This is a genomic window from Pseudomonas sp. MS15a(2019) (assembly GCF_013277805.1).
Lineage (GTDB): Bacteria > Pseudomonadota > Gammaproteobacteria > Pseudomonadales > Pseudomonadaceae > Chryseomonas > Chryseomonas benzopyrenica.
Window position 1 is genome coordinate 1 of the sequence record NZ_VBTN01000006.1, and the last position, 57383, is coordinate 57383.

Consider the following 57383-nt stretch of genomic DNA (forward strand, 5'->3'; position numbering starts at 1 on the left):
GGCGCGTGGGTTCGCAAGACCCCAAGACGAGCTGTCTACTTCGATCACCGACCCAATTGGGCCAGCCAGGCAGCACCAACGCCTGGCCAGCCAACCGAATTGCTTGACGAACATAGAGCATTGGAACCACCTGATCCCTTCCCGAACTCAGAAGTGAAACGATGCATCGCCGATGGTAGTGTGGGGTTTCCCCATGTGAGAGTAGGTCATCGTCAAGCGCCTAACACCCAGCACCCCCGCTCAGATCATTCTGGCGGGGGTGTTGACTTTGGGGTGGGAAAAGTTTGGCCGGACGCCAAGGCGTTTGGGCCGATAGCCCTGCCAGCGGAAGCCGGGCAGTCATGCGGCTGAGGTTGCCCTCACCCTAGCCCTCTCCCGGGGGGAGAGGGGGCCAGGGGCGGTGCGGCTGAGGCTTGAGCTGTGCTTGCTGGATCAGGTGCGGCTGGAGGTCTGCAAGAGCACCGACAGCCCGGCTACGCCGGGCTGTCGTGTTTGAAGTGGCAAGGGACCGGCGTAGGTTGGTGCTGAGCGCAGCGAAGCCCAACATCTAGCCTCACCTCCCTAAAGTTCACCTAAGCTTTCCTTTCCAAAGCTCGTGCGCACGCCCAGCGTTCGCCTTTTGGGCTTCGCTGCGCTCAGCCCAACCTACAAAGACAGAGCAACAAAAAGCCCGGCATGTGCCGGGCTTTTTGCGTTCTGGTCGATACTCGGGACTACTCCCGATCACGTTCCAGCAAGGGCTTGAGGAAGTGGCCGGTATAGGACTTCTTGTTGGCCGCAACCTCCTCGGGTGTACCCGTCGCGATGATCTGGCCGCCTTTGGAACCGCCTTCCGGGCCCAGGTCCACCAGCCAGTCAGCGGTCTTGATGACATCGAGGTTGTGCTCGATCACCACCACGGTATTGCCGTGATCCCGCAGGCGATGCAATACGTCCAACAGCTGCTGGATATCGGCGAAGTGCAGACCGGTAGTGGGCTCGTCAAGAATATAGAGTGTCTTGCCGGTATCACGCTTGGACAACTCCCGCGCCAGCTTCACACGCTGGGCCTCGCCGCCTGACAGGGTCGTAGCGCTCTGGCCGAGACGGATATAGGACAGACCCACATCCATCAGTGTCTGCAGCTTGCGCGCCAGGGCTGGGATGGATTCGAAGAAGGCATGGGCCTCTTCGATGGTCATGTCCAGTACCTCGGTGATGGTCTTGCCCTTGTACTTCACTTCCAGGGTCTCGCGGTTGTATCTCTTGCCCTTGCAGACGTCGCAGGCGACATAGACGTCCGGCAGGAAGTGCATCTCCACCTTGATGACGCCATCGCCCTGGCAGGCCTCGCAGCGGCCGCCTTTGACGTTGAAGGAGAAGCGCCCCGGGGTGTAGCCGCGGGAGCGGGATTCCGGGACGCCGGAGAACAGCTCGCGGATGGGGGTGAAGAGTCCAGTATATGTGGCCGGGTTGGAGCGCGGCGTCCGACCGATAGGGCTCTGATCGATGTCGACCACCTTGTCCAGGTGCTGCATACCGTCGAAGCTGTCGTGGGCCGCGACCTCCAGGGTCGTCGCACCATTGAGCGCCGTGGCGGTTAGGGGGAACAGGGTGTTGTTGATCAGCGTCGACTTGCCGGAGCCCGATACCCCGGTCACGCAGGTCAGCAGGCCAACGGGAATCTCCAAGTTGACGTTCTGCAGATTGTTGCCGCGGGCACCCTTGAGCTTCAGCAGCTTCTTCTTGTCTCGCGGGGTACGCTTGGCAGGCACCACGATCTTCTTGCGGCCCGACAGGTACTGACCGGTCACCGAGTCGGGGTGCTGCATGACCTGGTCCGGGGTTCCTTCTGCGATGATCTGACCACCATGGATGCCAGCGCCCGGACCTATGTCGATGACATAGTCCGCCAGGCGGATGGCGTCCTCGTCGTGCTCGACGACGATGACCGTATTGCCCAGGTCGCGCAGGTGAGTCAGGGTGCCTAGTAGGCGCTCGTTGTCGCGCTGGTGCAGGCCGATGGAGGGCTCGTCGAGAATGTACATGACGCCCACCAAGCCCGCGCCGATCTGGCTGGCCAGGCGGATACGCTGGGCTTCACCGCCGGACAGGGTATCGGCACTACGATCCAGGGTCAGGTAGTCCAGACCGACGTTGACCAGGAACTGCAGACGCTCGCGGATTTCCTTGAGGATCTTGTCGGCGATCTGTTGCCGCTGGCCCTTGAGGGCTAAATCCTGGAAGTACTGGGTGGCATCGCCCACTGGCAGGCGGGTGACCGCCGGCAGGGTCTTGTCGCCGACCCAGACATGCCGAGCTTCGCGCCGCAGGCGGGTGCCATTGCAGTCGGGGCAATGCTGGGTACTGAGGTACTTGGCCAGCTCTTCGCGCACGCTCTGGGATTCGGTCTCGCGATAACGCCGCTCCAGATTCGGCAGGATGCCTTCGAACGGATGGGCACGCTTGACGATGTCACCACGATCATTGAGGTAGCGGAAGTTGACGCTCTCGCGACCGGAGCCGCTGAGGACCGCCTTGCGATGCTTGTCTTCGAGACTCTTGAAGGGGGCGTCCAGACTGAAGCCATAGTGACTCGCCAGCGAACCGAGCATCTGGAAATAATAGACATTGCGCCGGTCCCATCCGCGAATGGCGCCCTCACTGAGGCTCAGCTCCTCGTTGACCACTCGCCGCGCATCGAAGAATTGCTTCACGCCCAGGCCGTCGCAGGTTGGGCAGGCCCCGGCGGGGTTGTTGAAGGAAAACAGCTTGGGTTCCAGCTCACCGATGGAAAAGCCGCAGATCGGACAGGCGAAGCGCGCGGAAAAGACGATCTCCTCGCCCTTTTCACCTTCCATGGGCGCGATGATGGCGATGTCGTCGGCCAGCTTCAGGGCCGTTTCGAAGGACTCTGCCAGGCGCTGCTGGAGGTCTTCGCGCACCTTGAAGCGATCCACTACCACCTCGATGGTGTGCTTCTTCTGCTTGTCGAGCTTGGGCAGTTCGTCCATCTCGTGCAGGCGGCCATTGACGCGGACGCGGACGAAGCCCTGGGCGCGCAATTCCTCGAACACCGAGAGATGTTCGCCCTTGCGCTCGCGCACGATGGGGGCGAGCAGCATCAGTCGCTCACCTTCCGGCATGGCCAGGACCTGATCGACCATCTGGCTGACGGTCTGGGCTTCCAGGGGCACGTCATGCTCCGGGCAGCGGGGCGTACCGACGCGGGCATAGAGCAGGCGCAGATAATCGTAGATCTCGGTGATGGTGCCCACGGTGGAGCGTGGATTGTGCGAGGTGGACTTCTGCTCGATGGAGATCGCCGGCGACAGGCCTTCGATGGTGTCCACGTCGGGCTTTTCCATCATCGACAGGAATTGCCGGGCATAGGCCGACAGGGATTCCACGTAGCGGCGCTGGCCTTCGGCATAGAGGGTGTCGAAGGCCAGCGAGGATTTGCCGGAGCCGGACAGCCCAGTGATGACGATGAGCTTGTCCCGGGGAAGGGTAAGGTCGATGTTCTTCAGATTATGGGTGCGGGCCCCACGGATGAGGATTTTATCCACGTAGACTTCTGCCTCGTTTTGGCGACGCTTCAATAGAAAAGAGGTCTCTTCCCAGGCTGCGGCTATCTGCCGCGCCTGTGAGAGAGGGGGTAAGGCTGGTAAAATTAGTGGCCCGACAGCGGTGATCGGGCGTTCGTGATCCTGGCGGTCGGGAACGTTCGGACGAGCGCTCGGCTATCTTCACCGCTTCCTCCCTAAATGGTCATTGTCACGACTGTTTTAAAGCTGTGTGGCGACGTAAAAGCCTGTCGCCGACGAGAGGATTATCAATGCTCGACAAGCGCAGTGAAGCCATGAACGGCGTCGAACGCCGTGCCGCCTTTGGGCTGGCTCTGGTCTTCGCCTTTCGTATGCTCGGTATGTTCATGGTGCTCCCGGTCCTGGCGACCTATGGTCAGGAGTTGGCGGATGCCACCCCGGCGCTGATTGGCCTGGCCATAGGTGCCTATGGTTTGACCCAGGCGGTCCTGCAAATTCCCCTGGGGACGCTGTCCGATCGCATCGGCCGGCGCCCCATCATCATTGGTGGACTGCTGGTGTTCGCCCTTGGTGCCGCCATCGCTGCCAATGCCCACTCCATCTGGGGCGTCATCGCCGGACGTATCGTGCAGGGTGGCGGCGCCATTTCGGCCGCCATCATGGCGCTGTTGTCGGACCAAACCCGCGAGCAGCACCGTACCAAGGCCATGGCCACGATCGGCATGAGTATCGGGGTGTCCTTTGCCGTGGCAATGGTGGCTGGCCCCCTGCTGACCCGTGCCTATGGTCTTGCAGGGCTGTTCTGGGCCACCTGCGGACTGGCGCTGGTCGGTTTGCTGATCGTGCTGTTCCTGGTCCCGCACCAGGCCTCGCCCTTCGCCCACCGGGAGTCGAACCTGGCGCGTCAGGCGCTGGGCGCGACCCTGCGCAATCGCGATCTGTTGCGGCTGGACTTCGGCATCCTCGCGCTACACGCTGTGCTGATGGCCAGTTTCGTCGTCCTGCCGCTGGCCCTGGCCGACCATGCCGGCCTGCCCAAGGAAGAACACTGGTGGGTGTACCTTACGGCGCTGGTGGTCGGCTTTTTCGCCATGGTTCCCTTCATCATCTATGGTGAAAAGAAGCGGCGCATGAAGCGTGTGCTGGTAGGCGCCATCAGTGTGCTGGTGCTGTGCGAGCTGTACTTCTTTTTCTTCAGCAACAGCCTGGTGGCACTGGTCATCGGCATCGTAGTGTTCTTTACCGCCTTCAACCTGCTGGAAGCCTCGCTACCGTCGCTGGTGAGCAAGGTGGCCCCGGCCGGTGGCAAGGGCACCGCCATGGGGATCTATTCCACCAGTCAGTTCCTTGGTTCCGCTTTGGGCGGTATCCTCGGTGGCTGGCTGTTCCAGCATGGTGGCCTCTCCACCGTCTTCCTGGGTTGTGCGGCGCTTTGCCTGGGATGGGCGGTGGTAGCTGGTACGATGCGGGAACCGCCCTATGTCACCAGTCTGCGTTTGCCGGTTACGCCCGCGCTAGTCAACGACCAGGGATTGGTCGGACGCCTGTTGGCCCTGGCCGGAGTGACCGATGCGGTAGTGGTGGCGGAAGAACAGGCCGTCTACATCAAGATCGATACTAAAATCGTCGATCGGGCGCAATTGGAGCGACTGGTTAGCCAAACGCCAGTCGCCGCTTGATCGACAGCCCTATCAGGAGATTCATATGGCCCGTGGCGTCAATAAAGTCATCCTCGTCGGCAACGCCGGCGCCGATCCCGAAACCCGTTACATGCCCAATGGCAATGCGGTGACCAATGTCACCCTGGCCACTAGCGAGAGCTGGAAGGACAAGCAGACCGGCCAGCAGCAGGATCGTACCGAGTGGCACAGGGTGGTGTTCTTCGGTCGCCTCGCCGAGATCGCCGGCGAGTACATCCGCAAGGGCTCCCAGGTCTATGTCGAGGGCACTCTGCGTACCCGCAAGTGGCAGGGGCAGGACGGTCAGGATCGCTACACCACCGAAATCGTGGTCGATATCAATGGCAACATGCAGTTGCTGGGTGGTCGCGGTGGCAATGCCGGTGGCAACGATGAATACAACCAGAGCGCGCCGGCGCCCCAGCAACAGCGTGCTCCCCGTCCGCAGCAGTCGGCCCCGCAGTACGACAATGGTGGTAATGGCGGCAACGGCAACAGCCGTCCCCAGCAGCAGCCCAAGCCGCAACAGCAGCCGGCTCAGCAGGACTACGACAGCTTCGATGACGACATTCCCTTCTAAGGGGCTCGTCGATCGGGCAAAGAAAAAGGGCAGCCAATGGCTGCCCTTTCTTTTTGGTGGAGGCGGGGGGATTTGAACCCCCGTCTAGGTCGCATCTGGCGAGGCCTTCACCTCGGAAGCTGGCATAAAGCTGTCATTAGTAACGGCGATGGCTTTTTTCAATAATGCCAACGGCTGTTTGAGGTTCCTGTTCAGATAGGATCAGCGCGTATCTAACACGTTTTTTGAAAAACTGAGGCAGTATTTTGATGCTCTCAGTTTCTCCCAGGACGTCGAAGTCCTCAGTGAGGCCTAGAGAGCTTATAAGGTTTTCAATGCTGTGGTCGTTAAGATCTATCATGCCTGATTCTAGATTTAACAGGACGTATTTACTTATGTCGGCGTGAGTAAATATTGCGAGCGCGGCCCCTTTATCGTCTAAGCAAGCGAAAAAGTATTCAGGCCGACTAGCCAAGCTTAGGATCGTTTCTTCCTTACTTACAATTGCAAAGCTTTTGTCAACTTGATTATTCAGGAAAGGTCCAGGGCCCGATCCCGGGTTAGGCTTTGTGCGCATCATTTGGTTGAAGGTGCTATGAGCTTTTACCCAGTCACTGGAGTCTTGCGAGCGTGCTGCAATGATGTTCAGTACTTTTGTGTGTATGACGCTGGTATTTATATCCAGTATCGGCTCGTGATGCGCAATCCGGTTTCTAAGCTTGTTGATCTCCATGATTTCAGGTTTAAAAGCAGCTCTTGTAAATGTCCTCTGTGGGAAGAGTATATGGATGCTAGTCTGCCAGATAGTTCGATCATAATCTGATCTGAACAAGTTCGACCAAAAGTCTAGGCTCAGTTCGGCTATTAGCTCGGACTTACTTGGGACTCTGTATTTAAATCTGTGTCGAGCCTTGGCAAGCGATATGTTGCTCTCGTGAGTGAGCGTATCTATGAAGCTTTGGTCAAGATGCCAGTCATAAGAAAATTTAGTCGAAAGCGCTTCGTCGATTCCGTTCCTTAATATCACTTCTAAAATATGAAGAGGGAAAAGTAGTGATTTCGCTATTCGTGCATTGTATAGGTATAATTGTATTGCATACTCTGGCCTGTGCCCTGAGCGAGTTAGATAAGCTCCAAAGCGTTCACTAGAGAGATTTCTCTCAAGCTCAGATATCGTCGCTGGTGGATAGGGGTAGAGCGCTTGACTGTCGGCCATTAGGGTGTATAGTTCCTTTACTAGCAGCTGATAGGCCCCTCTGACCTAGGTCAAGCGCTCCAGCACTAGAATCTAGATCCCCGGGACTGGCGCAAGCCTCTCCCGGGGTTTCGCTTTTTGGGGTCTGAACATTCTACCCTTGGATGCTGGCAATCGTCTCCGCTTGGTCGTAACCCCAGAGCCGTTCTGCTTTATCACCGGCCTGCACGTTCGCTGCAGGCATCCAGCGACCATAGATGCGCGCGATCATCGTCCAGTCCTTGTGCCCCATCTGCTGGGCAACCCACATCGGATGCTCGCCGGCCGAGAGCATCATCGAGGCATACGTGTGACGGGTCTGGTAGGGCCGCCGGTACCGGACACCCGTTTTTTTCAGGACGTGCGCCCACATCGTTTTCCTGATCGGCTGATCGGCTGATCGCCTGCCCAGCGCTCCAGCGTGCGTGGGTTCTGGAACACCTCGGCGTCCGCCAGGAACGTGAATGCCTTCTGCGCCTTCAGCGCTTCCATGGCTGGCGCCAGCAGCTTGATCGAGCGGCGGCCCGAGGTGGTCTTCGTCACCTCCGCCTCTCCGCCGGCGGCCTGGGTCATCGCCTTGCTCACCCTGATCTCGCCGCGTAGCCAGTCGACGTCGCCCCAGTCCAGCGCCACCAGTTCGCTGGTGCGCATGCCGGTCCACAGGGCGAACTGGATCAGATTGCGGGCCTGGCCTGTAGCCGAGGCCAAGATGGCGCGCTGCTCCTCGGGAGTGAACGGGTCCACGTCATCCTCTCGGGCTGGCGCCTCCTTCCGAGCATAGGTCCAGCCGGCCAGTGGGTTCAGCTCCAAGATTTCCTCATCGACGGCATCATTCAGTGCCGAGCGCAGGCAGCTCTGGATGTTACTCAGGGTCTTATTGCCGACCTCAAGGGTGTCCAGCCAGTCCTTGAGGGCCTTCCGCTTGAAGTCGACCACCATCACTTCGCCGAACTGCGGCACCAGGCGCATGGTGATGATCTTCCGGTAGCCTTCGAAGGTGCTGCTGGCGACGTGCTTCCGCTTCGCCTCCAGCCACCCAGTCAGAAAGCCGGCCATGGTCTTCCGGCTGCTCTCCGGCGCGAACTGCAAGGCCCTGGCCGATCCCGGGAACGTCACGGCGTAGTCGAAGGCGTCGCGGGCGATCGCATCCAGGATCGCCGCGCGGTGCTGCTAGGCGCGTTTTAGGTGGTTAGCGGTAAGCTTGAGCGCGACCCGTTCACGACACCTAACACCGCGCTGGCGGGGTACGCTGCCCGGCCCGCTTCCGAACCGAAGCCGCGCGTGGTGCGCGTAGAGGTGCCAGTCCAGATACCGTGCCGGGTGAAGGAGCCGGCGGAGGGGCTGCGCAAGAAGGACAGCCTAGAGGTGAAAGTGCGGGCATTGCTGGAGGAGCGCCGGCAGCGGATCGGCTACGAGCAGGCCCTAGTGGCGACGGTTGTTACCTGTCAGTAGCTGCTGCCAGTGCTAGTGTGCCACCGGATAGTTGTGAAAGCAGAGGGCGAAGCATGGGAAGCTCGCCTCCTAAGTCCATGGCCTCAGAGCAGGATAAATGCCGAAGACCTCTTGGTCCTCATAGCTACCAGGAGGTCCTGACCTTTGTTGAGGCGCCCAATGCGAGGCTTCCTTTACGTCAAGATGTACGTTGACGCCGCACTCGACCGTTAGGAAATTGAACGACTTTTTCCGAGCCTTCGACTACATCTAGCTTGGCCAGGTTGTGCAGCCTCACGTCTGCAACCAGCGTGACTCCACTCGGAGTGTCTATCACCTTATCCCAACCTTTCGACGTCGCCTCGGTGCGAAACCATTCCCTGACCTTTTTGGTGCAGTTGATCTGGCTATCGCCGGTAGCGGCGCTATACAGGCCGACCATTTTTTTAGACGTGCAAGCGTCAGTCGGCTTGTTGGGTGAGCAATTCTTTGGATCGGGGAAGACATAGCGCATAAAGCCTCCTGAGGGCTGTCATTAAGCTGCCATTACCGAGCCAAAGCGGCCCATTTTGAGCCAAAAAAAGGGGTTGGCCTTGCGGCTAACCCCTTGATTTGTAACGCTTGTTTGGTGGAGGCGGGGGGATTTGAACCCCCGTCCGCCAGCTCTCCGCTATCGGTTCTACATGCTTAGCCCTGTCTACTGAGTTAACCCATTGCGGCCCGACGGGCAGGGTGCTTTGGGCGAGCTGTATAAGTTTTAGCCGTTACGTCTACAGCGAACTTGGCGGCGATCCTGTTCTATCTGACAGTCGTTTCGGGTTTACAGGCATCCCCTAGCGACTGCTAGCCGCGTTAAGCAGCTAGAGCGTAGTTGTCGTCGTTGGCAACTATAAGTTTGCAGCAGCGAATTTACGAGTTCTGCTACCAGCTCGGCATGCCCCTCAAGTTTCGTTACCGGCGTCGAATCCTAATCGCCCCCAAAACTTGCTGGTCGTTCACTATAGGAATTCCGGCCGTCCGACGCAAGTCATTGCTGACGAAACGTTTTTCGGCCGCTTGGCTATTTGGCGTCCTTGCGGATGGCCCTTTGGATCTCGCGGTCGGAATCGCGCTCGCGCTCGGTGGCGCGCTTGTCGAACTCCTTCTTGCCCTTGGCCAGTGCGATCTCGCACTTGACCAGGTGCTTCTTCCAGTAGAGCGACAGGGCGACGCAGGCGTAGCCCTTCTGCTGCACCGCGCCAAACAGCTTGCCCAGCTCGCGCTTGTTGAGCAGCAACTTGCGGGTCCGGGTCGGATCAGCGATGACGTGCGTACTGGCGGTCTGCAGCGGGGTGATGTGGCTGCCCAGCAGCCAGGCTTCACCGTCCTTGAGCAGCACATAGCTGTCGGTCAGCTGTGCCTTGCCGGCTCTCAGGCTCTTGACCTCCCAACCTGCCAGGGAAACACCTGCTTCAAAGCGGGTGTCGACGAAGTATTCGTGTAGCGCCTTTTTGTTCTGCGCGATGCTGCCGGGGGAAACTTTCTTTTGCTTGGCCATGATTCCAGGGTACAGCGAGTCGGGGGAAATGTCGCCACGCGCTTGAGCGGGTATGAGCAAACACGGACAATACCGCGGTTCTGGACTGCGGCAGGCTGATGCGGGAGTAAATTGCGTGCGCCGCCCTCAAATTCAAGGTCCGACACCGAATTCGCTATTCTACGAGGTTCCGATGAGCACGCACATCCAACGTTCGGCGTTGCTGCCCTATCCTGCTTCGGCGCTCTATGCGCTGGTCAATGACGTGGACCGTTATCCGGAGTTCCTACCCTGGTGCTCGTCCGCCCAGATCCTGGAGCAGGACGAAGGCCTGATGCGCGCCGGTCTCACCGTAGCCAAGGGTGGCCTGAGCCAGCAGTTCACGACCCGCAATACCCTGGTGCCGGACGAATCCATCACCATGGATCTGGAAAAAGGTCCCTTCAAGCAGCTGCATGGCGTCTGGTCCTTCAAGGCGCTGGGGGACAAGGCCTGCAAGATCTCGCTGGATCTGTCCTTCGAATACGACAGCGCTATCGTGCGCGCGACCCTGGGGCCGCTGTTCAATCAGGCGGCCAATACCATGGTGGATGCCTTCTGCCAGCGTGCTCGAGCCCTCTATGGCTGAGTGCTTCGCCATCGAAGTAGCGCTGGCATTACCACAACGGCAATGGCTGTTGAGTCTGCAAGTGGAGGAGGGTGCCACTGTCGAGCAGGCGGTGCTGGCGTCGGGGTTGCTGGAACAGCTGCCACCCGAGCAGCGCGAGGGCTATCGGGTCGGTATCTTTGGCAAGCTGATCGTCAAGCCGGATGCGCGAAGGCTGGGAGAGGGGGACCGCGTGGAGATCTATCGCCCGTTGCTCGCGGATCCAAAGGAAAGTCGCAAGCGACGTGCGGAAGAGGCCAGGTTGAAGGCTGGCCTCTAGCTAGGGATCACTGGCCGTCGGTACGAATGCGTTCGGGAGTCGGTACGGCGGCTGGCCGCGCGCTGTCGATTTCCTTCTGGATGCTGTCTTCGGTCGAACCGGGCACGGCTGGCGTTTCCGGCGCTGCTGCAGGGGCAGTGGGTTGCGCTGGCGCAGTGGGATCCACGGTAGTGCCGCTATCGGTACCCATGATCTGCTGTTCACGGCTGGTACCGGGCATGAAATCGCCAGCCAGACCACTCAGCTGGTTTTCGCCATTGAACACCAGGCTGACACGCTCCTGTTTCCGCTGACCGCCGGCGGCCTGCAGGCTGTACAGATAGTCCCAGCGATTTGGATGGAAGGTGTCCTGGATCAGCGGCGAACCCATGATAAACCGGACTTGTTGTCGGGTCATTCCGGGGCGCAACTGGTCTATCATGTCCTGGGTGACGACGTTGCCCTGCTGGATGTCGATCTTGTAAACCCCCGGCAGAGAGCAGCCGGCGAGCATGGCTAGGCCCATCAGAGAGAGCCCGGTCAGCGTTTGCTTGAGGTTTTGCATCGGTGGGAGACTTCCACTATCTTGCTGGGCAACGAAGCACCGATCATACCCGTATTCCCGAGGGCTGCGAAAGCACTCGGCACCGAGAAAGAGCATGGTAGAGAACAACGAACTCCGCAAAGCGGGTCTGAAAGTGACCCTGCCGCGCGTCAAGATATTGCAGATGCTGGATACCACCGAACAGCGCCACATGAGCGCTGAAGACGTTTACAAGGCGCTGATGGAAGCGGGCGAGGACGTGGGGCTGGCAACGGTCTATCGGGTTCTCACCCAGTTCGAAGCGGCCGGTCTGGTGGTGCGCCACAATTTCGATGGCGGTCATGCCGTATTCGAGCTGGCCGACACCGGCCATCACGATCACATGGTGGATGTGGATACCGGCGAAGTCATCGAGTTCACCGATGCCTCGATCGAAAAGCGTCAACGCGAGATCGTCGAAGAACATGGTTTCGAGCTGGTCGATCACAATCTGGTGCTGTACATCCGTCAGCGCAAGTGAAGATCCAGACAAGAAAAAGGCGACTCAGAGGTCGCCTTTTTCTTGTCTGTTGGTAGCCTGCTTCTAGCGGCTGACCACCAGTTTGCGGGCATGGGCGAGGGATTCGCGGGTCAGGTCGACTCCGCCCAGCATGCGCGCCACCTCTTCCACGCGCCGTGCGCGGTCCAGCTTGGCCACCGCCGTGCGCGTCTCGTCGGTGCCGCGCTCCTTGTGCACGAACAGGTGCTGATGGCCCTGGGCCGCCACCTGGGGCAGGTGGGTCACCGTCAGCACCTGGCCGCGCTCGCCCAGCTGCCGCAGCAGTTGGCCGACCACCTCGGCGGTCGGACCACCGATACCTACGTCTACCTCGTCGAATACCAGCGTGGGCGTGCGTGAGGTTTGGGCGGTGATGACCTGGATGGCCAGGCTGATCCGTGACAGCTCGCCACCGGAGGCAACCTTGGCCAGCGGGCGCAGGGGTTGGCCCGGATTGGCGCTGACGCGGAATTCGACGCCTTCGTTGCCCAGCGGTTGGGGCTCACCGGTGCTGCCTGGCGTGAGGGTAATGCTGAAGCGGCCCCCCGGCATCCCCAGGCGCTGCATCTCAGTCTCGACCGCGGCAGCGAGCTCCGGCGCCCGCTGCTCGCGCAAACGACTCAGTTCGCCGGCCTTCTCTTGGTAGTGGCGCTCGAAGGCCGCCAGTTCTTCCTGCAGACGCTCCAGGGCGACGTCGTCGGCGTCCAAGGATTGCAGTTCGTTGCGCAGTTGTTCGTGCAGCTCCAGCAGAGCTTCGGGCTGGACCCGATGCTTGCGGGCCAGGCTGTAGACGCTGTCGAGGCGCTCCTGGACGGCCTGCTGGCGCTCCGGGTCGGCTTCGAAGTGATCGACGAAGCGATTGAGTTCGTTCATCGCCTCCTCGATCTGGATCTGGGCCGAGGCGAGCAGGTTGCTGGCTTCCTGGATCTGCGCCGGCGGGCGGTCAAAGGCGGTCAGGCGTGCCACGCTGGCATTGAGTGCCGACAGGGCGTTGCCCTGCTCGTTTTCGGTACAGAGGTCCACGGCCTGGCGGCAGGCCAGCAGGATGTGCTCGGCACTCGCCAGATCGCTCTGCTCCTGTTCGAGCGCCTGCAACTCGCCTTCGGCCAGGGCGAGGTTGTCGAGTTCTTCGAGTTGATAGCTGAGCAGCTGATGACGGGCGCGTTGCTCGTCGCCATTGCGGGTAAGACGCTCCAGGGTCTGGCGCACCTGGCGCCAGCGTTGGGCGGCGAGCTGCACCTGACGGACCAGTTCGCCTGCGCCGGCGTACTCGTCCAGCAGGCGGCGATGGGTGTCGAGGCCGAGCAGCGACTGGTGCTCGTGCTGGTTGTGAATGTCGATCAGCAGGCCGCCGAGGGTCTTGAGATCAGCCAGCGGGCAGGGCGAGCCATTGATATAGCCACGCGAGCGTCCCTCGCGGGTGATGACGCGGCGCAGCAGGCAGGGACCGTCCTGTTCCAGGTCGCGCTCGGCAAGCCATTGACGCGCCTCGGGGATATCGGTGGTATCGAAGCTGGCCAGCACATCGGCCTTGTCGGCGCCGGGTCTGACCGCGTCGCTGTCGGCGCGATCGCCCAGGGTGAGGCCGAGGGCGTCGAGCATGATGGACTTGCCGGCGCCGGTTTCGCCGGTGATCACGGTCATGCCGCGCTCGAGGTCGAGGTCGAGGTGTTCGACGATGGCGTAGTTGCGGACGGACAGATGCACCAGCATGCGACGATCTCCGAAAGCGATTTTCTGGTTGTTTATACAGTGCCGCTTGGGCACTGGCAATCCATACAGCTCTTGAAGCGCCGGCCGGTGGCCCCATATAGGCGCCATCGATCAAGGCGTCGTCCATTAGAGGGCGCGCCCACCGGCAATATCACAGGAGGACTCCCATGGCCGACGAACAGAACTCCCAAAACCCCGAGCACGAGGCCGCGGCCCAGGGTGAAGTCCAGCACGAGGACGTCGCCGCCCGCATCGCCACGCTCGAAGAGCAGCTCGCCGCGGCCCAGGATCAGTCGCTGCGCAGCGTCGCCGAGCTGCAGAACGTGCGTCGTCGCGCTGAGCAGGACGTGGAGAAGGCGCACAAATTCGCGCTGGAGAAATTCGCTGGCGATCTGTTGCCCGTGCTCGACAGCCTGGAGCGTGGCCTGGAACTGTCCAACGCCACCGACGAAACCTTGAAGCCCATGCGTGAAGGCATGGAGCTGACCCTGAAGATGCTGCAGGACACCCTCAAGCGCTATCAGGTCGAGGCCGTCGATCCCCACGGCGCGCCCTTCAATCCCGAACACCACCAGGCCATGGCCATGGAGGAGAGCGCCACCGCCGAGCCGGGCAGCGTACTCAAGGTGTTTCAAAAGGGCTATCTGCTCAATGGTCGCCTGCTGCGGCCGGCGATGGTGGTAGTCAGCAAGGCCCCTGCAGCGCAGCAGCCGAGCATTGACGAAAAGGCTTGAAATTCTTTCGCTCGGCCCCATCTGGTAGGCAAGCGAACATCAAAGGCCCCCTGAGCGGGCCGCGCGGAATCTGAGATTTCTGGAGAAGACTACATGGGCAAGATCATCGGTATCGACCTGGGGACGACCAACTCCTGCGTCGCGATCCTCGAAAACGGCAACGTCAAGGTATTGGAAAACGCCGAGGGCACCCGCACCACGCCGTCCATCATCGCCTACACCAACGATGGCGAGACCCTGGTTGGCCAGCCGGCCAAGCGCCAGGCGGTGACCAATCCGCAGAACACCCTGTACGCGGTCAAGCGCCTGATCGGTCGGCGCTATGAAGAAAACGTCGTGCAGAAAGACATCGAGATGGTCCCCTACAAGATCGTCAAGGCCGACAACGGTGACGCCTGGGTCGAGGCCAAGGGCCAGAAGATGGCGCCGCCGCAGGTGTCTGCCGAAGTCCTGAAGAAGATGAAGAAGACCGCCGAGGACTACCTGGGCGAGGCCGTGACCGAAGCGGTCATCACCGTACCGGCCTACTTCAACGACAGCCAGCGCCAGGCCACCAAGGATGCCGGTCGCATCGCTGGTCTGGACGTCAAGCGCATCATCAACGAGCCCACCGCGGCGGCTCTGGCCTATGGCCTGGACAAGGCCAAGGGCGACCACACCGTGATCGTCTATGACCTGGGCGGCGGCACCTTCGACGTGTCGGTCATCGAGATCGCCGAGGTCGATGGTGAGCATCAGTTCGAGGTGCTGGCCACCAATGGCGACACCTTCCTGGGTGGCGAAGACTTCGACATCCGCCTGATCGACTACCTCGTCGAGGAATTCAAGAAAGAAAGCGGCATGAACCTCAAGGGTGACCCGCTGGCCATGCAGCGCCTGAAGGAAGCTGCCGAGAAGGCCAAGATCGAGTTGTCCTCGGCTACCCAGACCGACGTCAACCTGCCGTACATCACCGCCGATGCCAGCGGTCCCAAGCACCTGAACGTCAAGGTCTCCCGCGCCAAGCTGGAGTCCCTGGTGGAAGAGCTGGTCGAGCGCACCATCGAGCCGTGCCGCACTGCCCTGAAGGACTCCGGTCTGGACGTCTCCGACATCCACGAGGTCATCTTGGTGGGTGGTCAGACCCGCATGCCGCTGGTGCAGAAGCGTGTGGCCGACTTCTTCGGCAAGGAAGCGCGCAAGGACGTCAACCCGGACGAGGCCGTCGCCATTGGTGCGGCCATCCAGGGCGCCGTGCTGGCCGGTGACGTCAAGGACGTGCTGCTGCTGGACGTGACTCCGCTGACCCTGGGCATCGAGACCATGGGTGGCGTGATGACCGCGCTGATCGAGAAGAACACCACCATCCCGACCAAGAAGTCGCAGGTGTTCTCCACTGCCGACGACAACCAGGGCGCCGTGACCATCCACGTGCTGCAGGGCGAGCGCAAGCAGGCCGCGCAGAACAAGTCGCTGGGCAAGTTCGACCTGGCCGAGATCCCGCCGGCGCCCCGTGGCGTGCCGCAGATCGAGGTGACCTTCGACATCGACGCCAACGGTATCCTCAACGTGTCCGCCAAGGACAAGGCCACCGGCAAGCAGCAGTCCATCGTCATCAAGGCGTCCTCCGGTCTGTCCGAGGACGAGATTCAGCAGATGGTGCGTGACGCCGAGGCCAATGCCGACGAGGATCGCAAGTTCGAAGAGCTGGCCGCGGCCCGCAACCAGGGTGATGCCCTGGTGCACGGCACCCGCAAGATGCTGACCGAGGCAGGCGACAAGGCCACGGCCGAAGAGAAGAGCACCATCGAGAAGGCCATTGGCGAGCTGGAAGTCGCCGTGCGCGGTGACGACAAGGACGCCATCGAAGCCAAGATGAATGCCCTGTCCCAGGCCTCCGCGCCGCTGGCCCAGAAGCTCTACTCCGAGCAGGGCGCTGCCGCGGGTGCCGAAGGCGCCTCGGCCAAGGCGGACGGTGAGGCCAAGAAGCCCGGCGACGACGTGGTCGATGCCGAGTTCGAGGAAGTGAAGGACAACAAGTAAGCCCCGTGCTTACCGCACCTGACGGGCTTCGTGCCCGTCGGATCCGCTACGCGGGAGCCTGCTCCCGCGTTGGCGTGTCTGGAGGGTGAGAAAATTTAAGGTGCAGAAAGTCTATGGCCAAACGTGATTACTATGAGGTGCTCGGGGTCGAGCGCGGCGCTAGCGAAGCCGAGCTTAAGAAGGCCTACCGACGCCTGGCGATGAAATACCACCCGGATCGCAATCCGGGGGACGCGGCTGCCGAGGAGCAGTTCAAGGAGGCCGCCGAGGCCTACGAAGTGCTGTCCGATGCGGGCAAGCGCTCGGCCTACGACCAGTACGGCCATGCTGGCGTCGATCCGAGCATGGGCGGCGGCGGTTTCGGTGGTGCGGCCGGTGGCGCGAGCTTCTCCGACATCTTCGGCGACGTCTTTAGTGACTTCTTCGGCGGTCGCGGTGGCGCCGGTGGGCGTGGCGGTCCGCAGCGCGGCGCCGATCTGCGCTACACCCTGGACCTGGATCTGGAAGAGGCGGTGCGCGGGACCACGGTCACCATTCGCGTGCCCACCCTGGTCGAGTGCAAGGTCTGCGACGGCAATGGCGCCAAGCCAGGTACCTCGGCGTCCACCTGCCCCACCTGCGGCGGTATTGGCCAGGTGCGCATGCAGCAGGGCTTCTTCTCGGTGCAGCAGACCTGCCCGCGCTGCCACGGCAGCGGCAAGATCATTCCCGAGCCCTGCAACGCCTGTCATGGTCAGGGACGCGTGGAAGAGCAGAAGACCCTGTCGGTCAAGGTGCCGGCGGGCGTCGACACCGGCGACCGCATCCGCCTGACCGGCGAAGGCGAGGCCGGGACCCTGGGTGGCCCCAGCGGCGACCTCTACGTGGTGGTCAATGTGCGCGAGCACTCGATCTTCCAGCGCGACGGCAAGCATCTCTATTGCGAGGTGCCGATCAACTTCACCGATGCCGCCCTGGGTGGCGAGCTGGAAGTGCCGACCCTGGATGGCCGGGTCAAGCTGAAGATCCCCGAGGGCACCCAGACCGGCAAGATGTTCCGCCTGCGTGGCAAGGGCGTGACGCCCGTGCGTGGCGGTGGCGCCGGCGACCTGATGTGCAAGGTGGTGGTGGAAACCCCGGTCAACCTGAGCCGGCGGCAGCGCGAGCTGCTCGAGGAATTCCGCAACACCCTGCAGAGCGACAGCTCCCATTCGCCCCGGGCCAGTGGCTGGTTCGACGGCATGAAGCGCTTCTTCGACGACCTCTAAACAGGCAGGGGCGCCGTCGTGAGGCGGCACCCCGGCCAGCAGCCTGGAGCTGATGATGCGACGTATAGCTGTAATGGGCGCCGCGGGGCGCATGGGCAAGACCCTGATCGAAGCGGTCCAGCAGACCCAGGGCGCTGCCGGCCTGACTGCCGCGGTGGATCGTCCGGAAAGCAGCCTGGTGGGCGCCGACGCGGGCGAGCTCGCCGGCATCGGCCGTAACGGAGTGATGCTGTCGGGTGACCTGGCGCGAGTGCTGGATGATTTCGATGTCGTCATCGACTTCACCCATCCCAACGTAACCCTGCAGAATCTGGCGCTCTGCCGCAAGGCCAGGAAGGCCATGGTGATCGGCACCACCGGCTTCACCGCCGAGCAGAAGCTGACCCTGCTGGAAGCCAGCAAGGAAATCCCCATCGTCTTCGCCGCCAACTTCAGCGTCGGCGTCAATCTCTGCCTCAAGCTGCTGGACACCGCCGCCCGCGTGCTGGGTGACGAGGTCGATATCGAGATCATCGAGGCGCACCACAGGCACAAGGTCGATGCACCCTCGGGCACCGCGCTGCGCATGGGCGAGGTCGTCGCCCAGGCACTGGGTCGCGATCTGGAAGAGGTGGCCGTCTATGGCCGCGAAGGCCAGACCGGCGCCCGTGATCGCCAGACCATCGGCTTCGCCACCGTCCGCGCTGGCGACGTGGTGGGCGATCACACGGTGCTGTTCGCCAGCGAAGGCGAGCGGGTCGAGATCACCCACAAGGCCTCCAGCCGCATGACCTTCGCCAAGGGCGCCGTGCGCGCAGCCCTCTGGCTCAAGGACAAACAGCCGGCGCTATATGACATGCAGGACGTGTTGGAGTTGCGCTGACCCGCTCGTGGGGGTGCAAGTCGTGATCATTTCGTGTACAATGCAGCTTTAGTGTATCCACTAAAAGCTAGCGCAGAATGAAATCACAACATTAAAACGGGATGACTCTTCGAGATGTCATCCCGTTTTTTTGCACCCTGCGTTTGCCCGCCAAGGCTTGATTTTCGGAGGTCTTCTTGACTAAGCCAGCCATACTCGCACTTGCCGATGGCAGCATCTTTCGCGGTGAATCCATCGGTGCCGACGGCCACACGGTCGGCGAAGTGGTGTTCAACACCGCCATGACCGGCTACCAGGAAATCCTGACCGATCCTTCCTATGCGAAGCAGATCGTCACCCTGACCTATCCGCACATCGGCAACACCGGCACCACGCCGCAGGATGGCGAGGCCGCCCAGGTCTGGGCCGCCGGGCTGATCATCCGTGATCTGCCGCTGCTGGCCAGCAACTGGCGCAACAAGCAATCGCTGCCGGACTATCTCAAGGAAAACGGCACCATCGCCATCGCCGGCATCGACACCCGTCGCCTGACCCGCATCCTCCGCGAGAAGGGCGCTCAGGACGGCTGCATCCTCACTGGCGAAGACGCTACCGAAGAGCGCGCCCTGGAACTGGCTCGCGCCTTCCCTGGCCTCAAGGGCATGGACCTGGCCAAGGAAGTCAGCGTCAAGGAGCGCTACGAGTGGCGCTCCAGCGTCTGGTCGCTGGAAACCGACAGTCACGCCGAGATCCCGGCCGAGCAACTGCCCTACCACGTGGTGGCCTTCGACTACGGCGTCAAGCTGAACATCCTGCGCATGCTGGTGGCTCGCGGCTGCCGCATCACCGTGCTGCCGGCCCAGACCCCGGCCAGCGAAGCCCTGGCGCTGCAACCCGACGGCATCTTCCTGGCTAACGGCCCGGGCGATCCCGAGCCCTGCGACTACGCCATCAAGGCGATCCAGGACGTTCTGGAAACCGAGATCCCGGTGTTCGGCATCTGCCTGGGCCACCAGCTGCTGGCCCTGGCTTCCGGCGCCAAGACGGTGAAGATGCCCAACGGTCACCACGGCGCCAACCATCCGGTGCAGGATCTCGACAGCGGCGTGGTGATGATCACCAGCCAGAACCACGGCTTCGCCGTGGACGAGGCCAGTCTGCCGGCCAATGTGCGTGCCACCCACAAGTCGCTGTTCGACGGCACCCTGCAGGGCATCGAGCGTACCGACAAGGTCGCCTTCAGCTTCCAGGGTCACCCCGAGGCGAGCCCTGGTCCGCACGACGTGGCACCGCTGTTCGACAAGTTCATCCAGGCCATGGCCGCGCGCCGCTAAGACGAGAGGAGGGTAAGGCTCATGCTGGCGAATCTGGGTGTCATCGACTTCTGGACCTATGTGGTCGGGACCCTGTTCGTCATCCTGTTGCCTGGCCCCAATTCCTTCTTCGTGCTTGCTACCAGCGCCCAGCGCGGCATCCGCAGCGGTTACCAGGCGGCCTCGGCCGTGTTCCTGGGTGATGCCGTGCTGATGTTGCTCTCGGCCCTGGGCGTCGCCTCGCTGCTCAAGGCCGAGCCGCTGTTCTTCCAGATCCTCAAATACCTGGGCGCGGCCTACCTGTTCTACCTTGGCTGGGGCATGTTGCGCGGCGGACTAAAGTCCTGGCGCAGTCCGGCCCAGGGCCAGGCCGAGGCGACCCTGCGCGAAGACGTCCACCAGCCGTTCCGCAAGGCGCTGCTGCTGAGTCTGTCGAATCCGAAGGCGATCCTGTTCTTCGTCTCCTTCTTCATCCAGTTCGTGGACCCCGGTTACGCCCATCCGGCGCTGTCCTTCCTGGTGCTGGGCGCGGTACTGGAAGCGATCAGCTTCTGCTACCTGTCGTTCCTGATTTTTTGCGGCGTTCGCCTGGCGGCCTGGTTCCGTCAGCGGCGTCGCCTCAGCGCGGGCGCCACCGGTGGCGTCGGCGCCCTGTTCGTGGGGTTCGGTGTGAAGTTGGCCACCGCGACCCTGACCTGATTACCTGCATTCGAGAAGCCCATGCCTAAGCGTACAGACATCAAGAGCATCCTGATCCTCGGGGCCGGCCCCATCGTCATCGGCCAGGCCTGCGAGTTCGACTATTCCGGCGCCCAGGCCTGCAAGGCCCTGCGCGAGGAAGGCTTCCGCGTCATCCTGGTGAACTCCAATCCGGCCACCATCATGACCGACCCCTCCATGGCCGATGCCACCTACATCGAGCCGATCAAGTGGGCGACGGTGGCCAAGATCATCGAGAAGGAGCGTCCCGACGCTCTGCTGCCGACCATGGGTGGCCAGACCGCGCTGAACTGCGCCCTGGATCTGGAGCGTCATGGCGTGCTGGAGAAGTTCGGCGTCGAGATGATCGGTGCCAACGCCGACACCATCGACAAGGCCGAGGATCGCTCGCGCTTCGACAAGGCCATGAAGGACATCGGCCTGGCCTGCCCGGTCTCGGGCATCGCCCACAGCATGGAAGAAGCCTACGGCGTGCTGGAGAAGGTCGGCTTCCCCTGCATCATCCGGCCGAGCTTCACCATGGGCGGCACCGGTGGCGGCATCGCCTACAACCGCGAAGAGTTCGAGGAGATCTGCAACCGCGGTCTGGACCTGTCGCCGACCAACGAGCTGCTGATCGACGAATCCCTGATCGGCTGGAAGGAATACGAGATGGAGGTGGTCCGCGACAAGAAGGACAACTGCATCATCGTCTGCTCCATCGAGAACTTCGATCCCATGGGCGTGCACACCGGTGACTCCATCACCGTGGCCCCGGCCCAGACCCTGACCGACAAGGAATACCAGATCCTGCGCAATGCCTCCCTGGCGGTGCTGCGCGAGATCGGCGTCGAGACTGGCGGCTCCAACGTCCAGTTCGGCATCTGCCCCGACACCGGGCGCATGGTGGTGATCGAGATGAACCCGCGGGTATCGCGTTCCTCGGCGCTGGCCTCCAAGGCCACCGGCTTCCCCATCGCCAAGATCGCCGCCAAACTGGCGGTGGGCTACACCCTGGACGAGCTGCAGAACGACATCACCGGCGGGCGTACCCCGGCGTCCTTCGAACCGGCCATCGACTACGTGGTCACCAAGATCCCGCGTTTCGCCTTCGAGAAATTCCCCAAGGCCGATGCCCGTCTGACCACCCAGATGAAATCCGTGGGCGAGGTCATGTCCATCGGCCGTACCTTCCAGGAATCCCTGCAGAAAGCCCTGCGCGGTCTGGAAGTCGGCGTGGTCGGCTTCGATCCCAAGCTGGATCCGGCCGATCCCGAGGCCGACAGCACCCTCAAGCGCGAGCTGACCGTGCCCGGCGCTGATCGCATCTGGTTCATCGGCGATGCCTTCCGTCAGGGCTATAGCCTGGACAAGGTCTTCGAGCTGACCCGTATCGATCCCTGGTTCCTGGTGCAGATCGAAGACCTGATCAAGGACGAGGAGCGCATCAAGACCCTGGGTCTGGCCGATCTCGACTACGACCTGATGCGCAAGCTCAAGCGCAAGGGCTTCTCCGATGCGCGCCTGGCCAAGCTGCTCGGCGTCACCGAGAAGAACCTGCGGGCCCATCGCCACAAGCTCAAGGTGCTGCCGGTGTACAAGCGGGTGGACACCTGTGCCGCCGAATTCGCCACCGACACCGCCTACCTCTATTCCACCTACGAGGAAGAGTGCGAGGCCAAGCCCAGCGGTCGCGACAAGATCATGATCCTGGGCGGCGGTCCCAACCGCATCGGCCAGGGCATCGAGTTCGACTACTGCTGCGTGCACGCGGCCCTGGCCATGCGTGAAGACGGCTACGAGACCATCATGGTCAACTGCAACCCGGAAACCGTCTCCACCGACTACGACACCTCCGACCGCCTGTTCTTCGAACCGGTGACCCTGGAGGACGTGCTGGAGATCGTTCGCGTCGAGCAGCCCAAGGGCGTCATCGTCCAGTACGGCGGCCAGACCCCGCTCAAGCTCTGCCGGGCCCTGGAAGAGGCCGGCGTGCCCATCATCGGCACCAGCCCCGACGCCATCGATCGCGCCGAAGACCGCGAGCGCTTCCAGCAGATGGTCCAGCGCCTGAATCTGCGGCAGCCGGCCAACGCCACCGCGCGCAGCGAAGACGAGGCCCTGGCCCTGTCCAAGAACATCGGCTACCCGATGGTGGTGCGCCCCTCCTACGTGCTGGGCGGCCGGGCGATGGAGATCGTCTACCAGGAAGAAGAACTCAAGCGCTACATGCGCGAAGCGGTGAAGGTGTCCAACGACAGCCCCGTGCTGCTCGACCACTTCCTCAACTGCGCCATCGAGGTGGACGTGGATGCGGTGTGCGACGGCAAGACCGTGGTGATCGGCGCCATCATGCAGCACATCGAACAGGCCGGCGTGCACTCCGGCGACTCCGCCTGCTCGCTGCCGCCCTATTCGCTGCCCAAGCACATCCAGGACGAGATCCGCGAGCAGGTCAAGAAGATGGCCCTGGAACTCGGCGTGGTCGGTCTGATGAACGTGCAGATGGCCGTGCAGGGCGAAGACATCTACGTCATCGAGGTCAACCCGCGCGCCTCCCGTACCGTGCCCTTCGTCTCCAAGTGCATCGGTGAATCCCTGGCCAAGGTGGCCGCCCGGGTCATGGCCGGTAAGACCCTGGCCGAGGTGGGCTTCACCCAGGAGATCATCCCGCCCTTCTTCAGCGTCAAGGAAGCGGTGTTCCCCTTCAACAAGTTCCCCGGTGTCGACCCCATCCTCGGCCCGGAGATGAAGTCCACTGGCGAGGTGATGGGGGTCGGCGACAGCTTCGGCGAAGCCTTCGCCAAGGCTCAGTTGGGTGCCAACGAGATCCTGCCGAATTCCGGTTGCGCCTTCATCAGCGTGCGTGACGACGACAAGCCCGAAGCCGTGCAGGTCGCCCGCGATCTGGTCGGCCTCGGCTTCGAGGTCGTGGCCACCGCCGGTACCGCACGGGTGATCGAGGCGGCCGGTCTGCCGGTGCGTCGCGTGAACAAGGTCACCGAGGGTCGCCCCCATGTGGTCGACATGATCAAGAACGACGAAGTCACCCTGATCATCAACACCACCGAAGGCCGGCAGTCCATCGCCGATTCCTATTCGATCCGCCGCAACGCCCTGCAGCACAAGCTCTGCTGCACCACCACCATTGCCGGCGGCCAGGCCATTTGCGAAGCTTTGAAATTCGGCGCCGAAAAGACCGTGCGCCGGCTGCAAGATCTGCATGCAGGAGTGAAGGCATGACCAAGTACCCGATGACCGTCCAGGGCGCTCGCGCCCTGGAAGAGGAGCTCAAGCACCTCAAGACCGAACTACGCCCGCAGATCACTCAGGCCATCGCCGAGGCGCGCGAGCTGGGCGATCTCAAGGAGAACGCCGAATACCACGCTGCTCGCGAACAGCAGGGCATGGTCGAGGCCCGTATCCGCGACATCGAAGGCCGCCTGCAGAATGCTCAGGTGATCGACGTGGCCGCCCTGCCGCACACCGGCAAGGTGATCTTCGGCACCACGGTGGAGATCGCCAACACCGAAACCGACGAGACGGTGACCTACCAGATCGTCGGTGACGACGAGGCGGACATCAAGCAGAGCAAGCTGTCGGTGGGTTCGCCCATCGCCCGTGCCCTGATCGGCAAGGAAGAAGGCGACGTGGTGCTGGTGAAGACCCCGGGCGGCAATGTCGAATACGAAATTGTCGCCGTCCGTCATCTCTGATCCTCGCACCGGCGGCTGGCTCGCCAGGTTGCTTGCCGCAGCCTGGCAGCTGGCCCAGGTGTTCTGGGTCGGCCCGCTGGTCGCCCTGCACCTGTGCATCCCCGTGGCGCTCGCCCAGGCGGGCTGGGCGCCCCTGCTGATCCAGTCCGGGCGCGAAGAATTGCTGCGCATGATGCTCAGCGCCGCAGGCGGTGGGGTCTTTACCCAGATCGTGGTGCTGGTGTGGTGGGCGGGTGTGAGTGCCTTGTGGCGTGACCTGCGTGGCCAGCTGCTGCTGGCCAGCGCACTCGCCGTGCTGCTGCAGAACGAACTGGCGCGCTTCTGGGCCGGGCCGACCGCTCTGGCCGGCTACCTGGTCCTGCTGCTCTGCGGTCTGATCCTGGTGCTGCAGCCCGTTCCCGGGCGCGCGCCGGGCAATCAGACGGTATAGCGCACCACATTGGACAGGTTGCGGTTCTGCTCGCGAGCCTTGCGATAGATCAGCGCCATCTTGCCGATCACCTGCACCAGCTCGGCCTTGCTCGACGCGCACAGCTCATCGATCAGGGCGCGACGGTCTTCGCGCTCGGTGACGGCCAGCTTGATCTTGATCAGTTCATGATCGTTCAGTGCGCGGTCGAGCTCGCCCAGCACGCCTTCGCTCAGGCCGTTCTCGCTGATGGTGACCACCGGCTTGAGTTGATGACCGATCGCCTTGAACCGCTTTTTAAGCTCGTTGTTGAGCGCCATAATTCACCCCAGATAAAAGCCGAACAGTTTATCCCAGCTGCCCGGTGCCGCCCAGCGATACGCGACAACTTGCCATTAGCCCGGTGGAACCTGCCTCGTCCGCTCAAGGAGCACCTCGACAGGCGCGGCGTCGAGTCAGCCTGAAAGGATGGCGATGCTGAAGATTCCGAAGGCCGAGAGAACGCCGGCAGGATGCCGACGTTGACCCTCCGCTTGGCAAGCTATCAAGTGCTTGCCAAGAGACCTTGTTATTTACGACTTGGCCCCCATATGAGCGAGCTGAGTGCGTTGGGCTTCTCCAGGGCGCTCTGCTGCTAGGAAACTGCCGCCTGTTTTAGGGCGGTTGAGTCCTACGGGCAGAGGCTCAGGCGCCGCCTTCCGCGTCGCGGGACCAGATCGCGCCAGCAGTATCTATTGGGTCGCGGTTTTAGGGGCAATTGAGAGAATTGATGGCCGCAACGTCTGCCTTGCCCTAGAGTCAAAGGCAGAAGACTCATATAGCGTTACAGACGATGTCTGCCGTGGGCCAGGCTTTGTGTAGTAACTTACCGGTCACTGCCGGTTTCGCTTCGAACGGTTTACCCACGAAACCGGCGCAGAGGGTAGTCAATTGAACGACATGGCAAAGAATCTGATCCTGTGGCTGATCATCGCCGCGGTGCTCGTCACCGTGATGAACAACTTCTCCAGCCCCAACGAACCCCAGACGCTCAACTACTCCGACTTCATCCAGCAGGTGAAGGACGGGCAGATCGAGAGCGTGACCGTGGATGGCTATGTCATCACCGGCAAGCATCGTGATGGCGATCCCTTCAAGACCATCCGTCCGGCGATCCAGGACAATGGCCTGATCGGCGATCTGGTCAACAACAGCGTCACCATCACTGGCAAGCAGCCCGAGCAGCAGAGCATCTGGACTCAGCTGCTGGTGGCCAGCTTCCCCATCCTGGTGATCATCGCCGTCTTCATGTTCTTCATGCGCCAGATGCAGGGAGGTGCCGGCGGTCGCGGCGGCCCCATGAGCTTTGGCAAGAGCAAGGCGCGCCTGCTGTCGGAAGACCAGGTCAAGACCACCTTTGCCGACGTCGCCGGTTGCGACGAAGCCAAGGAAGAGGTCACCGAGCTGGTCGAGTTCCTCCGTGATCCGGGCAAGTTCCAGCGCCTGGGTGGCCGCATTCCCCGTGGTGTGCTGATGGTCGGTTCGCCGGGTACCGGCAAGACGCTGCTGGCCAAGGCCGTGGCGGGTGAGGCCAAGGTGCCGTTCTTCACCATCTCCGGTTCGGACTTCGTCGAGATGTTCGTGGGTGTCGGCGCCAGCCGTGTCCGCGACATGTTCGACCAGGCCAAGAAGCACGCTCCCTGCATCATCTTCATCGACGAGATCGATGCGGTCGGTCGTCATCGCGGCAACGGCATGGGTGGTGGGCACGACGAGCGTGAGCAGACCCTGAACCAGTTGCTGGTCGAGATGGACGGCTTCGAGATGAACGATGGCATCATCGTCATCGCCGCCACCAACCGTCCCGATGTCCTGGACCCGGCGCTGCTGCGCCCTGGTCGTTTCGACCGCCAGGTGGTGGTCGGCTTGCCGGACATCCGTGGTCGCGAGCAGATCCTCAAGGTGCACATGCGCAAGGTGCCGGTCGGCGAGCGCGTCGATGCCGGTGTCATCGCGCGTGGTACCCCGGGTTTCTCCGGTGCTGACCTCGCCAACCTGGTCAACGAAGCATCGCTGTTCGCCGCCCGTGCCAACAAGCGCACTGTCGACATGCGCGAGTTCGAGCTGGCCAAGGACAAGATCATGATGGGCGCCGAGCGCAAGACCATGGTCATGTCCGAGAAGGAGAAGCGCAACACGGCCTACCACGAAGCGGGCCACGCCATCGTCGGTCGTCTGGTGCCCGAGCACGATCCGGTCTACAAGGTTTCCATCATTCCCCGTGGTCGGGCCCTGGGCGTGACCATGTTCCTCCCCGAGGAAGATCGCTACAGCCTGTCCAAGCGGGCACTGGAAAGCCAGATCTGCTCGCTGTTCGGTGGCCGTATCGCCGAGGAGATGACCCTGGGTTTCGAAGGCGTTACCACGGGTGCCTCCAATGACATCATGCGAGCGACTTCGCTGGCGCGGAACATGGTGACCAAGTGGGGTCTGTCCGAGAAGCTCGGTCCGTTGCTGTATGGCGAGGAAGAGAACGAAGGCTACCTGGGTCGCTCGGGTGGTGGTGGCGCCGGCAACATGTCGGGCGAAACCGCCAAGCAGATCGACCTGGAAATTCGCCGGATCATCGATGACTGCTATGGCACCGCCAAGCGGCTACTGGACGAGAACCGCGACAAGCTCGAGCTCATGGCCGATGCCTTGATGAAGTACGAGACCATTGACTCCGATCAGATCGACGACATCATGGCCGGCAAGGTCCCGCGCGAGCCGCGTGACTGGCATGACCGTGGTGGTCCTACCGGTGATGCCCCAGCGCCCCAGAGTGGTAGCGATCGTCCGGAAACCCCCATCGGTGGTCCAGCCGGAGAACACTGAAACACCCATGTTCAATCCGTTTCCTTCGACCCGATTGCCTTGCGGCAATCGGGTTCTTGTTTTTGACGCGCCCAAGGTCATGGGCATCCTCAATGTCACCCCCGACTCCTTTTCCGATGGCGGTCGCTATACGGCGGTGGAAGGCGCTCTGCGCCATGCCGAAGGGATGGTGAACGCTGGTGCGGCCATCATCGATGTCGGTGGAGAGTCCACTCGCCCGGGGGCGCCAGCGGTGTCCGAGGCGGAGGAGCTCGATCGGGTCATCCCGGTGGTCGAGGCGATCGCCCGAAAGCTGGATGTCGTCATTTCCCTGGATACTTCCACGCCCGCGGTGATGTGCGAAGGTGCCAAGGCGGGCGCCGGCCTGATCAATGACGTCCGCTCGCTGCGCCGGTCTGGCGCCCTCGAAGCTGCCGCCGCGAGCGATCTGGCGATCTGCCTGATGCACATGCAGGGGGAGCCCAGCACCATGCAGCAGGCGCCCGTCTATACCGATGTCGCAGGCGAGGTAGGTGCCTTTCTGGCCGAGCAGGTCAGGCGCTGCGAAGCGGCTGGTATCGCGCGCGAGCGGCTGGTGCTTGATCCGGGGTACGGCTTCGCCAAGACCCTCGAGCACAATCTCGAACTGTTCAAGCGACAAGCCGAGTTGCTCGCCTTTGGGCTACCCTTGCTGGTGGGCGTCTCGCGCAAGAGCATGATCGGCGCGGTCACCGGGCGGCCTGTGGAGGGGCGCCTGGCGGGCGGTCTGGCCCTGGCGGCCCTGGCGCTGGCCAAGGGCGCGCAGATCCTCAGGGTCCATGATGTGGCGGAAACGGTGGACGTGGTGAAGATGATCACCGCGGTCGAAGGCTTCAGGCAGGAACAAAACTGATGGCAAGAAAGTATTTTGGAACCGATGGCATTCGCGGCAAGGTCGGCACCTATCCCATCACCCCGGATTTCATGCTCAAGCTGGGCTGGGCGGCGGGCATTGCCTTTCGCAGTCGCGGCGGTTGTCGGGTGCTGGTCGGCAAGGACACCCGCAACTCGGGCTACATGTTCGAGTCGGCTCTGGAAGCCGGGCTGTCCGCTGCCGGTGCCGACGTCATGTTGCTCGGTCCCATGCCAACCCCTGGGATCGCCTACCTGACGCGGACCTTCCAGGCCAGTGCCGGCATCGTCATCAGTGCGTCACACAATCCCTACTACGACAATGGCATCAAGTTCTTTTCCGGCGCCGGCACCAAGCTGCCCGATGAGCTCGAAACCATGATCGAGGAGCTGCTTGATACGCCCATGACCGTGGTGGATTCGGCGCGTATCGGCAAGGTCTCGCGCATCAATGATGCGGCCGGTCGCTACATCGAGTTCTGCAAGAGCAGCGTGCCGACCGGGACCAGTTTCGCCGGCCTGAAGATCGTGCTCGATTGCGCCAATGGCGCCACCTACAAGATCGCGCCCAGTGTCTTCCGCGAACTCGGCGCCGATGTCAGCGTGCTGGGGGTGCAGCCGGACGGGCTCAACATCAACAAGGACTGTGGCTCCACTCACCTCGAGGGGCTGCAGCAGGCGGTGCTCGACCAGCACGCCGATCTCGGTATCGCCTTCGACGGCGACGGTGATCGGGTGCTGATGGTGGATCACACTGGAGCGGCAGTGGATGGCGATGAGCTGCTCTATCTGATCGCCCGCGATCTCAAGCGTCGTGGTCGCCTCGAGGGTGGGGTGGTCGGTACCCTGATGAGCAATCTCGGTCTCGAGCTGGGACTGGCGGAGCTGGAGATTCCCTTCGCGCGCGCCAAGGTAGGCGATCGCTATGTGATGGCCGAACTCTTGGAACGCAACTGGGTGCTGGGTGGCGAGAATTCCGGGCACGTGGTCTGCTGCCAGTACACCACCACCGGTGACGCCACCATCGCCGCCCTGCAGGTGCTGATCGCTCTGCGCAATGCCGGTCAGACCCTGGCCCAGGCGCGCATGGCGCTACGCAAGTGCCCGCAGGTGCTGATCAACGTGAGGTTCGGCGGCGGCCAGGATCCCTTGGAGAATCCGCGGGTCAAGCAGGCCAGTGCCGAGGTCACCGAGAAGATGGCCGGCAAGGGGCGGGTGCTCCTGCGCAAATCCGGTACCGAGCCGTTGCTGCGGGTCATGGTCGAAGGCGAGAACGAGCGTGAGGTGCGGGCCCATGCCGAGGCGCTCGCTCAGTTGATAACCGAGGTATGTGCTTGATTTGCTTGCATGCCGGTTTTCGATTGAGTAAGATCTGCGCCCACTTCGCTCCCTGAGGTAAAACGCATGCGTCGTTCCCTGGTTGCCGGTAACTGGAAAATGCATGGCTCGCTGCAAGGCGTGTCGGCGCTGGTCGCAGGCTTGAAAGGGTTGGATGGCGCAGCGGGTGTCGATGTCGTGGTGATTCCGACATTGGTGCATCTGCCGGGGGTGGCTGAAGCGCTGGCGGCAACGTCGCTGATGGTGGGGGCCCAGACCTGTGCTCCCGTCGCGGGCGAGAAGGCTCTGACTGGCGAGGTATCCTCGACCCAGTTGGCAGAATTCGGTTGCCGTTACGTACTGGTGGGGCACTCCGAGCGGCGTGCTCTGCTGGGCGAGGATGATGTGGTGGTGGCGAAGAAATTCGCGGCCATCCAGGAGGGCGGGATGATTCCCGTGCTCTGTGTCGGCGAAACCCGTGAAGAGCGGGAGGCCGAGCGTACTCTGGATGTGGTGGGTGGCCAGCTGAAGGCGGTCATCGACGCAGTTGGGGTCGCGGCTTTCGCCAAGGCTGTAGTGGCCTACGAGCCGGTTTGGGCGATAGGTACCGGGCTGACGGCGACGCCGGAGCAGGCGCAAGAGATTCATGCGGCGATTCGCGCCCTGGTGCGCGAAGCCGATGCTGGGGTCGCTGAAGGCCTTCAGCTGTTGTATGGCGGCAGTGTCAAGGCTGCCAATGCTGCCGAGTTGTTCGGCATGCCGGATATCGATGGGGGGCTAGTGGGTGGGGCCTCCCTGAATGCTGAAGAGTTCAGTGCGATTTGCCGCGCTGCAGGACGTGGATAATGTTGGAAACTGCAGTTGTCGTGATCCACTTGCTGATGGCGCTTGGCCTGATCGTGCTGGTATTGATGCAGCAGGGCAAGGGTGCCGAAGCCGGTGCATCCTTTGGTGCGGGCGCCTCGGGTACCGTGTTCGGTAGTCAAGGTTCTGCTACCTTTCTGAGTCGCTTTACTGCTATACTAGCCGCGGTTTTTTTCGCGACTAGCCTGGGTCTGGCGTATTTCGCCAAAGACCGTGCGTTGGGTCTGCGTGAGGTGGGTTTGCCCACTCAGCCGGTCCAGCAGGCTCCTCAGCCGAAACAGGATGGTAACGATGTTCCCCTGAGTCAGCCCCGTGCTGCCCAGGGTGGTACTTCCGGGGACGTGCCCCAGGAGTCCAAGTAGGTTTCAAAGGTTTCATGCCGAAGTGGTGGAATTGGTAGACACGCTATCTTGAGGGGGTAGTGGCCACAGGCTGTATGGGTTCGAGTCCCATCTTCGGCACCAAATAGCAAAGACGTCCTGCAGGACGCGGCGAGAGAGAGTAGGTTGACTCCTAGAGTTCAGTTGAATATAATCTCGCTCCAGCTTTGACGCGGGGTGGAGCAGTCTGGTAGCTCGTCGGGCTCATAACCCGAAGGTCGTTGGTTCAAATCCAGCCCCCGCAACCAGTTATTTAAAGCCCCTTTATAGGGGCTTTTTGTTGGCTGGACAGTTCGGGTCGCGCTTTCTTGCGCAGACCTCTTAGGGATGGGCGTAATGCCCATTTTTTATTCTCAAAAAACGCGAGGCAACCAGGTGTCGAGCAAGCTAGAACAGTTGCAGGCCTTGCTGGCCCCCGTCGTCGAGGCGCTTGGCTATGTCTGCTGGGGTGTCGAGTACATCTCCCAAGGGCGGCATTCGCTACTGCGTGTCTACATCGATCATCCCAATGGCATTCTCGTTGAAGACTGCGAGGCTGTCAGTCGCCAGGTAAGTGGCGTACTCGATGTGGAAGATCCGATCACCAATGAATACACCCTCGAGGTGTCTTCCCCCGGTATGGATAGACCGCTGTTCACGCTGGAGCAATTTGCTGCCCATGCGGGTGAACAGGTCAAGGTCAAACTTCGGTCGCCCTTCGAAGGGCGACGTAATTTCCAGGGTTTGCTGCGCGGTGTGGAAGACCAGGACGTCGTGGTGCAGGTGGACGAGCATGAGTATCTGCTGCCCATCGAGATGATCGACAAGGCCAACGTCGTTCCCCGTTTCGAGTGATTTGAGCGCGAGACCGCGGATCCCAAGGATTGCGAATACGAGGCGTAAGATGAGCAAAGAAGTTCTGCTGGTAGTGGAATCTGTTTCGAACGAGAAGGGTGTTCCACCCGGCGTCATCTTCGAGGCACTGGAGTTGGCTCTCGCCACGGCTACCAAGAAACGCTACGAAGAAGATGTGGATCTGCGGGTGTCGATCAACAGACACAACGGCAGCTACGAAACCTTCCGCCGCTGGACCGTGGTGGAAGACCAAGACTATCAGTTGCCCGATTCGCATCTGACGGTGGAAGACGCCCAGGAAGAGCATCCCGGCGTCAAGGCCGGTGAAGTGATCGAAGAGAAGATCGAGTCCATCGAATTCGGTCGGATCGCTGCCCAGACCGCCAAGCAGGTGATCGTGCAGAAGGTGCGCGAGGCCGAGCGGGCTCAGGTGGTGGACGCCTATCGCGAGAAGGTCGGCGAGATCATCTCGGGTACCGTCAAGAAGGTCACCCGTGACAGCGTGATCGTCGACCTGGGCAACAATGCCGAGGCCCTGCTGCCGCGCGAGCACATCATTCCGCGTGAGACCTTCCGCATGGGCGTGCGTCTGCGTGCCCTGCTCAAGGAAATCCGCACCGAGAACCGCGGTCCGCAGCTGATGCTGTCGCGCACCGATCCGCAGATGCTGATCGAGCTGTTCCGCATCGAAGTACCGGAGATTTCCGAGCAGCTGATCGATGTCATGGCGGCTGCCCGGGATCCGGGTTCGCGGGCCAAGATCGCCGTCCGTTCCAAGGACAAGCGCATCGATCCCCAGGGTGCCTGCATCGGCATGCGCGGTTCGCGTGTCCAGGCGGTATCCGGTGAGCTGGGTGGCGAGCGGGTCGACATCGTGCTGTGGGACGACAACCCGGCGCAATTCGTCATCAACGCCATGGCCCCGGCCGAAGTCGCTTCGATCATCGTCGACGAAGACAGCCGCACCATGGACATCGCCGTCGCCGAGGACAACCTGGCCCAGGCCATTGGCCGTGGCGGTCAGAACGTGCGCCTGGCCAGTCAGCTGACCGGCTGGACGCTCAACGTGATGACCGAAGCGGACATCAACGCCAAGCAGCAGGCCGAGACCGGCGACATCATCCAGCGCTTCATCGACGAGCTGGATGTCGACGAGGAACTGGCGCAGGTGCTGGTGGAAGAGGGCTTCACTTCCCTCGAGGAAGTGGCCTATGTGCCCATGGAAGAGATGCTCAATATCGATGGCTTCGACGAAGACATCGTCAACGAGCTGCGTACCCGGGCCAAGGATCGCCTGCTGACCCGGGCCATCGCGACCGAAGAACAGAAGAGCCCCAGCGAAGATCTGCTGACCCTCGACGGTATGGATCCCCAGCTCGCCAGCGCGCTGGCCCAGCGTGGCGTGGTCAATCGCGAAGAGCTCGCCGAGCAGTCGATCGACGACCTGCTCGACATCAACGGCATGACCGAAGAGCGTGCCGGCAAGCTGATCATGGCTGCCCGTGCCCATTGGTTCGAGTAAGCGGCGCAGTCTGAGGAGAGAAGTGCATGACGCAAGTCACGGTGAAAGAACTGGCCCAAACGGTCAATACGCCGGTGGAACGTCTGCTACAGCAGATGCGCGAGGCAGGTCTGACGCATAGCAGCGCCGAGCAAACGGTGAGCGATGCGGAAAAGCAGGCGCTACTGACACACCTGAAGGGGACTGCGCAGCTCGACGAGCCCAGCAAGATCACCCTGCAGCGCAAGACCCAGACCACGCTGAAAGTGGCCGGCAGCAAGACAGTCAGTGTCGAAGTGCGCAAGAAGAAGACCTTCGTCAAGCGCAGCCCCGCCGAGCTGGAAGCCGAACAGCGCCGCGAACAGGAAGCCCTGCGCGCCGCCGAAGAGGCCGCCGCTCAGGCACGTGCCGCGGAAGAAGCTCAGCGCGCTGCCGAAGCGGCTGCCCAGCAGCAGGCCGAAGCCGCTGCTCAGGCCGCGCAGCAGGCGGTCTCCGCCGAGGCTGCAGCCCCTGCCGCGCCGGAAGCCCCGGCCGTGGTAGCCGAGCAGCAACCCGCTGCCGAGCCTGCCGTCGAGGTCAAGAAGGCGGATCCGGCCAGTGAGCGCAAGCGCGAAGAGCCGCGTCGTCCCGTGCATCCTGCCCCGAGCAGCAAGCGCGAAGAAGACGAGCGCCGTGAGCGCAAGAACGCCCAGCATCGCCCGTCGATCAAGGACAAGGTCGCAGCTCCCCGTACCGTGCGCAGTGGCGACGACGAGGAAGAGGGCTTTGGCCGGCGTGGCGGTCGCGGTGGCAAGTCGCGACTCAAGAAGCGAAACCAACACGGGTTCCAGAGCCCGACAGGACCTGTAGTGCGCGAAGTCAATCTAGGTGAGACCATCACCGTCTCTGAGCTTGCTCAGCAGATGTCGGTGAAGGCCGCCGAAGTCATCAAGTTCATGTTCAAGATGGGGTCCCCCGCCACCATCAACCAGGTGCTCGACCGCGAGACGGCGCAGCTGGTGGCCGAAGAGCTGGGCCACAAGGTCAAGCTGGTCAACGAGAACGCCCTGGAAGACCAGTTGGCCGAATCTCTCAAGTTCGAGGGTGGCAAGGCCCTGCACCGCGCGCCGGTGGTGACCGTCATGGGTCACGTCGACCACGGCAAGACCTCGCTGCTGGACTACATCCGTCGCGCCAAGGTCGCGTCGGGCGAAGCCGGTGGCATCACCCAGCACATCGGTGCCTACCACGTGGAAACCGAGCGTGGCATGGTGACCTTCCTGGATACCCCTGGCCACGCCGCGTTTACCGCCATGCGTGCCCGTGGTGCCAAGGCCACCGACATCGTCATCCTGGTCGTCGCGGCCGATGACGGCGTCATGCCGCAGACTGAGGAAGCCATCCAGCACGCCAAGGCGGCGGGTGTCCCCATCGTCGTGGCGGTCAACAAGATCGACAAGCCCGACGCCGATCCGGATCGCGTCAAGCACGATCTGGCTGGTCGTCAGGTCATCCCGGAAGAGTGGGGCGGCGACACCCAGTTCGTGCACGTCTCGGCCAAGGCCGGTACCGGCGTGGACGAGCTGCTCGAAGCCATCCTGCTGCAGGCCGAAGTCCTGGAGCTGACCGCTACGCCGGAAGCACCCGGTCGCGGTGTGGTCATCGAATCGCGCCTGGACAAGGGTCGCGGTCCGGTCGCTACCGTACTGGTACAGAACGGCACCCTGCGTCAGGGCGACATGGCCCTGGTCGGCGTCAACTTCGGTCGTATCCGTGCCATGCTCGACGAGAACGGTAAGCCGATCAAGGAAGCCGGTCCCTCCATCCCGGTCGAGATCCTCGGCCTGGACGGCACCCCGGACGCCGGTGACGAACTCACCGTGCTGACCGACGAAAAGAAGGCCCGCGAAGTGGCGCTGTTCCGTCAGGGCAAGTTCCGCGAGATCAAGCTGGCCCGCGCTCACGCCGGCAAGCTCGAGAACATCTTCGAGAACATGGGCCAGGACGAGAAGAAGACCCTCAACATCGTGCTCAAGTCCGATGTGCGTGGCTCCCTCGAAGCGCTGCAGGGCTCGCTGTCCGGTCTGGGCAACGACGAAGTCCAGGTGCGCGTGGTCGGCGGTGGCGTCGGTGGTATCACCGAGAGCGACGCCAACCTGGCGCTGGCTTCCAATGCCGTGCTGTTCGGCTTCAACGTCCGGGCCGACGCCGGGGCGCGGAAGATCGTCGAGCAGGAAGGCCTCGACATGCGCTACTACAACGTCATCTACGACATCATCGAAGATGTGAAGAAGGCGCTGACCGGCATGCTGGGCAGTGACGTCCGGGAGAACATCCTGGGTATCGCCGAAGTGCGCGACGTCTTCCGTTCGCCCAAGTTCGGCGCCGTCGCCGGCTGCATGGTCACCGAGGGCATGGTGCACCGTAACCGTCCGATCCGCGTCCTGCGCGAAGACGTGGTCATCTTCGAAGGCGAGCTGGAATCCCTGCGTCGCTTCAAGGATGACGTGGCCGAAGTGCGTGCCGGCATGGAATGCGGTATCGGCGTGAAGAGCTACAACGACGTCCGCGTCGGCGACAAGATCGAGGTGTTCGAGAAGGTTCAGGTCGCCCGTTCGCTGTAACGACGACTCTGCACCAGGACGGCAGGTCGCGGACCTGGCAGACCCCTGCCAGGTCCGGACTTGCCGTTCGCGTTTCCAAGGTTCATGGCTGGCAGGCCTGGTGTCTGCGGCCTTTCGTACGAGAGTTTCGACATGGCCAAAGAATTCAGCCGTACCCAGCGCATCGGTGATCAGATGCAGCGTGAACTGGCACTGCTGATCCAGCGTGAGATCAAGGATCCGCGACTGGGCATGGTGACCATCACCGGCGTGGACGTCGCGCGCGACCTGTCCCATGCCAAGGTGCACATCACCGTCCTGGGCAAGGACGACGATGCCGACGCCATCAAGCAGAACATCGGCATCCTCAAGGACGCCGCCGGCTTCCTGCGTCAGCAGCTGGGTCGGGCGATGAAATTGCGCACCGTTCCGCAACTGAGCTTCCAGTACGACGAAAGCATCCGTCGCGGCGCCCAGCTGTCGGCCCTGATCGAGCGGGCGGTCGCCGAAGACCGTCGCCACGAAGGGGAGGAGTAGGGGTGGCCCAGGTCAAGCGTATTCGCCGCCAGGTACATGGCGTGCTGGTGCTGGACAAGCCGCGCGGCTTCTCCTCCAACGCCGCCCTGCAAAAGGTCCGCTGGTTGCTCAACGCCGAGAAGGCCGGGCACACCGGTAGCCTGGATCCTCTGGCCACCGGCGTACTGCCGCTGTGCTTCGGCGAGGCGACCAAGTTTTCCCAGTACCTGCTGGATGCCGACAAGGGCTACAGCACCGTGGCGCAACTGGGCGTCACCACCACCACCGGCGATGCCGAGGGTGAAGTGCTGGAGCGACGGGCGGTCGCGGTCGATGAAGCGGCCATCCAGGCGGCACTGCCGGCCTTCCGCGGCCAGATAGAGCAGATCCCGCCGATGTATTCGGCGCTCAAGCGCGACGGCCAGCCGCTGTACAAGCTGGCGCGTGCCGGGGAAGTAGTGGAGCGCGAGGCGCGTTCTGTTACTATTGCCCGTCTGGAACTGCTGGCGTTGCAGGAAGATCGTGCGACGCTGGAAGTGGCCTGCAGCAAGGGCACCTATGTGCGCACCCTGGTCGAAGACCTCGGCGCCCGTCTTGGCTGCGGAGCCCATGTGGCCGAGCTGCGCCGTACCCAGGCCGGCCCCTTTGGCCTGGCGCAGGCCATCAGCCTGGACGAGCTGGAGGCGGCGCACGCCGAAGGCGGTTCCGAGGCGCTGGATCGCTTCCTGCTGCCGGTCGACAGTGGCCTGGAGCACTGGCCGCTGGTGCAGCTGACGCAGCACAGCGCCTATTATTGGTTGCACGGCCAGCCCGTTCGGGCTGCCAATGCACCGAAATTCGGCTTGATGCGGGTGCAGGACGACCAGGGTCGTTTCATCGGCATCGGCGAGATTGATGACGAGGGGCAGGTTGCTCCCCGTAGACTGATTCGGTCCTAGACCGATACCGAGGGTGGCTGTCAGCAGGCACGGTCACACCTCTTTCCTTAAGCACGGGATCCATCCCGGCCTGTTCCTCAGAGGAGCCCTATCATGGCACTGAGCGTTGAAGACAAAGCCCAGATCGTAAACGAGTTCAAGCAGAGCGAAGGCGACACCGGTTCGCCGGAAGTGCAGGTTGCCCTGCTGTCCGCCAACATCGACAAGCTGCAAGGTCACTTCAAGGCCAACGGCAAAGATCACCACAGCCGTCGTGGTCTGATCCGCATGGTCAACCAGCGCCGTAAGCTGCTGGACTACCTGAAGTCCAAGGACACCTCTCGTTACAGCGCACTGATCGCTCGCCTGGGCCTGCGTCGTTAATACGATGCAGACCTGCTGCAAGCAGTCTGAAGCTGGAGGTCGGCTCGCGCCGGCCTCCGGCTTTTTTGCTTGAAAGGCCGGCAGAATCGGCCTGCGTCACCTGGAGATCAGCGAGGGTCCGAATCCCTCTGGTCGCCCCGATTTCCCCCAAGGCAATAAAGAGAAGGAAAGACTGTGAATCCAGTAATCAAGCAATTCAAGTTCGGTGAGCAGACCTTCACCCTGGAAACCGGCCGCATCGCGCGCCAGGCGACCGGTGCCGTGCTGGTCTCCACCGAAGACGTCAGCGTGCTGGTCACCGTGGTCGGTGCCAAGCAGCCTGCCGTTGGCAAGGACTTCTTCCCGCTGTCCGTGCACTACCAGGAGAAGACCTACGCCGCTGGCCGCATCCCCGGTGGTTACTTCAAGCGCGAAGGCCGTCCTTCCGAGAAGGAAACCCTGACCTCGCGCCTGATCGATCGTCCGATCCGTCCGCTGTTCCCCGAGGGCTTCCTCAACGAAGTCCAGGTGGTCTGCACCGTGGTCAGCACCAACAAGAAGTCCGATCCGGACATCGCCGCCATGATCGGCACCTCTGCCGCCCTGGCCATTTCCGGCATCCCCTTCGCCGGTCCGATCGCCGCTGCGCGCGTGGGCTACCACAGCGAGCTGGGCTACCTGCTGAACCCCAGCTACGAGCAGCTGCAGAGCTCCAGCCTGGACATGGTCGTGGCCGGTACCCGTGACGCCGTGCTGATGGTGGAATCCGAAGCCGACGAGCTGACCGAAGACCAGATGCTGGGCGGCGTGCTGTTCGCTCACGAAGAATTCCAGGTGGCCATCGAGGCCATCAGCCAGTTCGCTGCCGAAGCCGGCAAGCCGACCTGGAACTGGCAGGCGCCTGCCGAGAACACCGCCCTGATCGAAGCCGTCAAGGCCGAGGTCGGCGAGGCCGTGTCCCGTGCCTACACCATCACCATCAAGCAGGATCGCTATGCGGCCCTGGGCGCCCTGCGTGACCAGGCCATCGCCAAGCTGGCCGGTGAAAATGGTCAGTACAGCGAAGCCGAGGTCAAGGAGACCTTCGGTCTGCTGGAGTACCGTACCGTGCGCCAGAACATCGTCGACGGCAAGCCGCGTATCGACGGTCGCGACACCCGCACCGTTCGCCCGCTGCAGATCGAAGTCGGCCCGCTGAAGAAGACCCACGGTTCGGCCCTGTTCACCCGCGGCGAAACCCAGGCCCTGGTCACCGCGACCCTGGGCACCGCCCGTGACTCGCAGCTGCTGGACACCCTGGAAGGCGAGCGTCGTGACAGCTTCATGCTGCACTACAACTTCCCGCCCTTCTCGGTCGGCGAGTGCGGCCGCATGGGCAGCCCGGGCCGTCGCGAGATCGGTCACGGCCGTCTGGCCCGTCGTGGCATCCAGGCCATGCTGCCGACCCAGGACGCCTTCCCCTACAGCATCCGCGTGGTCTCCGAGATCACCGAGTCCAACGGCTCCAGCTCCATGGCCTCGGTCTGCGGTGCCTCTCTGGCGCTGATGGATGCCGGTGTGCCGGTCAAGGCCCCGGTTGCCGGTATCGCCATGGGTCTGGTCAAGGAAGGCGAGAAGTTCGCCGTCCTGACCGACATCCTGGGTGACGAAGATCACCTGGGCGACATGGACTTCAAGGTGGCCGGTACTGCCAAAGGCGTCACCGCCCTGCAGATGGACATCAAGATCAACGGCATCACCGAAGAGATCATGGAAATCGCTCTGGAGCAGGCGCTGGAAGCGCGTCTGAACATCCTGGGTCAGATGAACCAGGTGATCTCCGAGTCGCGTGCCGAGCTGTCCGAAAATGCCCCGACCATGCTGGCGATGAAGATCGACCAGGACAAGATCCGCGATGTGATCGGCAAGGGTGGCGCCACCATCCGTGGTATCTGCGAAGAGACCAAGGCGTCGATCGACATCGAAGACGACGGCACCATCAAGATCTACGGCGAGACTCGCGAAGCCGCTGAAGCGGCCAAGCAGCGCGTCCTGGGCATCACTGCCGAGGCCGAGATCGGCAAGATCTACGTCGGCAAGGTGGAGCGCATCGTCGACTTCGGCGCCTTCGTCAGCATCCTGCCTGGCAAGGATGGCCTGGTGCACATCTCGCAGCTGAGCGATCAGCGCATCGAGAAGGTCACCGACGTGCTGAAAGAAGGTCAGGAAGTGAAGGTGCTGGTGCTGGACGTGGACAACCGCGGTCGCATCAAGCTGTCGATCAAGGATGTGGCGGCGGCGGAAGCCTCCGGCGTCTAAGACGACCCTGAATAAAAAACCCGGCCTCGGCCGGGTTTTTCGTTTCTGGTGCGGGATGAAGTTCGCGGTGGATATCCTCATCGCGGCCGTGGCGGTCCGCCGATGCGGCCGCTCCTACAGAGAGTGATGTTTTGTAGGAGCGGCCCATGGCCACGATCGGCAAACGGCAAGCGGTCGCACCTGCGAACCGCCATGGTCGCGATTGGCCAGTGCATCAAGCCTTCTCGCGAATCCATTCGATAAAGCTGCGCACCTTGGGCACCTCGGCCATCTGTTCCGGATAGGCCAGCCAGTAGGCATGGGGGCTGGCCAGGCGATGGGGCCAGGCGAGCACCAGGCGACCGGAAGCCAGTTCTTCGGCGACCAGGAATTCCGGGAGCAGGGCCACCCCGCAGCCTTCCTGGGCGGCGCGGGCGCAGAGGGTGAAGGTGTCGAAGCGCGGGCCGTGGTGGCTGTGCACCTCGTCGCGCCCGAGGCTGGCGTACCAGTCGTGCCAGGATTCCGGGCGGGTGGTGTTCTGCAGCAGGACGAAGTCCACCAGTTGCTCCGGTCCGGCGATACCCTCGGCGGGCAGCAGGTCCGGCGCGCAGACCGCGACCATGTGCTCGTGCAGCAGCAATTCGCACTCGGCACCCGGCCAGCTGCCGTGGCCGTAGAACAGCGCCACGTCATGGCGGGGGTCGCGGAAGTCCACCGGTTCCAGCGCACTGGAGACATCCAGGTGGATGTTGGGAAAGCGCAGGCGCCAGCCCTTGAGCCGCGGCACCAGCCAGCGCTCGCCAAAGGTCGGCGGGGTGGCCACGCGCAGCACCTCGGTCTCGCCGCCATAGGACCTCAGATAGCGCGCCGACATCTCCAGCTGGTTGAGGATCTTGTCCACCTCGGCGAGGTAGAGCGCGCCCGCCGGGGTGAGCTGCAGGCGGCGGCGGACCCGGCGAAACAGACTGTGCTGCAGCAGGTCCTCGAGCTGGGCGACCTGTTTGCTGACGGCGCTCTGGGTCAGCGCCAGTTCGTCGGCCGCGCGGGTGAAGCTCAGATGACGCGCGACCGCCTCGAAGCACTGCATGGCGGTGATGGACGGCAGGTGGCGGCGTTGCATGAGCGGACTCGCGGCATGAAAAAAGGGAATGATATGCCGAGCAAAGGTCGGTTGTCCGGCGCCGCTGGGCTGACCATACTCAGGGACGATTCCCTTTCCGCGGAGACCTCAGCATGAGCAAGGCCCTGTTGGAACGCCTCGGCGTTTCTGCCCAGCACTACACCCAAGGCGAGCACCGGGTGCATTCCCCCATCGATGGCAGCCAACTGGGCAGCGTCGCCCTGGAAAGCGCCGCCGAAGTGGAGCAGAAGATCTCCCGTGCCGAGCGCGCCTTCCAGGCCTGGCGCGCGGTGCCGGCGCCGCGCCGGGGCGAACTGGTGCGGCTGCTGGGTGAAGAACTGCGCGCGCACAAGGCCGATCTCGGCGAGCTGGTGTCCTGGGAAGCCGGCAAGATCACCCAGGAGGGCCTGGGTGAAGTCCAGGAGATGATCGACATCTGCGACTTCGCCGTTGGCCTGTCGCGCCAGCTCTATGGTCTGACCATCGCCTCCGAGCGGCCCGGTCACCACATGCGCGAATCCTGGCAGCCGCTGGGCGTGGTGGGCATCATCAGTGCCTTCAACTTCCCGGTGGCGGTCTGGTCGTGGAACGCCGCCCTGGCCCTGGTCTGCGGCAATCCGGTGATCTGGAAGCCTTCGGAAAAGACCCCGCTGACCGCCCTGGCCTGCCAGGCGCTGTTCGAGAAGGCCCTGGCGCGCTTTGGCGATGCCCCGGCCGATCTGAGTCAGGTCATCGTCGGTGATCGCGCCGCCGGTGAGGCTCTGGTGGACGATCCGCGGGTGGCGCTGGTGAGCGCCACGGGTAGCACCCGCATGGGTCGCGAGGTAGGACCGCGGGTTGCAGCGCGCTTCGGCCGCAGCATCCTCGAGCTGGGTGGCAACAATGCCATGATCCTCGCGCCGAGCGCCGATCTGGACATGGCGGTACGCGCCATCCTGTTCAGCGCCGTCGGTACCGCCGGCCAGCGCTGCACCACCCTGCGCCGGCTGATCGCCCACCGTTCGGTGAAGGACGAGATCGTCGCCCGGCTGAAGACCGCCTATGCCAAAGTCCGCATCGGCCATCCGCTGGAAGGCAACCTGATCGGTCCGCTGATCGATGCGGCCAGTTTCCAGGCCATGCAGGGTGCACTGGAACAGGCGCGTGGCGAGGGCGGCGTGGTCTACGGCGGCGAGCGTCAGCTGGCTGAGCAGTATCCCGAGGCCTACTACGTGGCGCCGGCCATCGTCGAGATGCCCGAGCAGAGCGAGGCGGTGCGCCACGAGACCTTCGCCCCCATCCTCTATGTGCTGACCTATGACGATTTCGACGAGGCGGTGGCGCTGAACAACGCCGTGCCCCAGGGCCTGTCGTCCTGCATCTTCACCACCGACGTGCGCGAGGCCGAGGCCTTCATGTCGGCGACCGGCAGCGACTGCGGCATCGCCAACGTCAACATCGGACCGAGCGGTGCCGAGATCGGTGGCGCCTTCGGTGGCGAGAAGGAAACCGGTGGCGGTCGCGAATCCGGCTCCGACGCCTGGAAGGCCTACATGCGCCGCCAGACCAACACCGTCAACTATTCCCGCGAACTGCCGCTGGCCCAGGGCATCGTCTTCGACTAAGTGGGTCCGCCAGGAGCGCAGAGAATGCAGTTGCGTGAAGAGTGCCTGTGGGAGCGGCTGTATCCGGCGGTGCCGGGGGCGTCGTTGCAGGGCGAGCGTGACACCGAGGTCTGCGTTATCGGCGGTGGCTATACCGGCCTGTCCACCGGCCTGCACCTGGCGCAGGCCGGGCGGCGGGTGGTGGTGCTGGAAGCCCATGGCGTCGGCCATGGCGGCTCCGGACGCAATGTCGGGCTGGTCAATGCCGGCATGTGGATCCCGCCGGACGAAGCCGTGGCGACCCTGGGGCCGGAGGTCGGAGAGCGCCTGCTGGGCGTGATGGGCGATGCGCCGAGTCAGGTATTCGGTCTCATCGAGCGCTATGGCATCGATTGCCAGCCGCGCCGCGCCGGCACTCTGCACATGGCGCACAGCGCCAAGGGCCTGGCCGATCTGGGGCAGCGTGCCGAGCAATGGCAGCGGCGCGGTGCCCGGGTCGAGCTGCTGGAAGGGGAGGCCTGTTACAGCGCCTGCGGCACGCGCGACATCAGTGGCGCGCTGCTCGATCATCGCGCCGGCACCCTGGTGCCCATGGGTTATGCCCTGGGCCTGGCCAGGGCGCTGCGTCAGGAAGGCGGCGAGCTGTTCGAGCGGAGCGCGGTACAGCGCCTGCAGCGGGTCGGCGAACGCTGGCAGGTGGAAACCCCACAGGGACGAGTCACCGCCGACCAGGTGGTGATCGCTTCCAATGCCTACACCGAAGGCGAGTGGACCACCCTGCGGACGCAATTCTTCCCGGGCTACTACTACCAGGTGGCCTCGCGGCCGCTCGGTCCGGAAGCGGATTTCATCCTGCCCCAGGGCCGTGGTTCCTGGGATACCCGCACGGTGCTCAGCAGCATCCGCCGCGATGCCGATGGCCGTCTGCTGCTGGGCAGTCTCGGCAACATGGCGGGGCGGCCGGCCGGCTTCATCCGCGCCTGGGCCGATCGTATCCAGCGGCACTATTTCCCGGCGCTCGGGAAGGTCGAGTGGGAGTGCAGCTGGACGGGCCGTATCGGCTTCACGCCCGATCATCTGATGCGACTGTTCGAGCCGGCGCCGGGGTTGCTGGCGGTGTCCGGCTACAACGGTCGCGGGGTGACCACGGGCACGGTGGTGGGGCAGGCCTTTGCCCGCTATCTGTGCAGCGGCGATCGCCACGACCTGCCGCTGCCCCTGGCGTCGCTGGAGACCAATCCGGTCGGCCAGTGGCGCAGTCTGATGTACGAAGCCGGCTTCACCCTCTATCACGCGGGGCAGTGCCTGCGCGTGGTGCTCTAGCGGCCCCGCCATACCCGCTGTCACCGGCCCTCGGGCCAGGCGATAACGCCCCGAAGCGGCCGATTTGCGCATCTAGACCTGTGCAAGTCGGCCGCTTTTTCATGGCTGTTCATAACCGCCAGCAGGCTGAGAGAACGGCGGATTTCCCAGGGGCCTGAGGCCGCAGGATCATGGTTACTTTGGTGGCACAGTGTGGGGACGGTGTTACGTTTTGGTGCGAAACAGGTGCAACCGGGTTGCTATCTGGTAACAAACCGCTGCCTTTTGCCTGTTTCTCTGCTACCGCTTTTTAGAATTATCCAGACTAATGAGCCAGTTAAGACAAAAGTCTAAGGCGCAGTCGAGTCCACTGGCAGCAGCCCTCGCCGCCCGCAAACGAAGGTTTTGGCTCATCGCGGTGGCGGCAAATGGCCTTTGCGCCCGATACACAGCTGGGTGATGGCACAGGCTTTGCTCCGGCGAACAGGCCAACCACCCTCTGGAGCACACCTCCCATGTCGAAGATTTACAGAAAAGGCATTCTGGCTCTCGCTATCGGTTCTGCGTTCACTCTCTCCTCCCTGGCGCATGCCGACATCGTGATCGGTGTCGCCGGTCCCTACACCGGGGCCAGTGCCGCCTATGGCGAGCAGTTCTGGAAGGGGGCTACCCAGGCCGCGGCGGACATCAACGCCGCCGGTGGCATCAATGGCGAGAAGATCAAGCTGGTGCAGGGTGACGACGCCTGCGAGCCCAAGCAGGCCGTGGCCGTGGCCAACCGCCTGGTGGACTCCGAGAAGGTCAAGGCCGTCATCGGCCACTTCTGCTCCTCCAACACCATGCCCGCCTCGGAGATCTACGACGAAGCCGGCATCATCTCCATTACCCCGGCGTCCACCAACCCCAAGATCACCGAGCGTGGCCTGACCGGGGTGTTCCGCATGTGCGGACGTGACGACCAGCAGGGCATCGTGGCCGGCGATTACATCGTCGATACCCTCAAGGCCAAGAAGGTCGCCATCATCCACGACAAGGACACCTACGGTCAGGGCCTGGCCGACGCCACCAAGGCGCAGCTCAACAAGCGCGGCGTGAAGGAGGTGCTCTACGAGGGCCTGACCCGCGGCGAGAAGGACTTCAACTCCCTGGTCACCAAGATCCGCGCCTCCGGTGCCGACGTGGTGTACTTCGGCGGCCTGCACCCCGAAGCCGGTCCGCTGGTCCGCCAGATGCGCGAACAGGGCGTGACCGCCAAGTTCGTCTCCGGCGACGGCATCGTCTCCGCCGACCTGGTCACCACCGCCGGTGGTCCCCAGTACACCAAGGGCGTGCTGATGACCTTTGGCGCCGATCCGCTGCTGAACCCGGCCGGCAAGACCGTGGTGGAAGCCCTGCGCAAGTCCGGCTACGAGCCCGAGGGCTACACCCTCTACTCCTATGCCTCGCTGCAGGCCGTGGCCGCTGCCTTCAACGGCATCAAGGGCACCGACGGCGCCAAGGCCGCCGAGTGGCTGAAGTCCCACAGCGTCAACACCGTGCTGGGCGAGAAGAGCTGGGACAGCAAGGGCGACCTCAAGGTCTCCGACTACGTGATGTACGAATGGGACGACAAGGGCAAGTACAACCAGCTGCCCTGATCCTCGCGTGAATCCGCTGGCCGCCTTCTCGTCTCCGCCCCAGGACGAGAGGGCGGCCGGCGGCCCTCGTCATCCATCCAGCGCGAGACTGCAAACGTGGACGGTATATTCCTGCAACAACTGGTCAACGGCCTGACCCTGGGTTCGGTCTACGGACTCATCGCCATCGGCTACACCATGGTCTACGGCATCATCGGCATGATCAACTTCGCCCATGGCGACGTGTACATGGTGTCGGCCTATCTCGCCGCCATCGGCATCGCCTTGCTGAGCGTGTTCGGCCTGCATTCCTTTCCCGTGCTGATCCTCGGCACCCTGATCTTCACCGTGGTGGTCACTTCCGTGTACGGCTGGGCCATCGAACGCATCGCCTACAAGCCACTGCGCAACTCCACGCGCCTGGCCCCGCTGATCTCGGCCATCGGCATGTCGCTGATCCTGCAGAACTACGTGCAGCTCGCCCAGGGCGCGCGCCAGCAGGGCGTACCGACGCTGCTCGACGGCGCCCTGCGCCTGCATATCGGCGAAGGCTTCGTGATCATCACCTACACCAAGATCTTCATCATCGTGGCGTCCATCATCGGCATGGGCCTGCTCACCTACGTGATCCAGAAGACCACCCTCGGCCGCATGTGCCGCGCCACCCAGCAGGATCGCAAGATGGCGCAGATCCTCGGCATCAACACCGACCGGGTGATCTCCTACGTCTTCATCATCGGCGCGGCCATGGCGGCACTGGCCGGGGTGCTCATCACCCTCAACTACGGCACCTTCGACTTCTATGCCGGCTTCATCATCGGCATCAAGGCCTTTACCGCGGCGGTGCTCGGCGGCATCGGCTCGCTGCCCGGCGCGATGCTCGGCGGCATCATCCTCGGCATCTCAGAAGCCCAGTTCGCCAGCCTGGTGAACTCGGACTACAAGGACGTCTTCAGCTTCTCGCTGCTGGTGGCGATCCTGATCTTTAGGCCCCAGGGGCTGCTCGGCAAACCCCAGGTCACGAAGGTGTGAATCCATGAGTCAGACGTCTTCCTCCTTCGATCTCAAGGTCGTGCTGCGCGACACCCTCATGGTCGGCCTGGTCTCGCTGATCCTGTTCGGCCCCATCGTCGGCATCGTGCTCGACGGCTATGGCTACAACGTCGAGCCCGGCCGCGTCGGCATCATGGTCGCGGTGGTCATGGCCGGCCGCTTCCTGCTCAGCCTGTTCGGCCAGACCGCCAAGGGGCGCGACTGGATCGAGTCCTTCAAGCGCAACGACGGCGGCGTCCATGTGCTGCCGCCGGGGCACAGGTCCAACCTCAGATTCATCCTGCCCATCATCATCCTGGTCGCCATCGCCTTTCCCTTCCTGGCCACCAAGTACTGGCTGACGGTGATCATCCTCTGCCTGATCTATGTGCTGCTGGGCCTGGGGCTGAACATCGTGGTGGGCCTGGCCGGTCTGCTCGACCTCGGCTACGTCGGCTTCTATGCCATAGGCGCCTATGGCCTGGCGCTGGGTTACCAGTATCTGGGGCTGGGCTTCTGGACCATGCTGCCGCTCGCCGCGATCCTGGCCGCGGTGGCGGGGGCGATACTGGGGTTCCCGGTCTTGCGCATGCACGGGGACTACCTGGCCATCGTCACTCTTGGCTTCGGCGAGATCATCCGTCTGGTGCTCAACAACTGGCTGGAGGTGACCAAGGGCCCCAACGGCATCGCCGCGCCGTCGCCGACCTTCTTCGGCATCGAATTCGGTCGGCGCGCGAAGGAGGGCGGGGTACCCATCCATGAGTTGCTGGGCATCAGCTACAACCCCAACGCGACCATGATCTTCATCTACACCGTGCTGTTCCTGGTGGTGCTGCTGGTGCTCTACATCAAGCATCGCCTGACCCGCATGCCGGTCGGCCGGGCCTGGGAAGCCCTGCGCGAAGACGAGATCGCCTGCCGCGCCATGGGTCTGAACCACGTGCTGGTCAAGCTCTCGGCCTTCATGATCGGTGCTTCCACCGCCGGCCTGGCCGGGGTGTTCTTCGCCACCTACCAGGGCTTCATCAACCCGGCCTCGTTCAATTTCTTCGAGTCGGTGCTGGTGCTGGCCATCGTGGTACTGGGCGGTCTGGGCTCCACCGTCGGGGTGGTGGTCTCGGCCTTCGTCATGACCCTGCTGTTCGAACTGCTGCGCGAATTCGGCGACATCCGCATGCTGGTGTTCGGCGTGCTCATGGTGGTGATGATGATGTGGCGGCCGCGCGGCCTGATCCGTATCGCCCGCAGTGGCTTCGCGATTCGCAAGGGAGTGGCGCCGTGAGCGACAACATTCTGACCGTAAAGGGTCTCGGCATGAGATTCGGGGGCATCAAGGCCCTCTCGGACGTGAGCTTCGAGATCCAGCGCCAGTCCATCACCGCGCTGATCGGCCCAAACGGTGCTGGCAAGACCACGGTGTTCAACTGCCTGACCGGCTTCTACAAGGCCACCGATGGCGAGATCCGCCTGGACACCGCCGATGGTCGCTCGACCCGCGTCGGCAAGATCATGGGCGAGCGCTTCCAGGCCACCGACTTCGTCAACCCGGTGCAGTTCGGCAGCCGGCTCTGGTACAAGATGTTCGGCGGCACCCACCTGGTGAATCGCGCCGGTCTCGCCCGCACCTTCCAGAACATCCGCCTGTTCAAGGAGATGTCGGTGGTGGAGAACCTGCTGGTGGCGCAGCACATGCAGTGCAACCGCAACCTCATCACCGGCATCCTCAACACCCCCGGCTATCGCCGAGCCGAGGAAAAGGCGCTGGACACGGCCTTCTACTGGCTGGAGGTGGTGGACCTGGTGGACCACGCCAACCGTCTGGCCGGCGAACTCTCCTACGGCCAGCAGCGCCGCCTGGAAATCGCCCGGGCCATGTGCACCCGCCCGGAGATCGTCTGCCTGGACGAACCCGCCGCCGGCCTCAACCCGGCCGAGACCGAGGCCCTGGCCGGCATGATCCGGCTCCTGCGCGACCAGCACCGCATCACCGTGGTGCTGATCGAGCACGACATGGGCATGGTGATGAACATCTCCGACCACATCGTGGTGCTGGACCATGGCCAAGTCATCGCCCGCGGCCTGCCGGCCGACATTCGCAACGATCCCAAGGTCATCGCCGCCTACCTCGGCGCCGAAGAAGAGGAGGTGGCATGACCACGCCGATCCTGGAGTTTCGCAACGTCGATGTCTTCTACGGGCCGATCCAGGCCCTGAAAGGCGTCTCCCTGAGCATTAACGAAGGCGAGACGGTGAGCCTGATCGGCGCCAACGGTGCCGGCAAGTCCACCCTGCTGATGTCCATCTTCAGCCAGCCCCAGGCGCGCAACGGGCAGATCCTCTACCGCGGCGAGGACATCACTCGCAAGAACGCCCACTACGTGGCCTCCAATGGCATCGCCCAGTCACCGGAGGGGCGCCATGTATTCCCCGACATGACGGTCGAGGAGAATCTGTTGATGGGCACCATCCCCATAGGTACCCGTTGGGTGGACGAGGACATGCAGCGCATGTTCGAGCTCTTCCCACGGCTCAAGGAACGCCGTAACCAGCGCGCCATGACCATGTCCGGTGGCGAACAGCAGATGCTGGCCATCGCCCGGGCGCTGATGGCGCGACCCAAGCTGCTCTTGCTCGACGAACCCAGCCTGGGCCTGGCGCCCATCGTGGTGAAGCAGATCTTCCAGATCCTGCGCGAGCTGGCCCAGAGCGGCATGACCATCTTCCTGGTGGAGCAGAACGCCAACCATGCCCTGCGCCTGTCCGACCGTGCCTATGTGATGGTCACCGGCGAGATCCGCATGAGCGGCAGTGGCCAGGAATTGCTGGCCAATCCCCAGGTGCGCGAAGCCTACCTGGGCGGCCACTAGCGGTGGCGGCGGTCCGCGGTCGCTGTCTGGTCGCGGGCCATGCCCGGGGACGCCTGGCCTGGGCGCCCCTGGGCCTGAGTTTATGGGGTGGCGTCGATCCGGCCAGCGGTCGGGTGATCGATCGCCACCATCCCCTGCACGGCCTGGAACTGGCCGGTCGCATCCTGGCCATCCCCAGCGGACGCGGCTCCTGTACCGGCAGCGCCGTGCTCCTGGAGCTGTTGCTGGCAGGACGCGGACCGGCAGCGCTGGTACTGTCCGAGCCGGACGAGATCCTCAGCCTGGGTGCCATCGTCGCGGAAGAACTCTTCGGTCGCTCCCTGCCAGTGGTCAGCCTGGGCGCCGCAGCCTTCGCGGCCCTGGCCGAGTGCGACGAGATCGCGGTAGCCGACGGTTGGGTCGGCGCACCTGAAGACCCTTTCCCCGCTACTCCGGTCGATACCCCAAAAGAGTTGCAGCTGAGCGCGACCGATCGGGCCAAGCTGGCAGGCGCCGAGGGCCAGGCCGTCCAGGCAGCGATGAAGATCCTGGTACGCATGGCGCGGCTGCAGGGCGCCGGCGAATTGCTCGACATCACCCAGGCCCATATCGACGGCTGTATCTATACCGGTCCGGCCAGCCTGGCCTTTGCCCAGCGGCTGGTGGCGTGGGGCGGTCGGGTACGGGTACCCACCAGTCTCAATGCGGTGTCGGTGGATCAACGGCGCTGGCGCGAGCAGGGCGTCGACCCGGCGCTGGGTGAGCCGGCCAGTGCCCTGAGCGAGGCCTATGTGGCCCTGGGCTGTCGCCCCACCTTCACCTGCGCGCCCTATCTACTGGATAGCGCCCCGACCTTGGGCGAGCAGGTGGTCTGGGCCGAATCCAATGCCGTGGTCTTCGCCAACAGCGTGCTGGGCGCGCGCACCCAGAAGTACGCCGACTTTCTCGATATCTGCACCGCCCTGACCGGTCGGGCCCCTCGGGCCGGCTGCCATCTGGACAGCGGTCGCCGCGCGGCCAGGGTGTTGCGGGTCAGCGTACCCGCGGGCCATGACGACGCCTTCTATCCGCTGCTCGGCTACTGGATCGGCCTGCGCTCGCCCACCCGGATTCCCGCGGTGCTGGGGCTGGAACACGCCCAGCCCAGCCGCGACGATCTCAAGGCCTTTGGCGCCGCCTTCGCCACCACCTCGGCGGCGCCGCTGTTTCATCTGGTCGGGGTGACGCCCGAGGCGCCGACCCTGGCTGCGGTCGCCGCGCCTGAGCTGGAGGTCGAGGACATAGAGCTGGCCGATCTGCGTCGGGCCTGGGCCGAACTGGACAGCGCCACTTCCCGCGAGGTCCAGCTGGTAGCCTTGGGTAATCCGCATTTCTCTGCCGAGGAATGCCAGCGGCTGGCCGAACTATGCCGGGGCCGGTACAAGCATCCCGGGGTAGCTCTGGTGATTACCCTCGGGCGGGACGTGCGCGAAGCGGCCGGGCGGAACGGTAGCCTGGCCGAACTGGAAGCCTTCGGTGCCCAGCTGGTGGGGGACACCTGCTGGTGCATGCTCGGCGAACCCCTTGTGCCGCCTCAGGCCCTTACCCTGCTGACCAACTCCGGCAAGTTCGCCCACTATGGCCCGGGCCTCACCGGTCGCGAGCTGCGCTTCGCCGGTCTGGCCGCCTGCGTGGAAGCGGCCTGCACCGGACTGGCGCCGGCCGGACCGCCCGCCTGGCTCGCATCGGCGGACTTATCCCGCTGATAGTGGGCTCGGGTTCTGTACAGGAGTTCCGTGGATCGTCCTGTGGATAAGCTTGGCATAGCCGGACGCGAAGTCCAGGGCGCCTGGTCTGGCGGGAACTGTTCAAAAAATCGCCAGTGCACGAAAAACCTCGAGATACCAAGGCGTTATAACTGATCCGCTGGATTCCCAGCGATCTGAGTATTCGCCTGACCAACGTCCCTGAGCTATCGTTGGCCTCGGCCAAACTCCCTCGCAGAAGGAATCTTTCATGTCTTCGATCTTCATCACCGGCGCTACCTCCGGCTTCGGCGCCGCCACCGCTCGCCGCTTCGCCAAGGACGGCTGGTCGATCGTCATCACCGGCCGCCGCGAGGATCGCCTGCACGCCCTGGCCGAGGAATTGTCCGGGCAGGCCAAGGTGCTGCCGCTGGTGCTGGACGTCCAGGATCGCGCCGCTGTGGAAGCCGCGGTCGCCGGCCTGCCGGAGGAATTCAACCAGCTGCGCGCCCTGGTCAACAACGCCGGTCTGGCGCTGGGCAACACCCCTGCCCAGAGCTGCGACCTGGACGACTGGGACACCATGGTCGATACCAACATCAAGGGCATGCTCTATTGCACCCGCCTGCTGTTGCCGCGACTGATCGCCCATGGCGCCGGCGCCGGCATCGTCAACCTGGGCTCGGTGGCGGGCGACTATCCCTATCCGGGCAGCCACGTCTATGGCGCCACCAAGGCCTTCCTCAAGCAATTCAGCCTGAGCCTGAGATCGGACCTGCTGGGCACCGGGGTGCGGGTGACCAACATCGAGCCGGGCCTGTCGGAAAGCGAGTTCTCGGTGGTTCGCTTCGGTGGCGACAAGGCCAAGGCCGATGCGGTCTATGCCGGTACCGAACCCCTGACCCCGGACGACATCGCCGAATCCATCCACTGGACCCTCAACCAACCCAAGCACGTCAACATCAACCGCATCCAGCTGATGGCGACCTGCCAGGCGTTCAGCAACTTCAACATCCATCGCCAGAGCTGAGGGCGCTCGCTAGAGCACCTTGACCGCCCGGCCGATGAACTGGATCGGTCCGGTGGGTCGGCCGGTGGGCGACCCGCCCTGGTCTTCCAGGGTGAGTTCGAACAGCTGATTGGCTTCCAGCGGCGGCAGCTGGTCCAGCGGCACCTGCAGGGTACGCCCCGGCTCGACCAAGCCCAGCGACACCGGGCCCTGCCAGGCATCGGCCTTGGTCCAGAATTGCAGCGCCTTGCCGCTCGGCACGGCGTCGCGCCCCAGGGGAATCAGCTGCAGGTCATGGGCGCTGGCGGTCTGGATCACCCAGCCGGGCGTCCGATCGCTGGGCGCGGCCAGTACCACCAGGTAGCTTGGCGTGGGGACCGGACGCATCAGCAACAGCACGCCAAGCACCAAGCTGGCGGCCAGCCCTGCCGCGCTCAGGCCCTGCCAGAGCGCCAGGCGCTGCCACAGCGACTCGCGCCGGGGGGTGACCTTGGCGTCGGCCTCACCCAGACTACGCTCGATGCGCGGCCACAGATTCGCGCCGGGCTCGACGGGTGGCACCCGCTCGGCCAGCGGCTGCAGACGCGCCTCCCAACGCGCCACGGCAGCGGCCAGCAGGGCGTCCGTCGCCAGCGCACCTTCCACCCGACGACGCTCCTCGGCGTCCAGGGTGCCGAGCACGTATTCGCCGGCCAGGCGTTCGCGCTCCTCGTCCGGGGGCAGGGTGGTGTCGCCGTTCATGTCATGCACTCCCTGAGCGCCTTGAGGCCGCGCGTGATCCAGCTCTTCACCGTGCCCAGCGGCGCCTGCAGGCGCTGGGCGATCTCGCCATGGGAGCAGCCGTCCAGGTAGGCGGCCAGGATGGCCTCCCGCCGCGGCGCCTCCAGGTTCTGCAGGCAGCCCTCCAGGCGGCGGCCGTCGGCCTCTCGCGCCGGATCGGCCGACTTGGCCAGGGGTTCCCACCCGTCCGCCAGGGGCACCAGCCACTGGCGATCGCGCAGGGCGTTGAGCGCCAGGTTGCGCGCGATGCTGCACATCCAGCCACGCGCCGAACCACGCTCCGGGGCGAACCCGGCGGCGCCGCGCCAGATGCGCAGAAAGGCGTCGTGGAGGATGTCCTCGGCCAGCCCGCGATCGCGCACCAGGCGCAGGACGATGCCCAGCAGCAGCGGCGCCTCGGTCTGGTAGAGCCGCTGCAGGGCGGCGCGCTCGCCCCGAGCGCAGGCGGCGAGCAGGGCCTCAGGGTCATGGGGACGGTCGGTCACTAGGTCACGCCAGGCTCGGGGGCGCCAGGGGTGGCGACCGGATCAGCCGAGCCTAGCCGATCCGGTCGTGGCTGTCCCCCTGGACCTCAGCCCTTCTTCCAGAACAAATAGTCCGCCTGGTAGTTCACGATCTGCTGTTCGCCCTTGTTGGCCGCAGTACAGGCCTTGGCCGGCGCGACGCCACCCTTGAGCGCGGTGCGCTGGATGTAGGTGGTGCCCTGGAAGGCGCCCTTGCCCTCGGCAGGCGCGGCCTCCACCAGTTGATAGGGCAGGTTGCCGGCGCCGGCGGGGGCGACGGCCAGTTGCTTGCCGACCACCTTGGAGCCGTCGCTGGCTTCCCAGGTCGCCGGCGGACCGTAGTAGCGCCCCACCTGCTTGCCCTGGCGATCATGCAAGTCGGCCTTGGGGCCCACGAAGAACCACTCGGTCTGGCCGGGCATGTCCTTCTTGTCACGGCACTCGTAGACGATGGTGCCCTTGCCCACGGTTTCCAGCATCAGGCTGTTGCCGGCGGGGACACGGACGGCCTCGGGCAGCTCGCCCTGGGCCAGCAGCGGGGTGCTCAACAGGGCGGTCAGGGCCAGGATGCTGCAACGGCTGGAGATATTGTTCATGCACTTGCTCCGGATTGAGAGGGGGCACAGTCGGCTGGACTGTAGGGGCTATACCCGGCAGCCGGGGCCTTGGATGCAGCTGTCATAAAAAATTTTCAATTCAGCGGCATAGTCGCCACCGCCTCACGGCCGAACCGCTCTGTCCCGCGGTTTCTGTCAGCCTGCCGTCAGCCTGGTTTCAGCGATCCCTAAGGTTGTTCAGCGATAGTGGCGGCGGGTCGCGAGCCCGTTTTTCCCAGCCTGCCGGAGTCCTGCCGCGTGTCGTCCATCCCGAGTCCGGCGCGCCTGCGCCTCGAAAGTCTGGCGCTGTGCCTGCTGGCGGTGCTGCTGTTCACCCTCGGACTGTGGGAGCAGCCTTTCATCGGCTTCGACGGCCGCTTCGCGCTGTTCGCCCAGGAGATGTTTCGCCACGGGGCCAGTGCCTTCCCGACCAGTTACGGACAGCCCTATCCGGACTATCCCGTCACCTCGACGCTGCTGATCGACGTCTTCGCCCAGCTATTCGGCGAGGTCAATCGCCTGGCCACGGTGATTCCCACCGCGCTGGCCTCGGCGGCCATCGTCGGTCTGCTCTATCGCCTGCTGGCCGAGCGGTCCCGCGCCTGGGGCCTGCTGGCGGTACTGGTGCTGCTGCTCACCAACGGCTTTCTGGCCAAGGCCCGCTCCATCTGCCTCGATCAGTTCGTTACCCTGGCGGCGCTGGGCTGCTTCTATCTGCTGTGGAGCGCCGACCAGCGCGGCCTGCCCCGGCGGCGCGCCCTGGTGTTCCTGTGCCTGGCCGCCGGCTTCGCCGTGCGCGGCCCCCTGGGCTTGATCGAGCCCTGTGGTGTGGTCTGCGTCTACTGGCTGCTGCAGGGCGACTGGCGGCGCAGCTTCGGCTACGGGCTGGTGGGCGCCGTGGTGCTGGCGCTGTGCTGCGCCCTGTTGTTTGGCCTGGCCTGGCGTACTGGCGGCCCGGTCTTTGTCGAAGACGTGCTGCGCATGCAGGTCTCCGGGCGGCTGGACGACACCGACGGTGCCGGCTATCCCTGGTGGTACTTCCTGCAACTGGGGCTCTATCGCTATGCGCCGGCCTTTCCCCTGGCACTGCTGGCCTTGCCGACACTGAGGCGGCACTGGGGGCTGCGCCATGAGCAGGCGGACAGCCGCCTGCTGCTCCAGCTGGCCGGCTTCGCCACGCTGATCGTGGTGGCCCTGTCGATACCCACCTTCAAGAAGCCCTATTACATCCTGCCGGCCATCCCGGCCTGCGCCGCCCTCGGCGCCTGGGTGCTGCTGCAGGGGCCGGGTGCCCTGGCCTGGGTACGGCGCCTGTTCCTGCCGCTGCTGGTGATCTTTCCGCTGGTGCTCGGGGTGCTGGTCAAGCTGCAGCAGCCCCGGCTGCAGGCCGCGGGCTGGTGGCCTGAACTTGATCTGCGCTTCCTGCTGGGCGCCTTTGCCATCCTGACGCTGTTGGCCCTGGTGGCCGCCTGGCGCGAGCGCGGCGCCTTCCGCCTGGGCATGCCCCTGGCCGCGGCAGCCTTGGCGCAATGGCTGCTGGTGGTGCTGGCGCTGGATCCGATGCAGGCGCTGCGCTACGACACCCGGGCCTTTGTCACCCGCCTGGAAAGCCTACGCCAGGGGGAGCCCGGGCAACTGGTGTTCCTTGGCCTGGGCCAGGACACCAAGGCCTTTCGCTACCTGATGAATCTGGACTACGACGTGCCCCTGCCGACCTTCCTCGACATCGGCCAGGCGGCGCAGCTCGCCCAGGTCACCCGACCCGCCTATGTGCTGCTCGACGCCGACAGCCAGCCCGCTCTGGCCGGCACCCCGCTGGCCAACCGCCGACCGGTGCTGGAAGGGCGCTTCAACGACAACCGCTGGCAGGCCTACTACCTGCCTTGAGGCCGCTGTGATGACCGATTTGCCCGATTTCAAACGTCGCCGGCTGTGCCTGGCGCTAGCCGGTTTGCCGTTGCTGGCCGCCTGCAAGCCGACCCAGCGCTACGGCCTGCCGGAACACCGCGCACTCTGGTTCGAACGGCATGCCTTCGAACCCCTGGCGCCGCTGCCGTCGCGCAGCAGCTTCCTGCTCGGCGTGCTGCCCGATACCCAGTACTACAGCGAGAACAATCACGAGATGCTGCCCAATGGCCGGCGGGTGAAGCGCTATGGTCACCTGGGCTATTCGCCGGCGTTGGCCTTTCATGCTCAGACCCATTGGCTGGCGCACAACGCCGCGGCCCTGAACCTGCCCTTCGTGGTGCACCTGGGCGATCTGGTGGAAAACGCCGAGCAGCGCGGCGAGTGGGCCCTGGCCAGTCATGCCATGGCACGTCTGGAGCAGGCTGGCGTGCTCTACAGCGTCATGACCGGCGACCATGATGTCGTCGACCTCTACACCGAGGATCGCCTGCGCGACGGTCGCGAACTTTTCACCCAGTACTTCGGCCGCGAGCGAGCGGCGCGCCAGGCTACCTTCATCGAACGCGATGTCACCGGCCTCAACGAGGCCCATCGTTTTTCGGCCCTGGGGCAGGGCTTCCTGCTGCTGACCCTGGACTGGTGCCCCTCGGACCAGAGTCTGGACTGGGCCCAGGGGATGCTGGATCGCTATCCGCACCTGCCGACCATCCTGGCCTCGCACAACATCGTCGACCTGGTGAACGGCCAGGCCGTGCTTTCCACCCGCCGCAACGACACTGGGGTGCGGCTATGGCATCGGCTGATACGCCGCAACGATCAGATCTTTCTGACCCTTAACGGCCACAACCACGGCAGCGGTCATCTGCGGCTGACCAATGACCTGGGCCATCCGGTGGATCTGCTACTGATCAACTACCAGACCGAATACGCCGGCGGCAACGGCCTGCTGCGGCTGCTGGAACTGGACCTGGCGCGGGGCCGGCTGGAGGCCTTCACCTATTCGCCCTGGGTCGCCTATCGCCAGCAGAGCGGCGACCTGCCGGTGCGGCTGGGCAGCGATCCGCGCGACACCTATTCCGCCGAGGTGCTGGCGCCCCTGGCCTCGCCGCAGTTCGACAACAGATTCGTGCTCGAGGTGAATTTCGCCACACGCTTCGCCGGCTTTGGCGGCTATACCGCGCAGTTGCCGGCGGTGGCGGAAGAGGGCGTGCTGGCGCGGCTGCGCCAGCAGTTGGGGATCACCTAGGAGCCTGCTCAAAGGCTGCTGCGCGTCGGCCAAACGGCGTTGAAAATGGCTTCGGGATGCTCATTTACTATTTGTAAATTCCGCTTCCTCAGCCATTTTCGCCTTGTTTGTCTCTAGCTCGCGAGCCTTTGAGCAGGCTCTGAAAGGTCAGGCGGCTAACAGCCAGCCACCGGCCACGGCAGTGGCGACGCCGGCGAGTCGCACCAGCGGC

The 57383-nt window shown here is 63.7% G+C and carries 49 protein-coding genes, 2 tRNA genes, 1 rRNA gene, 1 other RNA gene and 1 pseudogene (1 of these 54 running past the window's edge); 40 read left to right on the forward strand and 14 right to left on the reverse strand.

Features of this window, described 5'->3' with window-relative positions:
- The first annotated feature begins 102 nt into the window (after positions 1-102).
- Positions 103-218 (forward strand): 5S ribosomal RNA (gene rrf / locus FEZ61_RS10125).
- A gap of 495 nt (positions 219-713) precedes the next feature.
- On the opposite strand, the gene uvrA is transcribed toward rrf, so the two are convergent.
- Positions 714-3548: an excinuclease ABC subunit UvrA gene (uvrA, locus tag FEZ61_RS10130; protein ID WP_026083795.1), complete on the reverse strand. Its 2835-nt coding sequence runs from the start codon at positions 3546-3548 to the stop codon at positions 714-716.
- Positions 3549-3817: 269 nt separating this feature from the next.
- Here uvrA and FEZ61_RS10135 point away from each other — a divergent pair, with 269 nt between their 5' ends.
- Together FEZ61_RS10135 and ssb are read left to right on the forward strand one after the other, a co-directional pair.
- Complete coding sequence (locus FEZ61_RS10135) at positions 3818-5206, forward strand: MFS transporter (protein WP_173148522.1); 1389 nt, start codon at positions 3818-3820, stop codon at positions 5204-5206.
- A gap of 25 nt (positions 5207-5231) precedes the next feature.
- A complete protein-coding gene (gene ssb, locus FEZ61_RS10140) occupies positions 5232-5786 on the forward strand; it encodes a single-stranded DNA-binding protein (protein WP_173148524.1) in 555 nt (184 codons plus the stop codon).
- 136 nt (positions 5787-5922) lie between these two features.
- Here the strand turns inward: ssb and FEZ61_RS10145 are convergent, their stop codons facing one another.
- From FEZ61_RS10145 to smpB, 5 genes and pseudogenes are all read right to left on the reverse strand, one after another.
- Positions 5923-6981 (reverse strand): Abi family protein, encoded by a 1059-nt coding sequence (locus FEZ61_RS10145; protein ID WP_173148526.1) that lies wholly within the window; start codon positions 6979-6981, stop codon positions 5923-5925.
- Between the two features lie 133 nt (positions 6982-7114).
- Positions 7115-8235 (reverse strand): annotated as a pseudogene (locus FEZ61_RS10150) (tyrosine-type recombinase/integrase); the annotation flags it as partial.
- Between the two features lie 394 nt (positions 8236-8629).
- Complete coding sequence (locus tag FEZ61_RS10155) at positions 8630-8944, reverse strand: hypothetical protein (protein ID WP_173148528.1); 315 nt, start codon at positions 8942-8944, stop codon at positions 8630-8632.
- Positions 8945-9056: 112 nt separating this feature from the next.
- Positions 9057-9409: a transfer-messenger RNA gene (ssrA, locus tag FEZ61_RS10160) on the reverse strand.
- Between the two features lie 81 nt (positions 9410-9490).
- The gene (smpB, locus tag FEZ61_RS10165) at positions 9491-9967 is read right to left on the reverse strand and encodes an SsrA-binding protein SmpB (RefSeq protein WP_007162671.1); all 477 of its coding nucleotides are present in this window, start codon (positions 9965-9967) and stop codon (positions 9491-9493) included.
- Between the two features lie 172 nt (positions 9968-10139).
- Between smpB and FEZ61_RS10170 the strand changes: the two genes are divergently transcribed.
- A complete protein-coding gene (locus FEZ61_RS10170) occupies positions 10140-10574 on the forward strand; it encodes a type II toxin-antitoxin system RatA family toxin (RefSeq protein ID WP_017640639.1) in 435 nt (144 codons plus the stop codon).
- Positions 10567-10872 carry an RnfH family protein gene (locus tag FEZ61_RS10175; RefSeq protein WP_017640638.1) on the forward strand — a complete coding sequence of 102 codons (306 nt, stop codon included), beginning with the start codon at positions 10567-10569 and terminating at the stop codon, positions 10870-10872. The genes FEZ61_RS10170 and FEZ61_RS10175 overlap by 8 nt, the downstream gene beginning before the upstream one ends.
- Positions 10873-10879: 7 nt before the next feature.
- Here the strand turns inward: FEZ61_RS10175 and FEZ61_RS10180 are convergent, their stop codons facing one another.
- Positions 10880-11416 (reverse strand): outer membrane protein assembly factor BamE, encoded by a 537-nt coding sequence (locus FEZ61_RS10180; protein WP_017640637.1) that lies wholly within the window; start codon positions 11414-11416, stop codon positions 10880-10882.
- A 94-nt stretch (positions 11417-11510) separates the two neighbouring features.
- Between FEZ61_RS10180 and fur the strand changes: the two genes are divergently transcribed.
- Entirely contained in the window at positions 11511-11915 is a 405-nt protein-coding gene (gene fur / locus FEZ61_RS10185; RefSeq protein WP_007162667.1) for a ferric iron uptake transcriptional regulator, read from the forward strand.
- Positions 11916-11978: 63 nt separating this feature from the next.
- Here the strand turns inward: fur and recN are convergent, their stop codons facing one another.
- A complete protein-coding gene (recN, locus tag FEZ61_RS10190) occupies positions 11979-13646 on the reverse strand; it encodes a DNA repair protein RecN (RefSeq protein WP_173148530.1) in 1668 nt (555 codons plus the stop codon).
- A gap of 167 nt (positions 13647-13813) precedes the next feature.
- On the opposite strand from recN, the gene grpE reads away from it, so the two are divergent.
- From grpE to FEZ61_RS10235, 9 genes are all read left to right on the forward strand, one after another.
- Positions 13814-14380: a nucleotide exchange factor GrpE gene (gene grpE / locus FEZ61_RS10195; RefSeq protein ID WP_173148532.1), complete on the forward strand. Its 567-nt coding sequence runs from the start codon at positions 13814-13816 to the stop codon at positions 14378-14380.
- Positions 14381-14473: 93 nt separating this feature from the next.
- A complete protein-coding gene (gene dnaK, locus FEZ61_RS10200) occupies positions 14474-16402 on the forward strand; it encodes a molecular chaperone DnaK (RefSeq protein ID WP_017640634.1) in 1929 nt (642 codons plus the stop codon).
- A gap of 113 nt (positions 16403-16515) precedes the next feature.
- On the forward strand, positions 16516-17649 hold the full coding sequence (gene dnaJ / locus FEZ61_RS10205) for a molecular chaperone DnaJ (RefSeq protein ID WP_007162663.1): 1134 nt from the start codon (positions 16516-16518) through the stop codon (positions 17647-17649).
- A gap of 55 nt (positions 17650-17704) precedes the next feature.
- A complete protein-coding gene (gene dapB / locus FEZ61_RS10210; RefSeq protein ID WP_173148572.1) occupies positions 17705-18511 on the forward strand; it encodes a 4-hydroxy-tetrahydrodipicolinate reductase in 807 nt (268 codons plus the stop codon).
- Between the two features lie 176 nt (positions 18512-18687).
- Entirely contained in the window at positions 18688-19824 is a 1137-nt protein-coding gene (gene carA / locus FEZ61_RS10215; protein ID WP_017640632.1) for a glutamine-hydrolyzing carbamoyl-phosphate synthase small subunit, read from the forward strand.
- Between the two features lie 24 nt (positions 19825-19848).
- Positions 19849-20502, forward strand: a complete 654-nt coding sequence (gene leuE / locus FEZ61_RS10220; protein WP_165904698.1) for a leucine efflux protein LeuE — start codon at positions 19849-19851, stop codon at positions 20500-20502.
- A gap of 21 nt (positions 20503-20523) precedes the next feature.
- A complete protein-coding gene (gene carB / locus FEZ61_RS10225) occupies positions 20524-23745 on the forward strand; it encodes a carbamoyl-phosphate synthase large subunit (protein ID WP_017640631.1) in 3222 nt (1073 codons plus the stop codon).
- The gene (gene greA, locus FEZ61_RS10230) at positions 23742-24218 is read left to right on the forward strand and encodes a transcription elongation factor GreA (RefSeq protein WP_017640630.1); all 477 of its coding nucleotides are present in this window, start codon (positions 23742-23744) and stop codon (positions 24216-24218) included. Before carB ends, greA begins: the two co-directional genes overlap by 4 nt.
- Positions 24219-24246: 28 nt before the next feature.
- Positions 24247-24648, forward strand: coding sequence for a hypothetical protein (locus FEZ61_RS10235; RefSeq protein WP_231893058.1), 402 nt, complete (start codon positions 24247-24249; stop codon positions 24646-24648).
- On the opposite strand, the gene yhbY is transcribed toward FEZ61_RS10235, so the two are convergent.
- Positions 24636-24947 (reverse strand): ribosome assembly RNA-binding protein YhbY, encoded by a 312-nt coding sequence (gene yhbY / locus FEZ61_RS10240; RefSeq protein WP_017640628.1) that lies wholly within the window; start codon positions 24945-24947, stop codon positions 24636-24638. The two genes, FEZ61_RS10235 and yhbY, sit on opposite strands and share 13 nt — an antisense overlap.
- 619 nt (positions 24948-25566) lie before the next feature.
- Between yhbY and ftsH the strand changes: the two genes are divergently transcribed.
- From ftsH to pnp, 14 genes are all read left to right on the forward strand, one after another.
- Complete coding sequence (gene ftsH / locus FEZ61_RS10245; protein WP_017640627.1) at positions 25567-27483, forward strand: ATP-dependent zinc metalloprotease FtsH; 1917 nt, start codon at positions 25567-25569, stop codon at positions 27481-27483.
- 7 nt (positions 27484-27490) lie between these two features.
- Complete coding sequence (folP, locus tag FEZ61_RS10250) at positions 27491-28354, forward strand: dihydropteroate synthase (protein WP_173148536.1); 864 nt, start codon at positions 27491-27493, stop codon at positions 28352-28354.
- Positions 28354-29691 (forward strand): phosphoglucosamine mutase, encoded by a 1338-nt coding sequence (gene glmM / locus FEZ61_RS10255; protein WP_173148538.1) that lies wholly within the window; start codon positions 28354-28356, stop codon positions 29689-29691. Before folP ends, glmM begins: the two co-directional genes overlap by 1 nt.
- Before the next feature lie 66 nt (positions 29692-29757).
- Positions 29758-30516: a triose-phosphate isomerase gene (gene tpiA, locus FEZ61_RS10260; RefSeq protein ID WP_064308127.1), complete on the forward strand. Its 759-nt coding sequence runs from the start codon at positions 29758-29760 to the stop codon at positions 30514-30516.
- A complete protein-coding gene (gene secG, locus FEZ61_RS10265) occupies positions 30516-30896 on the forward strand; it encodes a preprotein translocase subunit SecG (protein ID WP_017640623.1) in 381 nt (126 codons plus the stop codon). Before tpiA ends, secG begins: the two co-directional genes overlap by 1 nt.
- Positions 30897-30912: 16 nt before the next feature.
- Positions 30913-30998 (forward strand) — tRNA-Leu (locus FEZ61_RS10270).
- Between the two features lie 87 nt (positions 30999-31085).
- Positions 31086-31162: transfer RNA gene (locus FEZ61_RS10275), tRNA-Met, on the forward strand.
- 127 nt (positions 31163-31289) lie between these two features.
- Positions 31290-31748 (forward strand): ribosome maturation factor RimP, encoded by a 459-nt coding sequence (rimP, locus tag FEZ61_RS10280; protein WP_007162650.1) that lies wholly within the window; start codon positions 31290-31292, stop codon positions 31746-31748.
- 49 nt (positions 31749-31797) lie between these two features.
- Positions 31798-33270, forward strand: coding sequence for a transcription termination factor NusA (gene nusA / locus FEZ61_RS10285; RefSeq protein ID WP_017640621.1), 1473 nt, complete (start codon positions 31798-31800; stop codon positions 33268-33270).
- 26 nt (positions 33271-33296) lie between these two features.
- Positions 33297-35852: a translation initiation factor IF-2 gene (infB, locus tag FEZ61_RS10290; RefSeq protein WP_017640620.1), complete on the forward strand. Its 2556-nt coding sequence runs from the start codon at positions 33297-33299 to the stop codon at positions 35850-35852.
- 132 nt (positions 35853-35984) lie between these two features.
- Positions 35985-36368: a 30S ribosome-binding factor RbfA gene (gene rbfA, locus FEZ61_RS10295; RefSeq protein ID WP_007162647.1), complete on the forward strand. Its 384-nt coding sequence runs from the start codon at positions 35985-35987 to the stop codon at positions 36366-36368.
- 2 nt (positions 36369-36370) lie between these two features.
- On the forward strand, positions 36371-37285 hold the full coding sequence (gene truB, locus FEZ61_RS10300; protein ID WP_064308128.1) for a tRNA pseudouridine(55) synthase TruB: 915 nt from the start codon (positions 36371-36373) through the stop codon (positions 37283-37285).
- A gap of 93 nt (positions 37286-37378) precedes the next feature.
- On the forward strand, positions 37379-37648 hold the full coding sequence (gene rpsO, locus FEZ61_RS10305; protein ID WP_007162645.1) for a 30S ribosomal protein S15: 270 nt from the start codon (positions 37379-37381) through the stop codon (positions 37646-37648).
- 174 nt (positions 37649-37822) lie between these two features.
- A complete protein-coding gene (gene pnp / locus FEZ61_RS10310) occupies positions 37823-39925 on the forward strand; it encodes a polyribonucleotide nucleotidyltransferase (RefSeq protein WP_173148540.1) in 2103 nt (700 codons plus the stop codon).
- Positions 39926-40139: 214 nt separating this feature from the next.
- On the opposite strand, the gene FEZ61_RS10315 is transcribed toward pnp, so the two are convergent.
- Positions 40140-41024 carry a LysR substrate-binding domain-containing protein gene (locus tag FEZ61_RS10315; RefSeq protein WP_133863051.1) on the reverse strand — a complete coding sequence of 295 codons (885 nt, stop codon included), beginning with the start codon at positions 41022-41024 and terminating at the stop codon, positions 40140-40142.
- A gap of 113 nt (positions 41025-41137) precedes the next feature.
- On the opposite strand from FEZ61_RS10315, the gene FEZ61_RS10320 reads away from it, so the two are divergent.
- The 9 genes from FEZ61_RS10320 (at position 41138) to FEZ61_RS10360 (ending at position 52160) form a co-directional block, all read left to right on the forward strand.
- On the forward strand, positions 41138-42628 hold the full coding sequence (locus FEZ61_RS10320; protein WP_158893771.1) for an aldehyde dehydrogenase family protein: 1491 nt from the start codon (positions 41138-41140) through the stop codon (positions 42626-42628).
- A 24-nt stretch (positions 42629-42652) separates the two neighbouring features.
- A complete protein-coding gene (locus tag FEZ61_RS10325; protein ID WP_173148542.1) occupies positions 42653-43930 on the forward strand; it encodes an FAD-binding oxidoreductase in 1278 nt (425 codons plus the stop codon).
- A 494-nt stretch (positions 43931-44424) separates the two neighbouring features.
- Positions 44425-45546, forward strand: coding sequence for a branched-chain amino acid ABC transporter substrate-binding protein (locus tag FEZ61_RS10330; RefSeq protein ID WP_017640615.1), 1122 nt, complete (start codon positions 44425-44427; stop codon positions 45544-45546).
- Positions 45547-45642: 96 nt separating this feature from the next.
- Complete coding sequence (locus FEZ61_RS10335; RefSeq protein ID WP_017640614.1) at positions 45643-46557, forward strand: branched-chain amino acid ABC transporter permease; 915 nt, start codon at positions 45643-45645, stop codon at positions 46555-46557.
- 4 nt (positions 46558-46561) lie between these two features.
- On the forward strand, positions 46562-47842 hold the full coding sequence (gene livM / locus FEZ61_RS10340) for a high-affinity branched-chain amino acid ABC transporter permease LivM (protein WP_173148544.1): 1281 nt from the start codon (positions 46562-46564) through the stop codon (positions 47840-47842).
- The gene (locus tag FEZ61_RS10345; RefSeq protein WP_017640612.1) at positions 47839-48714 is read left to right on the forward strand and encodes an ATP-binding cassette domain-containing protein; all 876 of its coding nucleotides are present in this window, start codon (positions 47839-47841) and stop codon (positions 48712-48714) included. The genes livM and FEZ61_RS10345 overlap by 4 nt, the downstream gene beginning before the upstream one ends.
- The gene (locus FEZ61_RS10350) at positions 48711-49427 is read left to right on the forward strand and encodes an ABC transporter ATP-binding protein (protein ID WP_064308132.1); all 717 of its coding nucleotides are present in this window, start codon (positions 48711-48713) and stop codon (positions 49425-49427) included. The genes FEZ61_RS10345 and FEZ61_RS10350 overlap by 4 nt, the downstream gene beginning before the upstream one ends.
- A gap of 2 nt (positions 49428-49429) precedes the next feature.
- On the forward strand, positions 49430-51151 hold the full coding sequence (locus FEZ61_RS10355; protein WP_173148546.1) for an aconitase X: 1722 nt from the start codon (positions 49430-49432) through the stop codon (positions 51149-51151).
- 250 nt (positions 51152-51401) lie between these two features.
- Entirely contained in the window at positions 51402-52160 is a 759-nt protein-coding gene (locus FEZ61_RS10360; RefSeq protein ID WP_093257140.1) for an SDR family oxidoreductase, read from the forward strand.
- A 9-nt stretch (positions 52161-52169) separates the two neighbouring features.
- Here FEZ61_RS10360 and FEZ61_RS10365 read toward each other — a convergent pair whose 3' ends face one another.
- The 3 genes from FEZ61_RS10365 to FEZ61_RS10375 form a co-directional block, all read right to left on the reverse strand.
- A complete protein-coding gene (locus tag FEZ61_RS10365; RefSeq protein ID WP_173148548.1) occupies positions 52170-52880 on the reverse strand; it encodes an anti-sigma factor in 711 nt (236 codons plus the stop codon).
- Entirely contained in the window at positions 52877-53404 is a 528-nt protein-coding gene (locus FEZ61_RS10370) for a sigma-70 family RNA polymerase sigma factor (protein WP_173148550.1), read from the reverse strand. Before FEZ61_RS10370 ends, FEZ61_RS10365 begins: the two co-directional genes overlap by 4 nt.
- Positions 53405-53490: 86 nt before the next feature.
- Positions 53491-54018: a DUF3455 domain-containing protein gene (locus FEZ61_RS10375; protein WP_173148552.1), complete on the reverse strand. Its 528-nt coding sequence runs from the start codon at positions 54016-54018 to the stop codon at positions 53491-53493.
- 258 nt (positions 54019-54276) lie between these two features.
- On the opposite strand from FEZ61_RS10375, the gene FEZ61_RS10380 reads away from it, so the two are divergent.
- Entirely contained in the window at positions 54277-55905 is a 1629-nt protein-coding gene (locus tag FEZ61_RS10380) for a glycosyltransferase family 39 protein (RefSeq protein ID WP_173148554.1), read from the forward strand.
- Between the two features lie 10 nt (positions 55906-55915).
- Positions 55916-57172, forward strand: coding sequence for a metallophosphoesterase (locus FEZ61_RS10385; protein ID WP_173148556.1), 1257 nt, complete (start codon positions 55916-55918; stop codon positions 57170-57172).
- A 147-nt stretch (positions 57173-57319) separates the two neighbouring features.
- On the opposite strand, the gene FEZ61_RS10390 is transcribed toward FEZ61_RS10385, so the two are convergent.
- Positions 57320-57383, reverse strand: partial view of a HupE/UreJ family protein gene (locus FEZ61_RS10390; protein ID WP_064308138.1) — the final stretch only. 509 nt of this gene lie beyond the right edge of the window; 64 of the gene's 573 nt are visible here — the last part of the coding sequence; its start codon lies off the right edge, out of view — the gene reads right to left on this strand; it ends in the stop codon at positions 57320-57322.

Bases quoted from the DNA above. Each gene is read 5' to 3' on its own strand.
- FEZ61_RS10135 (WP_173148522.1), top strand. From the start codon at position 3,818: ATGCTCGACAAGCGCAGTGAAGCCATGAACGGCGTCGAACGCCGTGCC.
- ssb (WP_173148524.1), top strand. From the start codon at position 5,232: ATGGCCCGTGGCGTCAATAAAGTCATCCTCGTCGGCAACGCCGGCGCC.
- FEZ61_RS10145 (WP_173148526.1), bottom strand. From the start codon at position 6,981: ATGGCCGACAGTCAAGCGCTCTACCCCTATCCACCAGCGACGATATCT.
- FEZ61_RS10155 (WP_173148528.1), bottom strand. From the start codon at position 8,944: ATGCGCTATGTCTTCCCCGATCCAAAGAATTGCTCACCCAACAAGCCG.
- smpB (WP_007162671.1), bottom strand. From the start codon at position 9,967: ATGGCCAAGCAAAAGAAAGTTTCCCCCGGCAGCATCGCGCAGAACAAA.
- FEZ61_RS10170 (WP_017640639.1), top strand. From the start codon at position 10,140: ATGAGCACGCACATCCAACGTTCGGCGTTGCTGCCCTATCCTGCTTCG.
- FEZ61_RS10175 (WP_017640638.1), top strand. From the start codon at position 10,567: ATGGCTGAGTGCTTCGCCATCGAAGTAGCGCTGGCATTACCACAACGG.
- FEZ61_RS10180 (WP_017640637.1), bottom strand. From the start codon at position 11,416: ATGCAAAACCTCAAGCAAACGCTGACCGGGCTCTCTCTGATGGGCCTA.
- fur (WP_007162667.1), top strand. From the start codon at position 11,511: ATGGTAGAGAACAACGAACTCCGCAAAGCGGGTCTGAAAGTGACCCTG.
- recN (WP_173148530.1), bottom strand. From the start codon at position 13,646: ATGCTGGTGCATCTGTCCGTCCGCAACTACGCCATCGTCGAACACCTC.
- grpE (WP_173148532.1), top strand. From the start codon at position 13,814: ATGGCCGACGAACAGAACTCCCAAAACCCCGAGCACGAGGCCGCGGCC.
- dnaK (WP_017640634.1), top strand. From the start codon at position 14,474: ATGGGCAAGATCATCGGTATCGACCTGGGGACGACCAACTCCTGCGTC.
- dnaJ (WP_007162663.1), top strand. From the start codon at position 16,516: ATGGCCAAACGTGATTACTATGAGGTGCTCGGGGTCGAGCGCGGCGCT.
- dapB (WP_173148572.1), top strand. From the start codon at position 17,705: ATGCGACGTATAGCTGTAATGGGCGCCGCGGGGCGCATGGGCAAGACC.
- carB (WP_017640631.1), top strand. From the start codon at position 20,524: ATGCCTAAGCGTACAGACATCAAGAGCATCCTGATCCTCGGGGCCGGC.
- greA (WP_017640630.1), top strand. From the start codon at position 23,742: ATGACCAAGTACCCGATGACCGTCCAGGGCGCTCGCGCCCTGGAAGAG.
- yhbY (WP_017640628.1), bottom strand. From the start codon at position 24,947: ATGGCGCTCAACAACGAGCTTAAAAAGCGGTTCAAGGCGATCGGTCAT.
- ftsH (WP_017640627.1), top strand. From the start codon at position 25,567: ATGGCAAAGAATCTGATCCTGTGGCTGATCATCGCCGCGGTGCTCGTC.
- folP (WP_173148536.1), top strand. From the start codon at position 27,491: ATGTTCAATCCGTTTCCTTCGACCCGATTGCCTTGCGGCAATCGGGTT.
- glmM (WP_173148538.1), top strand. From the start codon at position 28,354: ATGGCAAGAAAGTATTTTGGAACCGATGGCATTCGCGGCAAGGTCGGC.
- tpiA (WP_064308127.1), top strand. From the start codon at position 29,758: ATGCGTCGTTCCCTGGTTGCCGGTAACTGGAAAATGCATGGCTCGCTG.
- secG (WP_017640623.1), top strand. From the start codon at position 30,516: ATGTTGGAAACTGCAGTTGTCGTGATCCACTTGCTGATGGCGCTTGGC.
- nusA (WP_017640621.1), top strand. From the start codon at position 31,798: ATGAGCAAAGAAGTTCTGCTGGTAGTGGAATCTGTTTCGAACGAGAAG.
- infB (WP_017640620.1), top strand. From the start codon at position 33,297: ATGACGCAAGTCACGGTGAAAGAACTGGCCCAAACGGTCAATACGCCG.
- rbfA (WP_007162647.1), top strand. From the start codon at position 35,985: ATGGCCAAAGAATTCAGCCGTACCCAGCGCATCGGTGATCAGATGCAG.
- rpsO (WP_007162645.1), top strand. From the start codon at position 37,379: ATGGCACTGAGCGTTGAAGACAAAGCCCAGATCGTAAACGAGTTCAAG.
- FEZ61_RS10315 (WP_133863051.1), bottom strand. From the start codon at position 41,024: ATGCAACGCCGCCACCTGCCGTCCATCACCGCCATGCAGTGCTTCGAG.
- FEZ61_RS10320 (WP_158893771.1), top strand. From the start codon at position 41,138: ATGAGCAAGGCCCTGTTGGAACGCCTCGGCGTTTCTGCCCAGCACTAC.
- FEZ61_RS10325 (WP_173148542.1), top strand. From the start codon at position 42,653: ATGCAGTTGCGTGAAGAGTGCCTGTGGGAGCGGCTGTATCCGGCGGTG.
- FEZ61_RS10330 (WP_017640615.1), top strand. From the start codon at position 44,425: ATGTCGAAGATTTACAGAAAAGGCATTCTGGCTCTCGCTATCGGTTCT.
- livM (WP_173148544.1), top strand. From the start codon at position 46,562: ATGAGTCAGACGTCTTCCTCCTTCGATCTCAAGGTCGTGCTGCGCGAC.
- FEZ61_RS10350 (WP_064308132.1), top strand. From the start codon at position 48,711: ATGACCACGCCGATCCTGGAGTTTCGCAACGTCGATGTCTTCTACGGG.
- FEZ61_RS10360 (WP_093257140.1), top strand. From the start codon at position 51,402: ATGTCTTCGATCTTCATCACCGGCGCTACCTCCGGCTTCGGCGCCGCC.
- FEZ61_RS10365 (WP_173148548.1), bottom strand. From the start codon at position 52,880: ATGAACGGCGACACCACCCTGCCCCCGGACGAGGAGCGCGAACGCCTG.
- FEZ61_RS10375 (WP_173148552.1), bottom strand. From the start codon at position 54,018: ATGAACAATATCTCCAGCCGTTGCAGCATCCTGGCCCTGACCGCCCTG.
- FEZ61_RS10385 (WP_173148556.1), top strand. From the start codon at position 55,916: ATGACCGATTTGCCCGATTTCAAACGTCGCCGGCTGTGCCTGGCGCTA.